Raw genomic sequence first — 57671 nt, 5'->3', positions numbered from 1 at the left:
TCGTGGATCATCTCGCCGGCTTCGCGGCCGACGATATGCACACCGAGCACCCGATCGGTCTTGGCGTCGGCCAGGATCTTCACCAGGCCGTCGGTGGTCTGGTTGACCTTGGAGCGGCCGTTGGCGGTGAACGGGAATTTGCCGACCGTGTAGGCGACGCCGGCCTGCTTGAGGTCTTCCTCGGTCTTGCCGACGGACGACACTTCCGGCGTGGTGTAAACCACGCCCGGGATCACGTCGTAGTTCACATGCCCGGCCTTGCCGGCGATGATCTCGGCGACCGCGACGCCCTCGTCCTCGGCCTTGTGCGCCAGCATCGGCCCCTTGACGACGTCGCCGATCGCATAGACGCCCTTGACGCTGGTGGCGAAGTGATCGTCGATCGCCACGCGCCCGCGCTCGTCGAGCGCAACGCCGGCCTCCTTCAGCCCGAGCCCCTCGGTGAACGGCACGCGGCCGATCGCCACCAGCACGACGTCGGCTTCCAGCGTCTCGGCATTGCCGCCGGCCGCGGCCTCGACGCTGACCTTGAGCTGCTTGCCCGAACTGTCCACCCCGGTGACCTTGGCGCCGAGCTTGAAGGCAAAGCCCTGCTTCTCGAGGATGCGCTGGAACTGCTTGACGATTTCGGCATCCATCCCGGGAAGGATGCGATCGAGGAATTCGACCACGGTGACCTCGGCGCCGAGCCGCCGCCACACCGAGCCGAGTTCGAGCCCGATCACGCCGGCGCCGACCACGATCAGCTTGCCCGGCACCTTGTCGAGCGACAGCGCGCCGGTCGACGACACGATGCGCTTCTCGTCGATCTCGATGCCCTTGAGCTTGGCCACGTCCGAGCCGGTGGCGATCACGATCGACTTGGTCTCGACGCTCGTGGCCTTGCCGTCATTGCCGGTCACCTCGACCCTGCCGGTGCCGAGCACCTTGCCGCGACCGACGATGACGTCGATCTTGTTCTTCTTCATCAGGTACTCGACGCCCTTGACGTTGCCGTCGATGCCCTGCTGCTTGAAGTTCATCATCGTCGGCAGATCGAGCGCAGGCTTCGACACGCCGATCCCCATCTTGGCGAAGGAATGCCCGGCCTCCTCGAACAGCTCCGAGGCGTGCAGCAGCGCCTTCGACGGCATGCAGCCGACATTGAGGCAGGTGCCGCCGAGCGTGGCGTTCTTTTCGACGACAGCGACCTTGAGGCCGAGCTGCGCCGCGCGGATCGCGCAGACATAACCGCCGGGGCCGGTGCCGATGATGACGAGATCGTAGTTGGCCATAGGGAAGTCCTGTAGTTGGCGCAGGGTGGACTACCGTCCGCCCGAGACATCGAAGATGGCGCTGGTGATATAGGAGGCTTCGTCCGACATCAGCCAGACGACGGCGTTGGCGATTTCCTCGGCGCGGCCGACGCGCTGCATCGGCACGTTGCCGCTGAGCCGGTGCGCGCGGTCGGGGTCGCCGCCGGAAGCATGGATTTCGGTGTCGATCAGGCCGGGACGGATCGCCGCGACGCGGATGCCTTCGCCGGCGACTTCATGGCCGAGGCCGATGGTGAAGGAATCGATCGCGCCCTTGGAAGCGGCGTAGTCGACGTAAGTATTCGGCGAGCCGAGCTTGGCCGCGACCGACGACAGATTGATGATCACGCCGCCCGGTCCGCCGTGCCGTGTCGACAGCCGCTTCACCGCCTCGCGCGCACACAGGATGCTGCCGGTGACGTTGACCGCCATCATGCGCTGGATGCGCTCCGCCGACATCTCGTCGACGCGCGCGGTCGGGCCGACGATGCCGGCATTGTTGACCAGCGCGCCGAGCGGGCCGAATTTGTCGGCGGCATCGAACAACGCGAGAATGTCGGCCTCGTTGCCGACGTCGCATTTCACCGCGATCGCCTTGCCGTTGCTGGCCTCGATCGCCGACACGGTCTCGCGCGCCGCCTCCGCGTTGCTGGCGTAGCCGACCACGACCTTGAAGCCGCGGGCGGCGCAGGCGAGCGCGGTGGCGCGGCCGATGCCGCGGCTACCGCCGGTGATGATGACGACGCGGTCGTTCATGCGCACCTCATGACAGCAGCCGGATCAGCATCGCGACGAGCGCCAGCAGCGCCACGAACCAGGCGATGCTGCGGGCGAACGGAATCTCGATAATGTAGAGCGGCGCGTACAGGATGCGCGCGACCAGCCAAACCACCGCGGCGGTCGCCGCATAGCCGCCGGTCTTGCCGGTGACGGCCAGCGCCAGAGCGAGCGCGACGAAGGCCGGATAGGTCTCGAGCAGATTGCGGAAGGCGCGCGCCGCACGGCCGGCGAACCGGCCCTGCGCGACCTTGCCCTCGTCGCGGGGACCGGCCTGATACGGACCGCCCAGCTCCATCGTGGCGGGGATCGACGCCAGGAACATCTGTACGATCAGCAGTACGACGCTCCAACCCAGCACCACGATCTCGGTCGGCATCGGCTGCATCATGTCTCCCCAATCCGATTCGACGAAACGCCGGCACTCCTGCTCGTGTTGACGTCGCTCTTACAGATCCAGCACCAGCCGCGCCGGGTCTTCCAGGCTCTCCTTGACGCGGACCAGGAAGGTGACCGCTTCCTTGCCGTCGATCACGCGGTGGTCGTAGCTCAGCGCCAGATACATCATCGGGCGCACTTCGATCTTGCCGGCGACCACCACCGGCCGCTCCTGGATCTTGTGCATGCCGAGAATGGCGGATTGCGGCGCGTTGAGGATCGGGGTCGACATCAGCGAGCCGTAGATGCCGCCATTGGTGATCGTGAAGGTGCCGCCCTGCATCTCCTCGATCTTGAGCTGGCCGTCGCGGGCGCGCTTGCCGAAATCGGCGATGCCCTTTTCGATCGCGGCGATCGACTTCTCGTCGCAATCGCGCACCACCGGGACGACGAGTCCCTTGTCGGTGCCGACCGCGACGCCGACATGGTAGTAGTTCTTGTAGATCAGATCGGTGCCGTCGATCTCGGCATTGACCGCCGGGATGTCCTTCAGCGCCTGCACGCAGGCCTTGGTGAAGAAGCCCATGAAGCCGAGCTTGGTGCCGTGCTTCTTCTCGAACACGTCCTTGTACTGGCTGCGCAGCGCCATGACGTTGGTCATGTCGACCTCGTTGAAGGTCGTCAGCATCGCCGCTGTGTTCTGAACTTCCTTGAGCCTTCGCGCGATGGTCTGGCGCAGCCGGGTCATCTTGACGCGCTCCTCGCGCGCGGCGTCGTCGGCCGGCGACGGGGCGCGGACCTGCACGGCGGCGGCGGGCTGATTGACCGGGGTCGGCGCCGACGCCGCCTTCTCGATCGCCGCCAGCATGTCGCCCTTGGTGACGCGGCCGTCCTTGCCGGAGCCCGGCACGGTCGAGGCGTCGACGCCGCTCTCGGCCGAGAGCCGGCGCACCGAGGGCGCCTGCGGCGCATCCGACGGCGGAGCCTTGGGATCGGCCTTGGCATCGGACTTGGCATCGGACTTGGGGCGCACTTCCTCGGGGCCGGCGTTGATCGGCTTGGTGGTTTCGGTCTTGAGATCCGGGCGGCCGGTGGTGGTCTCGGGCGCAATCGCCGCGGCCGGCTTGGCGGACTCCCTGGCGGCCGGCTTGGCGGCGCCGCCGCCTTCCGAAATCTGGCCCAGCAGCGCCCCGACGGCGACGGTCTCGCCATCCTTGGCGATGATCTCGCCGAGCGTGCCTGCCGACGGCGCCGGCACTTCGATGGTGACCTTGTCGGTCTCGAGTTCGACCAGCGGTTCGTCGACCGCCACGGCGTCGCCCTGTTTTTTGAACCAGCGGCCGATGGTCGCCTCGGTCACCGATTCACCGAGCGTCGGAACGCGAATTTCAGTCATCGTGTCTATCCTCTTGCGGCGTCACCGCCCGTTGCGGCAGTCCGCCCCTGATCCAAATGTCTCGAACTGCACCGGCCGCCGGCGGCCGGTGGCGTCAGCGCAGCGCCTCGTCGAGGAAGGCCTTGAGCTGGGCCAGATGCTTCGACATCAGGCCGGAGGCGGTGGCGGCCGACGCGGGACGGCCGACATAACGCGGACGGCGATGGGTCGCGCCCGCCTGATTCTGCACCCACTCCAGATACGGCTCGATGAAGTGCCACGCGCCCATGTTGCGCGGCTCTTCCTGGCACCACACCAGCTCGGCCTCCTTGAAGCGCGACATCTCCTGCACCAGCGTCTTCAGCGGCACCGGATAGAGCTGCTCGACGCGCAGCAGATAGACGTCGTCGACGCCGCGCTTCTCCCGCTCCTCGTACAGATCGTAATAGACCTTGCCCGAACAGATCACGACGCGGCGGATCTTGCTGTCCGGCACGAGCTTGATCTTCTCGTCCGGCAACGACTGGGCGTCGTCCGCCAGCACGCGATGGAAGCTGGTGTCGGGCCCGAGTTCGTCGAGCCGCGACACCGCGCGCTTGTGGCGCAGCAGCGATTTCGGCGTCATCAGGATCAGCGGCTTGCGGATCTCGCGGCGCAGCTGCCGGCGCAGCACATGGAAGAAGTTCGCCGGGGTGGTGGCGTGCACCACCTGCATGTTGTCCTCGGCGCACATCTGCAGGAAGCGCTCGAGGCGGGCGGAGGAGTGCTCCGGTCCCTGGCCCTCGTAGCCGTGCGGCAGCATGCAGACCAGGCCGGACATGCGCAGCCATTTGCGTTCGCCCGACGAGATGAACTGGTCGAACAGCACCTGCGCGCCGTTGGCGAAGTCGCCGAACTGCGCCTCCCAGATCGTCAGCGCGTTCGGCTCGGCCAGCGTGTAGCCGTATTCGAAGCCGAGCACGGCCTCTTCCGACAGCATCGAGTTCACCACCTCGTAGTGGCCCTGGTCGGGGGAGAGGTGATTGAACGGGGTGTAGCGGGTCTCGTCTTCCTGATCGAACAGCACCGAATGGCGCTGCGAGAAGGTGCCGCGTTCGGAGTCCTGGCCGGACAGGCGGACGCGATGACCTTCCTGCAGCAGCGTGCAGAACGCCAGAGCCTCGCCGGTCGCCCAGTCGATGCCGATGCCCGAATCGATCGCCTTGGCGCGGTTCTCGAGGAAGCGCGCCACCGTGCGGTGAACCCGGAAGCCCTCCGGCACCTTGGTGATCTTGCGGCCGATGTCCTTGAGCTGCGCCAGATCGACGCCGGTGATGCCGCGGCGCGGATCCTCTTCCTGATCGGCCGACTTGAAGCCGGCCCATTTGCCGTCGAGCCAGTCGGCCTTGTTGGGCCGATAGCTGGAGCCGGCCTCGAGCTCGGCGTCGAGCCGGGCGCGCCAGTCGGCCTTGGCCTTCTCGACTTCGCCTTCGGTGATGACGCCGTCGGCGATCAGCCGCTTCGAATACAGTTCCAGCGCCGACGGATGGCCCGCGATCTTGCGGTACATCATCGGCTGGGTGAAGGCCGGCTCGTCGCCCTCGTTGTGGCCGTGGCGCCGGTAGCAGAACATGTCGATGACGACCGGCTTGTGGAACTTCTGCCGGTACTCGACCGCAATCTTGGCCGCGAACACCACCGCTTCGGGATCGTCGCCGTTCACATGGAAGATCGGCGCGTCGATCATCTTGGCGACGTCGGACGGATACGGCGAGGAGCGCGAGTAGCGCGGATAGGTGGTGAAGCCGATCTGGTTGTTGACGATGAAGTGGATCGAACCGCCGGTGCGGTAGCCCTTCAGGTCGCTCAGTCCGAAGCATTCGGCGACCACGCCCTGGCCGGCAAACGCCGCGTCGCCGTGCATCAGCAGCGGCAGCACCGAGACGCGCTCTTCCGGCAGGTCGCCGTGCTGGTCCTGCTTGGCGCGGACCTTGCCGAGCACCACCGGATCGACGATCTCGAGATGCGACGGGTTGGCGGTCAGCGACAGATGCACCTTGTTGTGGTCGAACTCGCGGTCCGACGAGGCGCCGAGGTGATATTTGACGTCGCCGGAGCCCTCGACCTCGTCGGGATTGGCGGAGCCGCCCTTGAATTCATGAAACAGCGCGCGGTGCGGCTTGCCCATCACCTGGGTCAGCACGTTGAGCCGGCCGCGATGCGGCATGCCGAGCACGATCTCGCGGACGCCGAGATTGCCGCCACGCTTGATGATCTGCTCCAGCGCCGGGATCAGCGACTCGCCGCCGTCCAGACCGAACCGCTTGGTGCCGGTGAATTTGAGGTCGCAGAACCGCTCGAAGCCTTCGGCCTCGACCAGCTTCATCAGGATCGCGCGACGCCCTTCGCGGGTGAAGCTGATCTCCTTGTCCGGACCTTCGATCCGCTCCTGCAGCCAGGCCTTCTGCGCGCCGTTGGAGATGTGCAGAAATTCGATGCCCATCGTCTGGCAATAGGTGCGCTCGCAGATCGCGACGATCTCCCGCAGCGAGCCGTATTCGAGGCCGAGGACGTGATCGAGGAAGATCTTGCGGTCGAGATCGGCCTCGGTGAAGCCGTAGGACCGGATATCCAGCTCCTCGTGATCCTTGGCCGGTTCCAGCCCGAGCGGATCGAGCTTGGCGTGGAAGTGGCCACGCATGCGATAGGCGCGGATCAGCATCAGCGCGCGGACGGAATCGCGGGTCGCCTGGTTGACGTCGGTAGTCGACAGCTCGACGCCCTTGGTCTGCGCCTTGGTCTGAATCTTCTGGCCGACGCTCTTTTCGACCTGGGCCCAGTTGCCGTCCAGCGCCGAGGTCAGATCATCGCGCGGCGTCAGCGGCCAGTTGGTCCGCTCCCAGGAGGGGCCCTCGGCGTTCTTCTGGATGTCGCCGGGGTTGTCCTTCAGGCTTTTGAAGAATGCCTGCCAGTCGGCATCGACGGAGGACGGGTCGTTTTCGTAGCGGGAGTAAAGGTCGTCGATATAGGTGGCATTGGCGCCCTGGAGAAACGAAGAAAGGGCGAAAGCGGCATTCGCGTCCTGGCGAGACATGATTGCTTCCTGATGATGGACGTCGCGAAACCCATCGCGGTCCGCTGATCCGGTTACCGGATCAGCAACATAGTGCACCTTTTATCGGATTCTAGGGAAATGTAAGCTCGTAATGAAGCAAGGTTTGAATTAGGACTTCAATTTTTCGGCAAGCGTTTTGCCGAGCCTGGCGGGCGACGGCGAAACGGTGATGCCGGCGGCTTCCATTGCGGCGGTTTTCGATGCCGCGTCGCCCTTGCCACCCGAAATGATCGCACCGGCATGTCCCATACGCCGGCCTGGAGGAGCGGTGACGCCGGCGATGAAGCCGACCGTCGGCTTGCTGCGGCCGCGCTTGGCCTCGTCGATCAGGAACTGGGCCGCCTCTTCCTCGGCGGAACCGCCGATCTCGCCGATCATGATGATCGAGGTGGTCTTGTCGTCGGCCAGGAACATTTCCAGCACGTCGATGAACTCGGTGCCCTTGACCGGGTCGCCGCCGATGCCGACAGCGGTGGTCTGGCCGAGGCCTTCGCTGGTGGTCTGGAACACGGCCTCATAGGTCAGCGTGCCGGAGCGCGACACGATGCCGACCGAGCCCGGCTTGAAGATGTTGGCCGGCATGATGCCGATCTTGCACTCGCCGGCGGTCATCACGCCCGGGCAGTTCGGCCCGATCAGCCGTGACTTGGAGCCGACCAGCGAACGCTTCACCCGCACCATGTCGAGCACCGGGATGCCCTCGGTGATGCAGACGATCAGCGGGATCTCGGCGTCGATCGCCTCGCAGATCGCGTCCGCAGCGCCCGGCGGCGGCACATAGATCACCGAGGCATCGGCGCCGGTCTTGTCGCGCGCCTCGCGCACGGTGTCGAACACCGGCAGGCCCAGATGGGTGGTGCCGCCTTTGCCCGGCGAGGTGCCGCCGACCATCTTGGTGCCGTAGGCCACCGCGGCCTCGGAATGGAAGGTGCCGTTCTTGCCGGTGAAGCCCTGGCAGATGACTTTGGTGTTGGCGTCGATCAGGATGGACATAGTCGGGATGCTTTCGCGGTCGAACCGGTGGGTCGGGAGCGTGGGTGAGTGGCCGGGCCCGCGGGCCGCGGCCGTGAAGCCTCAGGCTCCCTTGACGGCGTTGACGATCTTCTGCGCGGCGTCGTCGAGATTGTCGGCGGGCAGCACGTTGAGGCCGGAGTGCTTGATGATCTTCTTGCCGGCTTCGACATTGGTGCCTTCGAGGCGCACCACCAGCGGCACGTCGAGGCCGACCTCCTTCACCGCGGCGACCACGCCCTCGGCGATGATGTCGCACTTCATGATGCCGCCGAAGATGTTGATCAGGATGCCCTTCACGTTCGGATCGGCGGTGATGATCTTGAACGCCGCCGTCACCTTCTCCTTGCTGGCGCCGCCGCCGACGTCGAGGAAGTTGGCGGGCGTCATGCCGTAGAGCTTGATGATGTCCATCGTCGCCATCGCCAGACCGGCGCCATTGACCATGCAGCCGATGGTGCCGTCGAGCGTGACGTAGTTGAGGTCGTATTTCGACGCCTCGATTTCCTTGGCGTCTTCCTCGCTCTCGTCGCGCAGCGCCTGGATGTCGGCGTGGCGATACAGCGAATTGCCGTCGAACGACATCTTGGCGTCGAGGCATTTGAGATCGCCCTGCCTGGTCAGCACCAGCGGGTTGATCTCGAGCATCTCCATGTCCTTGGCGAGGAACGCCGTATAGAGCTTGGTCACCAGGCTCTCGGCCTGTTTGGCCTGCTCGCCCTTCAGCCCCAGCGCATTGGCGACAGCGCGGCCGTGATGGCCCATGATGCCGGTCGCCGGATCTACCGTGAACGACACGATCTTCTCGGGGGTGTCGTGGGCGACGTCCTCGATCGACATGCCGCCTTCGGTTGAGACCACGAAGGAGATCCGCGAGGTGGCGCGGTCGACCAGCAGGGAGAGATAGAACTCCTTGTCGATCTCGGAGCCTTCCTCGATGTAGAGGCGGTTGACCTGCTTGCCGGCCGGACCGGTCTGCACCGTCACCAGCGTCGCATGCAGCATCTGCTCGACGTAGTCCTTGACCTCGTCGACCGACTTGGCGAGCCGCACGCCGCCCTTGTCGCCGGCGGAGGCTTCCTTGAACTTGCCCTTGCCGCGACCGCCGGCATGGATCTGGCTCTTCACGACCCAGACCGGACCGCCGAGCTGCTTGGCGGCGGCTTCCGCTTCGGACGCCTTGAAGATCGGATAGCCGTGCGACACCGGAACGCCGAATTCGCGCAGCACCGCTTTGGCCTGGTATTCGTGGATATTCATCTAATGCCCCTCGGCAGATCGTTTCCAGCCCGTTGAACCGGGGTGCGCGCCGCGCCTTGGCGGGCGGCGGCGCACCCCGGCCGTTTCAAACTCAGCGCCCGAGCAGATCGGGCGCGATCTTCTTGCAGGCGTCGACCAGGCCCTGCACGGCGCCGACCGACTTGTCGAACGCTTCGCGGTCCTTGCCGGCCATTTCGATCTCGACGATGCGCTCGACGCCCTTGGAGCCGATGACAACGGGCACGCCGACATACATGTCCTTGACGCCATATTCGCCGTTGAGATAGGCGGCGACCGGCAGCACGCGCTTCTTGTCGCGCAGATAGCTCTCGGCCATCGCAATCGCCGAGGCCGCCGGCGCGTAGAACGCCGAGCCGGTCTTCAGCAGGTTGACGATCTCGGCGCCGCCATTGCGGGTGCGGTCGACGATTTCATCGAGGCGGGCCTGCGAGGTCCAGCCCATCTTGACCAGGTCGGGCAGCGGAATGCCGGCCACCGTCGAGTACTTCACCAGCGGCACCATGGTGTCGCCGTGGCCGCCGAGCACGAAGGCGGTGACGTCCTCGACCGAGACGTTGAACTCGTCGGCCAGGAAGTAACGGAAGCGCGCCGAGTCCAGCACGCCCGCCATGCCGACCACCATCTTGGCCGGCATGCCGGAGGCCTTCTGCAGCGCCCAGACCATCGCGTCGAGCGGGTTGGTGATGCAGATGACGAACGCGTCGGGGGCGTATTTCTTGATGCCGGCGCCGACCTGCTCCATCACCTTGAGATTGATGCTGAGGAGGTCGTCGCGGCTCATGCCGGGCTTGCGCGGCACGCCGGCGGTGACGATCACGACGCTCGCGCCCTCGATCGCCTCGTAGGAATTGGCGCCGGTGAAATTCGCGTCGAAACCGTCGACCGGCGACGATTCCGCGATGTCGAGCGCCTTACCCTGCGGCACGCCCTCGGCGATATCGAACAGCACCACGTCGCCGAGCTCTTTCAGCCCGATCATGTGAGCCAGCGTTCCGCCGATCTGGCCGGAGCCAATCAAAGCAATCTTGTCGCGCGCCATGGGAAAGGAGTCCTTTGAGCCCGAAGGTGGGGAGGGTGGAAAATCCGTTTGGGTGGTTATCCCTTTCGCCGGAAGCGTTCAAGTCGGGCAGCGCCCAATTGTTGGCCAGCCGGCGTCGGGGGCATTTTGCAGGTCGCGATGACGAGCGATTTCGGCACCGGTTCGCGTGAAGAAAACCCTTCGAAAACATAAGCCTAGGTCTCGACCAGCCCGGTCGTCGCGCCGGTCGCGGTTGAATCGCTGCGTCCGTGGGGCAGTGCCAGATAGGATTCCGAGCCCATCTCGATCAGGCGCGAGACCGTCCGGTTGAACTCCATTGCCTCGACGCCATCGGTGGCGCGGTAAAGGTCGGCCGGCTCGGCCGCCGCCGAGGCCATCAGCTTGACGGCGTTGTCGTACAGCGTGTCGATCAACGCGATGAAGCGCTTGGCGGCGTTGCGGTCGGCATAGTCCATCGCCGGCACGTGGTCGATCAGCAGCGTGTGGTATTCATGCGCGAGCCGCAGGTAGTCCGACGCGCCGAGCGGCTTCTCGCAAAGGTCCGCGAAATCGAACCGCGCGACGTGATGGTCGGATTTCGGCACGTGCAGGTGCCGGCCCTTGATCGCGATGTCGCGCGGCTTGCCCGCGGCGCCGCCGGTGATCCGGCTCCAGGCGCGGTCGAGCGCGGCGGTCGCCTCCGCATCGTCCGGCGCCAGCCACACCTTCATGCCGGCGAATTTCTCCAGCCGATAGTCGGTGCGGGCGTCGAGCCGCAGCACTTCCATGTGCCGCTTGACCTGGCCGATGAACGGCACGAACAGCGCGCGGTTGAGGCCGCCTTTGTAGAGATCGTCGGGCGCGACATTCGACGTCGCGACGACCACGGTGCCGAGTTCGAACAATTTTTCGAACAGCCGGGACAGAATCATCGCGTCGGCGATGTCCGTGACGTGAAATTCATCGAAGCACAGCAGCCACGCTTCGTCGAAAATCGACGCCGCCGTCAGCCCGATCACGTCGCCGTCGGGGATTTCGCCGCGCTTGATGTTCTGGCGGAAGGCGTTGATGCGCTCGTGCGCCTCGGCCATGAACTCATGGAAATGCGCGCGGCGCTTGTGCGCCACCGGGCTCGCATCGAAGAACAGATCCATCAGCATGGTCTTGCCGCGGCCGACCTCGCCATGGACGTAGAGCCCGCGCGGCGGCTTGTCGGGCTCACCGCCGCCGAACAGCCGGCCGAGAAAGCCCTGCTTTTTCGGCGGCTTGTAGCCTGCCAGGGTGTCGTCGAGCGCGCCGAAGGCTTCGACCGCGCGCGCCTGGGCGGGGTCGGCTTCGATCGCACCGGAGGCGACCAGGGACTGATAATGCTGACGGAACGTGAGCGGCGGGGACATGGACGTCCTTACCGCCTCAGCCTGCGGCAAAATGCAAGCCGGGATTCCTGCTGGGGGCTATGCAGTTCGGACGGCTCGGGCCTCTGCGGCGGATCTGAGCTCGTACGGCGCCTCGACGACATATGGCCCGCCACCGGTCGAGGCCCGGGACGAGTACAGCACGAAACGCTCCGCCTTGAACACTTTGGTCGGGAAATAGCCGCGGACCGACAGATAATCGGCGACATCCTGGCACGACGCGTCGCGCAGCCAGGCCAGCGTGACATGCGGGGTGAATTTGCGACCCTCCGGATCGAGCCCGACCCGCTGCAGCAGCCGCTCCAGTTCGGCCTGCAGTTCGATCAGTGGCTTCGACGGCACCACCGACGCCACCACCGCGCGTGGCTTGCGGCCGCCGAAGCTCGACAGCCCCTGCAGGGCGACCTCGAACGGCTGGCGGTTGACCCGGAACAGCGTCGAGGCGATCTCGTTGGCGGTGACGCCGTCGATGTCGCCGATGAAGCGCAGCGTGAGGTGATAGTTTTCCGGATCGACCCAGCGGGCGCCGGGAAGGCCGCCGCGGAGATGGGACAGGGTCTGGGTGACCTCGGCGGGAATCTCCAGTCCAGTGAACAAACGCGGCATCGGAACTCCCCCATACTGAGGCCCGATTGCGGTCGCCGTCCCTGTCGTTCGGGACTTTGCACTCCGCAAAACGTCCGGCGAATCAACTCACCAATTCTGTAGCGCGTTTATGTAACAGCGCTACCGCTACAACGCCCGGGCTGCGAAAAAGTTGAGGGCAATCCGTCCCTTAGAAGTGCATTGCCGGGATTTTCAGCCGTTCTGCCCAGCGACCGATCGGAGGAATGCCTCGATCGTGGGCAGGATGTTCTTGACCACGAGGTCGATGCCCGCAGCAGTCGGGTGGATGCCGTCGGGCTGGTTGAGGTCGGCCACCGCGGCGACGCCGTCGAGGAAGAACGGGTACAGTGGCACGTCGTATTTTTTCGCCAGATCGGGATAGATCGCGTTGAACTGCCTGGCGTAGTCCGGCCCGTAATTCGGCGGCGCCAGCATTCCGGTGAGCAGCACCGCGATGTTGCGCGCTTTCAGCCGCTTGACGATCTCCTCCAGCGCCTGTTGCGGGACCTTGGGATCGGTGCCGCGCAGCGCGTCGTTGGCGCCGAGCTCGACGATCACCGCATCGGTGTCCGCCGGCACCGACCAATCCAGCCGCGCGAGCCCGCCGCTGGCGGTGTCGCCAGACACCCCGGCGTTGATCATTTCGGTCGCGATCCCCCTGGCCTGCAGCGCTTTCTGCAGCTTGGCCGGAAACGCCGCGTCGGCCGGTAACCCGTAACCAGCGGACAGCGAGTCGCCCAGCACGACCACTTTCAAGGGCTTTACGGCAGGCTGCGCGAAGGCCTGTTGGACCGGTATCACCGTCATCGCCAGCACCGCGATAACCAACGCCCACGCAATCGTGCGCCCCGCCCTCTCGACCGCACCGAAACAATCGCCATATGCACCAGCCATGGACAGCTTCATCGAACCCTCGTCGCGGCCCGGCAGCACGCCGGACACCATCTCCATTTCGAACGTCAATCTGTCGCTGGGCAGTGGCGCCGCGCGGGTGCACATCCTCAAGGATATCAGCCTCCGCGTCGCACCCGGCGAGGCGATCGGCCTGATCGGCCCGTCGGGATCCGGCAAATCCACCCTGCTGATGGTGATGGCCGGGCTGGAGCGGCCCGACAGCGGTGAGGTGGTGGTCAGCGGCACCGCTTTCAATGGCCTCAGCGAGGACGCATTGGCGCGCTTCCGCGGCCGCGAGGTCGGCATCGTCTTCCAGTCCTTTCATCTGATCCCGACCATGACCGCGCTGGAGAACGTCGCGGTGCCGCTCGAACTCGCCGGCGCCCCGGACGCGGCTGAGCGGGCGGCGCGCGAGCTGGATTCGGTGGGACTCGGCGAACGGCTGCATCATTATCCGACGCAGCTTTCCGGCGGCGAGCAGCAGCGCGTCGCCCTGGCGCGGGCGCTGGCGCCCGATCCGACCATCCTGGTGGCCGACGAGCCGACCGGCAATCTCGACGAGGCGACCGGCCGGCAGATCGTCGACCTCTTGTTCACCAAACACGCCGAACGCGGCATGACGCTGGTGCTGGTGACCCACGACACCGCGCTGGCGCAGCGTTGCGACCGCGTCGTCCGGCTGCGCTCCGGTCGGATCGACACCACGATGCCGGGCAATGCCCGGGCGCGATCGGCCTGACGCATGACGCTGGTCGCCGACACTCCGGCCAAATCCGCGCCGCCGTCCCGCGGCTGGTCGTTGCCATTGCGTTATGCGCTGCGCGAGATGCGCGGCGGCCTCAACGGCTTCTACGTCTTCATCGCCTGCATCGCGCTCGGCGTGATGGCGATCGCCGGCGTCGGCTCGGTCGCCGCCAGCCTCGGCGAGGGCCTCGCCCGCGAAGGCCGCACGCTGCTCGGCGGCGACGTCGCGTTCTCGCTGATCCAACGCGAGGCGACGCCCGCAGAGCTCGGCTATCTGCGCGACCGCGCGTCGGTGTCGGTCGCGGCGACGATGCGCGGCATGGCGCGCACCGCCGAAGGCGCCTCGGCGCTGGTCGAGATCAAGGCGGTCGATAGACTCTATCCGATGCTCGGCGAATTGAAGCTCGATCCGCCGCTGCCGCTCGCCGATGTGCTGGCGGAGCGCGACGGCGCGTTCGGCGCCGCCGCCGACGCCGCATTTCTCGCCAGGCTCGATCTGAAGATCGGCGACCGCGTCAGCGTCGGCAGCGCCGCCTTCCAGATCCGCAGCGTGGTCGCCTCCGAGCCGGACAAGCTCGCCGGCAATGTCGGCTTCGGCCCGCGCTTCCTGATCAGCGAGGATGCGCTGCGCGCCACGCAATTGCTCCAGCCCGGCAGCCTGGTGCGCTGGATCTATCGCGTCCGGCTGCCCGACAACCGCGCCGACGACAAAGCCGCGCAGGACTTCGCCGACGCCACCCGCGCGGCGCTGCCGCAGGCCGGCTGGGAAATCCGCAGCCGCGGCAACGCCTCGCCGCAGCTCGAACGCACCATCACCCGTTTCACCCAGTTCCTGACGCTGGTCGGCCTCGCCGCGCTGCTGGTCGGCGGGGTCGGTGTCGCCAACGCGGTGAAGAGCCACATCGATCGCCGCCGCGATGTGATCGCCGCGTTCAAGGCGCTTGGCGCCACCGGCCGCGACGTGTTTTCGATCTATCTGACCCAGGTGCTGGTGCTGGCGACGATCGGCTCGCTGATCGGGCTTGCGCTCGGCGCCGCGCTGCCGTTCCTGATCGTCGGCACCTTCGGCAAGCTGCTGCCGCTACCGGTGGTGGCGGCGCTGCATCCTGAAGAACTGGCGCTGGCGCTGGTCTACGGCCTGCTCACCGCGCTCGCCTTCGGGCTGTGGCCGCTGGCGCAGGTGCGTGACGTGCCGGTGGCGACGCTGTTCCGCGAAGCCGCCACCGCCGAGGCGCATCGGCCCAAATTGCGGCACATCGTCTGGATCGGCGTGGTGATCGCGCTGCTGCTCGCGGTGGTGATCGGGCTCGCTTACGACAAGCGCGTCGCGATCGCCTTCGTGGTCGCCGCGATCCTGATGTTCGCGCTGCTCCGCGGCGTCGCCGCGGGGCTGATGGCGATCGCGCGGCGTCTGCCGCGCTCGCGCATCACCATGCTGCGGCTGGCGATCGCCAACATCCATCGCCCGGGCGCGCTGACGCCGTCGGTGGTGCTGTCGCTCGGCCTCGGCCTCGCGGTGCTGGTCACGATCTCGCAGATCGACGGCAATCTGCGGCGGCAATTTCTCGCCGCGCTGCCCGAAAGGGCGCCGACCTTCTTCTTCATCGACATCCCGTCGAGCGAGACCGAGCAATTCGGCGCCTTCCTGAAAAAGGCAGCGCCGAACGCCACGCTCGAAGAGGTGCCGATGCTGCGCGGCCGAATCGTCGCCGCGCGCGGCGTCCGCGCCGAGGATCTCAAGCCGGGGCAGGACGCCGAATGGGTGCTGCAGAGCGACCGCGGCCTGACCTATGCGGCCGAGATGCCGGCCGGCTCCAAGGTCGTCGAAGGCCATTGGTGGCCCAAGGATTACGACGGCAAACCGCTGGTGTCGTTCGAGAAAAAACTCGCCGACGGACTCGGCCTGAAGATCGGCGACAGTGTCACCGTCAACGTGCTCGGCCGGGAGCTCACCGCGACCATCAGCAATCTGCGCAGCGTCGACTGGCAGAGCCTCGGCATCAATTTCGTGCTGGTGTTCTCGCCGAACACGTTTCGCGGCGCGCCGCACACCCACATTGCCACGCTGACCGAGACCGGCAGCACCGTGGCGAGCGACGCTGCCCTGATCAAGCAGGTCGCGGACAAATTCCCGATGGTGACCAGCGTCCGCGTCCGCGAGGCGCTGGAGACGGTCGGCGGCGTGGTCGCCAATCTGGCGCTGGCGGTGCGCGGCGCCAGTTCGGTGACGCTGATCTCGGCGATCCTGGTGCTGGGCGGCGCGCTCGCCGCGGGCCACCGTCACCGCGTCTATGACGCCGTGATCCTGAAAACGCTCGGCGCCACCCGGGGCCGGCTGATCGGGGCCTTCGCGCTCGAATACATGATGATCGGGCTCGCCACCGCGGTGTTCGGGGTGATCGCGGGATCTGCCGCCGCGTGGCTGATCGTCACACGACTGATGTCGCTGAGCTTCACCTGGCAGGCCGGTTCCGCCGCCGGCGTGGTGGTGGCCGCCCTGGTTGTGACCGTCGGCCTCGGCCTGGTCGGGACCCTGCTGGCGCTGAACCAGAAACCGGCGTCGGTGCTGCGGAATCTGTAGCCCGCCCGCTGGGCGGAACGCCCGCTTCCGGCGCTGAGGTCGGCGCGGCACCACCGCTGCGGGAAACGGACCGCGATTCGACCATCGTCGAAACAGTCCGTTTAACCTGATGCTGCGGAGCGACATTCAGCCGCGCATAAAGCCTTGCCCCGATTGTGTTAGTTTCCCACATACCAGATTGGGTCGGGCGGCGCGCGGATGACCGAAATTTAACGTCTGCCGCGCATCACCGTCCGGGATAATTTCGCGCCGGCCTTCGCCACCCTTCGCGTCGGCCGGACCAACTCAGGATTTCGACCATGTCGGACTTGGACCGTAACTACGCCTCTCCCTTCGGCCGGGCCGCCGGACGCGTCGACAGCGCGGCCGTCGATGCTGGCCTGCGCTCCTATATGCTGCGCATCTACAACTACATGACGATCGGCCTGGCCATCACCGGCCTGGCTGCGCTCGGTGTCTATATGGGCGCCGTGACCCCGGACGCCGCCGGTGCGGCCGGCAAGATCGGCAACACCTACCTGACCACCTTCGGCGTGGCGATGTTCGCCAGCCCGCTGAAATGGGTGTTCATCCTCGCGCCGCTTGCGATGGTGTTCGCGATCTCGTTCGGCATCAACCGGCTGAAGCCGGCGACCGCGCAAATGCTGTTCTGGGCCTTCGCGGCCCTGATGGGCATCTCGCTGTCGTCGATCTTCCTGGTGTATACGCACACCTCGATCGTGCGGGTGTTCTTCATCACCGCGGCCTCGTTCGGTGCGCTGAGCCTCTACGGCTACACCACCAAGCGTGACATGACCGGGATGGGCTCGTTCCTGATCATGGGCCTGTTCGGCGTCATCATCGCCAGCGTGGTCAACCTGTTCGTCGCCTCGTCGATGCTGCAGTTCATCGTCTCGGTGGTCGGCGTGCTGGTGTTCGCGGGCCTCACCGCCTGGGATACGCAGCGGCTGAAGAACGACTACATCTACGGCTACGCCTCGGAAGGCGGCGACGTCGCGGAGCGCGCCGCGATCACCGGCGCCCTGTCGCTGTACCTGAACTTCATCAACCTGTTCACGCTGCTGCTGCAGCTGCTGGGACAGAAAGAGTAAGCCCCTTCACCAGTGGTGAAGTCGAAAGCCCCGGCCTCGCGCCGGGGCTTTTTTGTTGCGCGGGTGAACGACGGGCTGACCAGGATGCGAAGGCAGATGCTCCAACACGGTCGTCATCGCCGGGCTTGCCCGGCGATCCATCCTCTGGAAAGAACCTGTCATGCCGCCTTGCGAAGGGGATGGATACGCGGGTCAAGCCCGCGTATGACGCCGGGATTGGCGATCAGCCACGAGTTGAATTTCGCATGTCCGACATCCTGATCCGCCCGGCCACCGCCACCGACCTGCCCGCCATCACCGCGATCTACGCCGACGCCGTCCGCACCGGCACCGCGACCTTCGAGCTCACTCCGCCCGATCTCGCCGAAATGACCCGGCGGTTCGAGACGCTGACCGGCGGCGGGTTTCCCTATCTGGCAGGGCTGCTCGACGGCCGCCTCGGTGGCTATGCCTATGCGGGGCCGTACCGGCCGCGTCCGGCCTACCGCTTCACCGTGGAGAACTCGGTCTATCTCGACTCGGCGACGCATCGCCGCGGCCTCGGCACCGCGTTGCTGCGCGAGCTGATCGCGCAATGCGAGGCGCGCGGCTTCCGGCAGATGATCGCGGTGATCGGCGATTCCGCCAATGCCGGCTCGATCGGCATGCACCGCAAGACCGGCTTCGAGCTGATCGGCACCCACCCCGCCGTCGGCTTCAAATTCGGCCGCTGGCTCGACACCGTGATGATGCAGCGGGCTTTGGGAGAGGGCCGGGAGACGGCGCCGGAGCCCTGATCCAAGCTTGTCATTCCGGGGCGCGCGAAGCGCGAACCCGGAATCCCGCAGTGTCCGTGCGCGCGTCAGATTCCGGGTTCGCTCACTGCGTGAGCGCCCCGGAATGACCCGCAGTCACACCAGCGCCAGCTTCCTGTCGATCACCAGCAGCACGCGGTCGAGGTCGTGGCCGCGGCGCAGGATCTGGCCGGAGGCCGCGATCACGCTGTAGGCGCCCTGCTTGCGCGCCAGCCGCGGGTCCTTGACGATGCGGTAGATCGGAACTTCGGACGCGCGGCGGAACACCGAGAACACCGCCTGATCCCTGAGAAAATCGATCGCGTAATCGCGCCACTCGCCGTCGGCGACCATCCGGCCGTAGAGGTTGAGGATGCGGTTGAGCTCGAGGCGATTGAACGTCACCCGTCCCTGCAGCGGCGCGGCGCCCTGGCGCTCCGCTGCGCGGCTTTCGCCGGGATCGGCCTCCCCTGAAATCGAGCTCATCGGCGCCTCCTGTCACTGGTGTGACATGATTGCTCCGGGCGCGGCCGGCTGCAAGGGGACCTTAAGCGGCAAGCCGCCCGCCGTCCGCTCAGTGATCGCGGAGAAACATTGCCTCACGCCTTCGTTAAACGAATCTTATTACTGCCCGATTTTCGCCCATCGAACGCCAGGCCGTCCTGCGAGAACATCATCACTGCGTTGGCCCGGTCCTGTCGGTCTCGGATTCCTCAGCCCCCAGCCCCCCGAGGCGGTCGGGATCGGGTCCACGCAGCAGCAAAATCCCCAGCCTAGGCCGACGCAAGTTGGCCTTTTTTGTTTTGGGGAGGTTTTTTTCGGCCAGTCGCGCGCGGAGGATAGCCGCCGCCGCGCCGATCCCACCCCTGCAATCGCCTACCCCCTGCAATCGGTCGAATTGGGCTCGCTCAGTGCAGCGACGTCATCGCCGCGCCCAGCATGGCGCCCGGTCTGTCGCGATTGCCGTCCTGGACATAGACCGCCGCGGCATCGATGCCCTCATGGGCGATGTTTTCCAGCGGTACCGACCAGCTACCCGCCGCACCGGTCCAGTCGCCGACCTTGAGCAGGTTGCGGACGACGTTGTGATAGACGATCTCGCGGCCACGGTTTTCCCCGCGCGAGATCGCGATCGGCACCGCTTTCGACACCGCGCAGATCCAGACCTCGCCGCGCCCGGCGCCGTCGCCGGAGGTCGCCGCCGCGACCGAGACCTTGATCTCCTTGCCGTTGACCGCCAACCGGACCGGCACCGTCATCGTGCCGGGGATCTGGTCGGTGCTCTTGATCGCATGCTCGATGCCGGCGCGGTTGCTGCCGACGAGATGCGCCTGGCCGTTGACGATGACCTGCGGCGTGTACACGTCGCGGTCACCGCGCATCTGCGAATAGGCTTTCTGGCGCGCACTGAAGCGCGAATCCGCCAGCGTGTCCTTCCAGCCGAGATAGTCCCAGTAGTCGATCGGCATGCTCAGCGCGATCACCGACGGATCGCGGGCGAGGTCGCCGATGATCCGGTCGGCAGGCGGGCACGACGAGCAGCCCTGCGACGTGAACAGTTCGACCACCGCGCGCGGATCGGCGGCGCTGGGACGAACCATCGCGATCAGCGCGCACAGACCGAGGGCGCCGGACCATCGCGAAAAGCCATCTACACCGGTCATCATCGCCTTTGCATGGGAGCGGGTGAGCGCCTTAAAACGAAAAGGCGGCCCTTTGCATAGGCCGCCTTCCGTTCACCTGCCACTCACTTCGCAGTGAGGCTTTTGCGCCACGCTTGTGGCCCGCATGCGCCGCATCAGAGCGCTTTCGAGCGAACCTCGTTTCGCGTGAAATCGCGCCGGAGCTAGGCGGCGAGTTTCCGCAGAACGTAGTGCAGAATGCCACCGTTACGATAGTACTCCAGTTCGTCCAGCGTATCGATGCGGCAGAGCAGCGGCACGCGGCGCATTTTGCCGCCGGCCGAAGTGATCTCGGCCTCGAGCATCTGCCGCGGCTTGAGATCGCCCTGCAGGCCCTTGATCGTGACCGTCTCGTCGCCCTTGATGCCGAGCGAGGTCCACGACGTGCCGTCCTCGAAGGTCAGCGGCAGCACGCCCATGCCGACCAGGTTGGAGCGGTGGATACGCTCGAAGCTCTGGCAGATCACGGCGCGCACGCCGAGCAGCCGGGTGCCCTTCGCCGCCCAGTCGCGCGACGAGCCATTGCCGTATTCGGCGCCGGCGAACACCACCAGCGGCACCTGCTCGGCCTGATACTTCATCGCGGCGTCGTAGATCGACATCTGCTCGCCGTCGGGCCAGTGCTTGGTCAGGCCGCCTTCCGGGATGTTGCCGTCGGCGCCTTTCAGCATGAAGTTCTTGATGCGGATGTTGGCGAAGGTGCCGCGCATCATCACTTCGTGATTGCCGCGGCGGGTGCCGTACTGGTTGAAATCGGCCGGGCGCACCTGATGGTCCGACAGATACTTGCCGGCCGGCGACGTCAGCTTGATCGAACCCGCGGGCGAGATGTGGTCGGTGGTGATCTTGTCGCCGAACACCGCCAGGATGCGGGCGTCGACCACGTCGACGATCGGCTCCGGCTGCATCTTCATGCCTTCGAAGTAAGGCGGGTTCTGCACGTAAGTGGAGCTCATGTTCCACTTGTAGGTCTCGGAGTCGACGGTCTTGATCTTGCGCCAGTTGGTATCGCCCTTGAACACGTCGGCATACTTCTTCTTGAAGATCGTCGAGGTGACGTACTTCTTGACGAAGGCGTTGATCTCCTTGGTGGTCGGCCAGATGTCCTTGAGGTACACCGGCTTGCCGTCCTTGCCCGTGCCGATCGGGTCGACCGAGAGATTCTTGGTTACGGTGCCAGCCAGCGCATAGGCGACCACCAGCGGCGGCGAGGCGAGGTAGTTGGCCTGCACGTCCGGCGAGACGCGGCCTTCGAAATTGCGGTTGCCCGACAGCACCGCGGCGGCGACGATGCCGTTGTCGTTGATCGACTTCGAAATCTCCTCCGGCAGCGGGCCGGAATTGCCGATGCAGGTGGTGCAGCCGAAGCCGACCAGATTGAAGCCGACCTTGTCGAGATCCTTCTGCAGCCCCGAATTGGCGAGATATTCGGCGACCACCTGCGAGCCCGGCGCAAGCGAGGTCTTGACCCACGGCGCGGCCTTGAGGCCCTTGGCGGCGGCGTTGCGCGCCAAGAGGCCGGCACCGATCAGCACGCTAGGATTCGAGGTGTTGGTGCAGGAGGTGATGGCGGCGATCACCACGTCGCCATGGCCGAGGTCGAAATTGCGGCCGTCGACCGAATAGCGCACGCCGTCCAGCGCCTTCTTGTACTCGGCGTCCATCGCCGCGGTGAAGCCTTCCGAAACCGCCGGCAGCGCAACGCGGCCCTCGGGACGCTTCGGGCCGGCCAGCGACGGCACCACGTCGGCGAGGTCGAGCTTCAGCGTCACCGTGAACACCGGATCGGGCGACTTCGACGTGCGGAACAGGCCCTGCGCCTTGGCGTATTTCTCGACCAGCGCGACCCGCGCGGAGGCGCGGCCGGAGGTCTTGAGATAGCCGAGGGTTTCAGTGTCGACCGGGAAGAAGCCGCAGGTCGCGCCGTATTCCGGCGCCATGTTGGCGATGGTCGATTTGTCGGCGACCGACAGATGGTCGAGGCCGGGGCCGAAGAACTCGACGAACTTGCCGACCACGCCCTGCTTGCGCAGCATCTGCGTCACGGTCAGCACCAGATCGGTGGCGGTGACGCCCTCTTTCAGCGCGCCGCTCAGCTTGAAGCCGACCACTTCGGGCAGCAGCATCGACAGCGGCTGGCCGAGCATCGCGGCTTCCGCCTCGATGCCGCCGACGCCCCAGCCGAGCACGGCGAGGCCGTTGACCATGGTGGTGTGCGAATCGGTGCCGACCAGCGAATCCGGATAGGCGACTTCGAACGTGCCGGTCTTGCGGCCGATCGTCATCTTCTGCTTCTTGGTCCAGACCGTCTGCGCCAGATATTCGAGATTGACCTGATGGCAGATGCCGGTGCCGGGCGGCACCACGGAGAAGTTCGAGAACGCCTTCTGGCCCCATTTCAGGAACTCGTAGCGCTCCTGGTTCTGCTTGTACTCCTCGGTGACGTTCTTGCCGAACGCCTTGTTGTCACCGAAGAAGTTGACGATCACCGAGTGGTCGATGACGAGGTCGACCGGCACCAGCGGGTTGATCTTCTCCGCATCACCGCCGAGCGCCTGCATGGCGTTGCGCATCGCCGCCAGATCGACCACCGCTGGCACGCCGGTGAAGTCCTGCATCAGCACCCGCGCCGGGCGGAACGCGATCTCGTGTTCCAGCGCCTTCTTGCGCATCCACTTCGCGACCGCCTGGATGTCCGCTTTCTTGACCGTGCGGTCGTCCTCGTTGCGCAGCAGATTTTCCAGCAGCACCTTCATCGAATAAGGCAGCCGGGAGATGCCTTTCAGGCCGTTCTTCTCGGCGGTGGGCAGGCTGTAATAGACGTAGGATTTGCTGCCGACCTTGAGGATCTTCCGGCATTTGAAGCTGTCGAGCGAGGTCATGAAAGGCGGGTCCCAGATTTTCGTTTTTCGATGGGCGGGCGAGCGTTCATGCGGCACCAGGAGAAGCGAGCCGGACGGCTTGCAGGCGCCGATGGTGTACTGCATCAAGTTCCGGCTTATAGAACCTTTCCAGATGCGCCGCCAGTTCGACAACGACTAGCGCCCGCATCGATTGTGAGCAAGACGGTCCCGAGTCCAGGGGGCGGAACAGGCGACGGTGGAATGCGGCTTTCGGGACGCGGACTGAGGTGCATTAGAGGCGACCGCGAGGTGTTCGACGGACTCGATTTCGAGGCCGCGGGCGGCGAGGCGCTGGCGCTGGTCGGCCATAACGGCGCCGGCAAGACGTCGTTGCTGCGGCTGATCGCCGGCCTGCTGATGCCGGCGGCGGGTAGTATCGACTTCGACGGCGGCGAGCCGGACACGCCGGTGGCCGAACAGGCGCACTATCTCGGCCATCGCGACGCGTTGAAACCGTCGCTCAGCGTCGTCGAAAATCTCGCCTTCTGGCGCGAATTTCTCGGCGGCGAACCGACCGATCTGATGGCCGGGATCACGGCCGTGGGCCTCGCGCACGCCGCGGAACTACCGGCCGCCTACCTCTCCGCGGGCCAGCGTCGGCGGCTGTCGATCGCGCGGCTGCTGGTGGTGAAACGGCCGATCTGGCTGCTCGACGAACCGACCTCGGCGCTCGACGTCAGGGGCCAGGCGATGTTCGCTGCGCTGATGACCGATCACCTCGCCGGCGGCGGCCTGATCGTCGCCGCGACCCACAGCCCGCTCGGCATCCAGACGCGCGAGTTGCGGATCGGGGTGGCGGCGTGAGTGCGCTCGGCGCCATCATTCGCCGCGACGTCCAGATCGCGCTGCGGGTCGGCGGCGGGGCGCTGATCGGGGTGCTGTTCTTCCTCACCGTGGTGGTGCTGATGCCGTTCGCGGTCGGCCCCGACCTCAATCTGCTTCAGCGATTGGGGCCTGCGATCCTGTGGCTCGGCGCGCTGCTGGCGAGCCTGTTGACGCTCGACCGGCTGTTCACTGCCGATGCCGAGGACGGCTCGCTCGATTTGATCGTGATGAGCCGCACGCCGCTGGAACTGACCTGCGCCGCCAAGGCCCTGGCGCACTGGCTCGCCGCCGGCCTGCCGCTGATCGTCGCGACCCCGGTGCTCGGCCTGCTGCTCAACCTCGACGGCATGGCCTCGCTCGCGGTGATGGCGACGCTGCTCGCCGGCACGCCGGCCCTGACTTTCACCGGCATGATCGGCGCCGCGCTGGCGGTGACGCTGCGTCGCGGCGGGCTGCTGATGGCGGTGCTGGTGCTGCCGCTGGCGATCCCGGTGCTGATCTTCGGCGTCGCGGCCTCTCAGGCGGCAATCGTCGGCCCGGTGCCGTTCGGCACCCCGTTCTCGATCCTGTGCGCGCTGTCGCTGGCGAGCCTGGTGATCGGCCCGTTTGCCGCCGCCGCCAGCCTGCGGCACGGGCTCGACTGAACGCCGCCAACGCGTGCGGAGCACAGTGCAACAGCCGTGACAGCCACGGTCGAACGCGGCCTCACCCCAGCTTGCGGGCTTCTTCCGGCAGCATGATCGGGATGCCGTCGCGGATCGGATAGGCGAGCTTGGCGCTGCGCGAAATCAGCTCCTGCCGCGCCGCGTCGAATTCCAGCGGGCCTTTGGTGACCGGGCAGACCAGGATTTCGAGCAGCTTGCTGTCGACCGTGGTCTCGGGGCGCTCGGCGGATGTCGTCATGTTACGCAGACCGGATGTGTGAGGTTGCGGAGAGTGGAACTGGAAGTCGGGTCCGCCGTCAACGCGGCGGCGCAAATCGTGCCGGCGCTCACTGCAGCGGCGGATCGCCGCTGGTGCGCTTCTTGGCCAGATCCATCTCGGTGACGGCAATCAGGATCTCGGCGCGGGTCTTGAGGTCGGGCGCTTCCAGCATCGCCTGCTTCTCCGGCGCGCCGTAGGGCGACATCATCGCCAGCGCGTTGACCAGCGCCTCGTTCGGCGCGCTCTCGACGCCGTCCCAGTCGACCTTGAGATTGTTGGCTTTGAGGAAGGCGGTCAGCACCGTCAGCAGCGACTCGCGATCGACCTCGTCCTCGCCCTTGCGCGCGGTGAAATCGTCGACATAGGGGAAGTAATCGACCTTGCACTGCCGGTACGGCGTCTTGACCTGCAATTCCTCGACCACCTTGAAGCGCGACACGCCGGTGAGTTCGAGGATGTAGCGGCCGTCGCCGGATTCGGCCAGCTGGGTGATTCGTCCGACGCAGCCGACCTGAAACAGCTTCGGCGTCTCGCCGTCTTCCGAATGCGTCGCGTCGGGCTGGATCATCCCGATCACCCGGTGGCCGTCGCGCAGCGAATCGTCGACCATCGCCAGATAGCGCGGCTCGAAGATGTTGAGCGGCATCTGGCCGCGCGGCAGCAAAAGCGCGCCCGGCAGCGGAAACACCGGAATCACCTCGGGAAGGTCGGCGGGACCGCGATAATCGGCATTGATCGGCATCGGCGAATCCCGCAGTTCGAGAGCGACTTCAAGAGAACAGAATCGTCGAGAGCCGCTTGCGTCCCTCGACCGTGGCGTCGTCGACCGGACCCCAGGCCTCGAACAGCTGCACCAGCTGCTTGCGGGCGCCGTCCTCGTTCCATTTGCGATCGCGCCTGACGATCTCCAGCAGATGCGTGGTGGCCTCGTCGCGTCGGCCGGCGGCGTTGAGCGCCGTGGCGAGATCGAACCGCGCCTGATGGTCGAGCGGATCGGCGGCGACCTTCTGCTCCAGCTCGGCGATCGGCCCGACCTGCTCGGCCTGCTCGGCGAGATCGATCATCGCCTGCACTGCCTTGACGGCGGCGTCCTCGCGGCGGTTTTCCGGAACCTGTTCGAGAATCTTCTTGGCCTCGTCGGCCGCGCCGGACTGCATGTAACAGCGCGCCAGCCCGGCGATCGCCTCGACATTGGTGGCGTCGGCGCGGAGCACTTCGGCATAGATCGCGATCGCCGTCGAAGGGTCGCCCTCCGCCAGCACGGCTTCGGCTTCCTGCAGCAGTTCCGCGGCGGTCGGCGCGCCGCCCGGGACGCCTGCGGTCAGCTTCTCGATGAAGGCTGTGACCTGGCTTTCCGGCACCGCGCCCATGAAGCCGTCGGCCGGTCGGCCGTCGACGAAGGCGATCACAGCGGGGATCGACTGGATGCCCATCTGGCCCGGGATCGACGGATGCTCGTCGATGTTCATCTTGACCAGCTTGACCTTGCCGCCGGCGGCATTGACCGCCTTTTCCAGCATCGGCGTGAGCTGGCGGCACGGGCCGCACCACGGCGCCCAGAAGTCGATCAGCACCGGCTGTCGTTTTGACTCCTCGATCACATCCTGGACGAAGGTCTGCGTCGTGGTGTCCTTGATCAGATCGGGCGCAGCCTTGGGGGGCGCACCGCTGCCCTGCTCGATGATTGTCACGTGATCCTCGCCTGATGTCCGAAAGAGCGCCGTTCTAGCGCAGGATGACGCATCTTCGAATCGTCATCCTGCTCTGGATTCTGATTTCAGCATGACCTTCTCCGGAAACCGGCATCCAGTTTTCGGGATCATGCTCTAGCATGCCCTGTAAATGGCGCGCGACGTTTCGTTTTCAACCGGAACCCGATGCAAAGCGGGTGTCCCGTCCCGGGACTTTATCGCCCGGCGGACCGATTCGATGGCCGGCGCCCGCGGCGGGCCGTGCATTGCCGCGATCAGCTGAACCTTGCCGCGATGAGAGGAAGGCGTTTTGCCACCCCCCTGCAAAAGGGGCGCATCGAAGCCGCCAAGGGCTGTTGCATTCGCCTGCGGCATTTGGCATAGGACTGCGCACGGTCGCGGCGCAAGCTTCGGCGTTTCTCGGATGCGGGTGTAGCTCAGGGGTAGAGCACAACCTTGCCAAGGTTGGGGTCGAGGGTTCGAATCCCTTCGCCCGCTCCAGAAACTCAACGGTCCGGCCTCGAGCCATAGGCGATGGATCGGACCTAAGACATGGATTGCAATCTCGTGCCGAACGGATTGCCGATGGGCTGCAGGTCTTTGCTCCAGATCAATCTACCCAGACCAACACCCCGGACCATCGTGCGTGAAGCTGACGGGAAGATGCCGTCGTCGACTCCTTGAGTGCGAGTTCCTGACCGGCGAGCCGGGCGAGCCGTCGATCTCCTCCCCTGTGAAATAGCGCGGCGCGCGAACCAGCCGTCGCGCAAACAAAAGCCCGCGACGAGCGCGGGCTTTCGATCCTGATTCGAGATGTGGTCGCCCGGCGCCCCCTCCGGCCGAAGGAGGCGCGCGATGGGCGCCGCGTCAGGCGCGTTTCGGGACGCCAAGGCCGTTATGCACCCATTCGCTCCACGATCGCGACAGCGTCTCGCCGATGGTCCGGCCGTCGGTGACCAGCATCTCGCGGGCGTTGCGCGCCGCCGATTTCAGGTCGCCCCACATTTCCTTGAGATTCTCCAGCACCGAACTGGCGCCGCCGACCACCTTCTGGGTCTTGAGCTTGGCGAGCTCGATCAACGATTCCTGGATCTTGGCGATCGAGCGCGCAATCCGGCCGATTTCATCGGAGCGGCTGAGCGCGTGGATGCGGATGTTGGTTTCGCCGCTGGCGAGCTTCTCGACGTCCTTCTCGAGTTCGCCGAGCGGGGCGAGCAGACCGCGGGAGATCCGGGTGCCGATCAGGCCGACCACCGCGAAGACCACGATTCCGGCGAGCAGCAGCATGGTGTTGGCGGCGCTCATGGCGTAATTCGCGGCCGGCGCCGTGACGGTCTCGGCGGCCTGCACCAGGAGGCCCTGCCCCTCATAGGACGCCGGCATCACCACCGCCCCGGAGTCCTGCTGCATCACCAGCATGCCGACGATGCTGCCATCCGCCGCCCGGACTGGCGACAGCGTTGCCCCCCCATGTCCGATCAGCCGGTCCAGCGAGGCCACGCTGGCGTGCTGCTTGGCCTGATCGGTGGTGACCTTGTGGAGCACCAGCTGACTGACGCCGCCGATGGCGAGCGCCACGACGAATGTAATTCCCAACACCAGAATCGAGATCTTTTGCGCGAGGTTCCGATTTGAAAGGTCGAACTGCATCTTATTTCTCCAGCTTTCTTCAATTAGGGGCGGCTTGCCCCCTAAGGTGAACAGCGTGATCAACGCTTTACTGATTAAGGTTAACGAAACCTCTAGATTCGGCGAAATCGGTCACTCCGGTCACGCCAAGACGCCCTCACGCTGGAACGGTGAACGAGCGCTGGTAACCAGGCACTCGTTCTTCAGAATCGCGAATCACCTGTGAGTCAAAAACAAGTCTAACCCTTTGTTTAAACTTGATAGTTGCTCAGCCTAGATGGACTCGTCGATTCAGTTTTGCGCTGATTCGCACAGCTGTAAATATACGTAGAGGATAACCGTATCGATTGATTCAGAACAAAGACGTAAGCGCGCTTCAGTCTTTGCCAACTAACTGCCGGACGATACCTTCGCGAGTAGCTTCGCCACAATGCTCGATGCAGGTTTCCGCCTGCAAGACTAGGCGCGGTGCGGAGCTAACTGAGAATCGCCGGCCTCAACCCTGTCCAACAGATACCACGAATCGGGATTCGGCAGAACATCCGTATTAGTTCGTTGGTGGTCGGGTCGGCTCCGGGATCGGGGACCCATTCCCTTGCGGTCCTCCTGCGGCGCGAGCGGTATCCAAGTCCGACATCAGCGATCGGCGCTCGACAGCCATCGCGACGCTATGCCGCTGTGTAGCGCGCGGCGAGCCCGCTGGCGCGAGCTCTGGCTCGCTTCCGCGCCAGTCACCCGTTTTGATCCAGAGCAAAGACGAGTTGTCGATTCCGGGGCTGTCTTTGCGATGCGGCAACGGCGCTGCCGGCTTGGTCCGGGCCCGTGACCGCACGAGGAAACCCCGATCTGCTTCCCCTCGGCAGCCTCGCTGGGTCGCGACATTTACCAATTCCGGATGGTCCGAGGGCAACCAGATCGAGTGCGTGCCGTGCATCCAGAAAGCATTGTCTCGACGGTCATCCCGCACCTTCTCGTCAAGCACGCCGCCGCCCCGGCGCGGATCCGCGCCGCGAAAGACCCGGCGGACGCCCGCGCCGACGAACTGGCCCGGCTGCTGATCGCGCCCAATCTCGCCGATGCGTTCGACCTGATCGAACGTTCGCTGACGCGCGCGGCGTCGCCGACCGCCTTGTTCACCGGGCTGTTCGAGCCGACCGCGCGCAAGCTCGGCGATCTGTGGAGCGAGGATGCCTGCAGCGAATTCGAGGTGGCGATCGGCTTGTGCCATCTGCAGACCGCGATGCGCCGCATCAGCTTCGATCTGCTGTCGGCGCCGCTGACGCGTTCGCAGCCGCGCACGGTGCTGGTGATTTCGCAGCCGGGCGAGCCGCATTCGTTCTGCGCCGCGCTGCATTCCGAACTGCTGCGCCAGGCCGGTTGGAACACGGTCGGTGAGTTTCCCGACAACGAAAAGGCGCTCACCGATCTGGTCGCCAATGGCTGGTTCGATGCGGTCAATCTGTCGCTCAGCCCGGCGCTGCGCCGCGAGCACTGGCTGCCCCGCGTCGCCGAGACCATCCGCAAGATCCGCCGCGCCTCGCGCAATCCGGCGCTCGCCGTCGTCGCCAGCGGCCGCGTCTTCGCCGAACGTGCCGATGCCTGTGCGCTGGTCGGCGCCGACGCCGCGACCGTCTCCTCGGTCCAGATCGAGCGCTGCCTGATGCGCTCGCTGCTCAACCGCACGGCGCGCCCGGCGGCGAACTTCGCCTGGATCTGAATCCGGAACCCGCTCGCTCCGGTCTCAGCCGTGAGCACGACGCCGCGCGGCGAGGCGGTCGCATCGCGCGGTGCGGCCTTGGCGCGCAGGTGGGCGCAAGGGCGCGATTTCCCCGGGACATCGCCGTATTGCTATCTCGCGCGATGCGGCGCCGCCCACCATAGTTCGCATTTGGTGTCTATGGGATTCGCGAGCCACTGAGGGGCAGGTCATGCAGTCCGAAGCAAAATCCTATCCGTTCGATCATCTGCCGGCGATCGACTACGACGCCCATCCGGCCTATGGCCGCGTGATGTCGATGCCGATGCTCGGCGCGAGGCTGAAGGCGATCAGCTATTTCAGCTACGGTTTCCTGCTGGCCTCGGCGCAGCGCCTGATCGACATCGAGCACCTGCCGCGCCCGGCCGAAGCCGGCAAGCCGTTCGTCGCGGTGCTGCGCAGCCTGCCGACCGCGCTGCGGCTGATCCTGCTGCAGCGGCTGTCGCGCTTCACCGCCGGCCAGGCCTATGCGCCGAAGACCGAGCGCGGCACCGCCGTGTTCGTGCCGCTGCAGGGCGATGGCTTCGCCGTCACCCGCCTCGGCACCGATGCGGTCGCGCAGATCCGCACGCTGCTCGCGCCGCAACTCGCGGCGCTGGAGCAGCGCGCAATGCCGGCCGGCGATCCCGCGGGCAGCCGGGTCCGGATCGATCCGGCGGCGGCGCCCGACCTGTATCGCTGGTTCAACCAGACCGCCGCCGATCTCGGCCTGACCGAAGCCGCGAGCGCCTATCTGAAGCGCCCGGTCGGCGTCGGCGCCATCGCCGCGGAGGTCGTCGACGCGCCGGGCGCGCCGGCCGCAAGCCCGTTCGCCGATGTCAGCGTCGATGCCTCGCCCTGCGACGGCTTCAGCGTCGACCCCGGCACCAACGTGCTGAAGCTGGTGATCTATCTCGGCGATATCGGCGCCGCCAACGGCCCGCTGACCTATGTGGCCGGCAGCAACCGGGCCGCGAAGCGGTTCGGGGACGGCCTGATCCGCCGCGCCAACGACCTCGCCGGCCTGTCCTCGACGCTGCAGAGCTGGCGCGAGACGTTCTATGCGCTGCCCGCCGGCCTGCAGCGCAAGGCCTCGTTCGGCGCCGACCTGGTCGCCGACAGCAATTTCGCCGCGGCGATCGAGGCCAACCAGGTCGCGGTGACCAGCAGCGATGGCAACGCCGTGCTGTACGACCCCGCCGGCATCCACCGCGACGCCGCCCCGACGCAGGGCCGTCGCACCGCCGTCATCGTCACCTTCACCGAACTGCCGCGCTGAGCGCGAGCGGCCGCGATCAGCGGCCGCCGAACGCCTGCAACGCCGCCGCCAGTTCCGGATGACTCGCGGCGTGCTCGCCGACCGGGATGCCGGCGGCGATCGCGTCCCACGCCTGTCGGAGACTGGCGGCGCCCGCCGCCGGTCCCATCGGGTGGCCGAACACGCCGCGGCCCGGCACGAAGCCGAAATCGACGCTGCCGACCTTGCGATACACGCCCTCCAGCGTCGCGGCGGAATCGCTGCCGCCCGGCACCGGCAGGCACGGCTTGATCGGCCCCATCGGCTCGAGGCAGGCGCGCACGCAGTCCATCACCTCATGCTCCGGCGTCATCATCCGCGGCCCGAAGCCCGGCATGATCACCACGTCGAAACCGGCGAGGCGCTGCAGCCGCGTCATCACCCGCGAATGAATGCCGTAATTGGCGAGCCGGCTGAACGCGGCGATGAACGGGAAATGCGCGATCAGCGGCACCGTGGCATGCCGGCGCAGCATCCGCACCGCCGACAGGCCGACCGGCATCGCGTTGATCAGCAGCGCGCCGGCGCCGTTCGCCACCGCGACATCATGCAGCTCGATCAGCCGGTCCACTTCGTCGGTGATATTGGCGAGGTAGATCTTCGGCACGCCGGTCTCGGCCGCGGCCTTCCGGCAGGCGTCGCCGAGCAGCGCCGCACGCTCGGTGAGCGGACACCAGTCGACATCCGCCAGCATCTCGTCGTCCTTGGCGATATCGAGGCCGCCGAGCCAGCTCTGGTAACCGAGTTCGGCGAACGGCTCCGCCGGCAGGCCGATATTCGGCTTGATCACGCCGAAGAAGATCGGCCGATCGAACGCCTGCAGCCGCTCGCGCAATCCGGCGATGCCGAAGCGCGGGCCCTCGAATGCGGCGAGATAGGACTCGGGAAACCGGATGTCCTGCAGCCGGATCAGCGGAATGCCGGGCGAGAAGAACACGCCCTCACCGCACACCGCCGACAGCAAATTGGGAATCTTCGGCCCGAAATTGCGATGCGGATGCGCGATCGTCACCCGGCAGGCGTGAACCGGCCCGCGCGCCGCGCACTCGACCGGCGTGCTGAAGCCCGATGGCCGCGGCTCGGCGGACAGCTCCAGCACCTTGGCGGCGAATCGCGGCCGGAAATCCTCGTCGATTCCGACCCGGCGCCATTGCGCGGTGGATTGCTCGCTGCACAGATGCGCCGCCGCCTCGCGCGGATCGCCGGCGCATTCAAAGTCGAAATCGAGTTCGATGTAGTCGTCGGGGTCGAGCTCCGCGCGCGTCGCGTAGAAGCCCGCAATGTCGTCCGGCGTCATGGGGTTGTCCGCTCCAGATACCAAGCCGTCATACGCGGGCCCGACCCGCGGTTCCATCGCAAAGAGCCCATCCTTTGGATGGAGTGGCCCGCAGCGGTCTAACCCTGCCCGATGATCTGCAGTTCGACGCCGCGGCGCTCGCGCGGGCCGTCGAGCTCGATGAAGAAGATCGACTGCCATTCTCCGAGCACCATGGCGCCGTCTGCGAGCGGGATCGTCTCCGACGAATTCATGAACAGTCCGATCAGATGCGAATGCGCGTTGTCGCGGCCGTCGATCGGGGCGAGGTTGTGCAGGTAGTCGCCGTCGCGCGGCGCGAAACGTTTCAGAAACGTCAGCATATCGCGCTCGAGCTTCTCCTCGCGCTCGTTGACGTTGATCCGCGCCGTCGTGTGCAGACAGCTCACCGAGACGAGCCCGTCTTTCAGGCCGCTGCCGGCGACGAAGCCGCGGACCTGTTCGGTGATGTCGATGATCTGAATCGGCGCCGTGGTGGCGAGGTCGATCCTGTGTCTGACGATGGTCATCGCGGCGTCCGGCGTTCGAGTCGGGCGAGGTCGCCCGCGGGTGGAACGCCCAATGTAGGCGCACCGCCCGAATCGACGCAAACGCCGGGCCCCCATGTTGGCCGAAGGAATGATGCGCGCGCGCCGGCCGCTTGACAGCGCCGCCCGGCTTGGCGATTGGACACCTCCGGCACGAATGTTTCGGTCCTTGTCTGCGGGAACCGCCCGGCCCGGATCTGCCGGGTTCGATTGCTTTTGCGAACCAGGGGCCGGACAGCACCAGGATGAGGCCGAGCTACCGCAGCGACATCGACGGATTGCGCGCCATCGCCGTGTTGCTGGTGATCGCGTTTCATGCCTTTCCGAATTCCGTGCGCGGCGGCTTCGTCGGCGTCGACGTGTTCTTCGTGATCTCCGGCTTCCTGATCACCTCGATCATCTGCCAGGCCCAGCGCGGCGGCGACTTCAGCTTCCGAACGTTCTACGCGCGACGCATCAACCGGATCTTTCCGGCGCTGGCATTGGTGCTGATCACCTGCGCGGTCGCCGGCTGGTTCCTGCTGTTTCCGGTCGATTATCGCGATGCCGGCAAGGCGATCGGCTTCGGCGCCGCGTTTCTCTCCAATCTCGCGCTGCTGCACGACGCCGGCTATTTCGAAGCGTCGTCCGAACTCAATCCGCTGCTGCATCTGTGGTCGCTCGGCGTCGAGGAGCAGTTCTATCTGCTGTGGCCGCCGGTGATCGTGCTGGCGTGGCGATGGCCGCGCGGCGCGCTGATCGCGGCGCTAGCGATCCTCGTGGCGTCGTTCGCCGCCAACATCGTCCTGACGCCGATCAATCCGCTCGCGGCGTTCTATTTGCCGGTGACGCGGTTCTGGGAACTGATGACGGGCTGCGTGCTCGCGATCGCCACCAACGCCGGCCCGGGCCGTGACATCAGCTCGATCGCGGCGCTCGCCACTGCGCGGGCGCTGTTCGAACGCCACGCGGCGGCGATCCGCGCCGTCTGCGCCTGGCTCGGGCTAGGACTGCTCTCCGTCGGCGCGGCGCTGATCAGCAATGATCGCGGCTTCCCCGGCTGGTGGGCGACGCTGCCAGTGCTGGGCGCAGCGTTGCTGATTTTCGCCGGACCCTCGCCCTGGGTGAACCGGCATCTGCTCGGCAACCGCCCGATGGTCTATGTCGGGCTGATCAGCTACCCGCTATATCTGTGGCACTGGCCGCTGCTCGCCGCGATCCGGATCTTACGATTCGGCGAGGAACCGCCGCCGCTGATGAAGGCGATCGCGATCCTCGTCGCGTTCGCCCTGGCGCATCTCACCTGGCGATTCATCGAGCCGCCGTTCCGCGCGCGCCCGAGCCGCCGCAAGACCGCGGCGGCATTCGCGGCCGTGGCGATCGCCGGCATGGCCGGAGCCGGCATTTATGCGGCGAGCGGATTCCCGTCGCGCTTCGGCCCCGAGACCCAGCGCCTCACCGGCGATCTCGTCGAGGAAGCCAAGACCTCCTTTCGCAGCGGCCATTGCTTCTTCGAAGGCACGGCGCAATTCGAGCCGCAATGCGACGACGACGCCCCGGCGGATGCGCCGCGGGTCGTGCTGTGGGGCGACTCCCACGCGGCGCATCTCTATCCCGGCCTGCGCGCGGTGCAGCAGGCCGATGGCGGCTTTCGTCTGTCGCAATACAACACCACGGCGTGCCCGCCGATCCTCGGCTTCGCCAGCGTCAAGTCGCCGTTCTGTCGGGCCAATAACGACATCGTGCATGCGCGGCTGAAACAGCTGAAGCCGGACACGGTGATCCTGGTGGCGCGTGAGTGGAGCAACTACGATTGGGACAATCGCCAGGCCGGCGAATCCGAAGGCCTGATCCGCGCGACACTTGCCGAACTACGCGCAATCGGCGTCCGGCGCATCGTGGTGGTCGGGATGTTTCCGTCGTGGCGCACCCCGCCCCGGCGTATCCTCGCGCAGTATTATCGCGCCCGTGCGGCCGGTCTGGCCGCGCCCGAAGCGATCCCGCTGCGCGATGTGCCGCCGCGACTGTCGACTTCCGAGGCCGAGGGTAACGAGGCGTTGCGGCGGTTCTTCGAGGCGGAGGGCGTGGCGTTCGTGTCGCCGACGCCGAGCTTCTGCGATGCGCAGGGCTGCCTGCTGGGCGTGCCGGGCGACAGCGGCACGCCGATCGTGTTCGACGGCAGTCATCTGACGCCGGAGGCCTCGGTGTACTTCGTGCGCCAGCGGGCGCGCGAAATCCTCGGGCGCTGAAGTCCAGGCGTCAGGCCGGCAAAATCGCCGCGCAGGCGCGGCCGGCGACATCGGCGGCGCCGGCGTCGCGCGTCACCAGCGCCATCACGATGGCGCCGTCGATGACCAGCCCGAGGGTGTGCGCGACCTGCGCCGGCTCGGCGATCGCGGCCTCGGCGCACAATGCGGTCAGGCGATCGTGCACGATGGTCTTGTGGGCGATCGCCAGGCTGCGCATCCGGTCGTCGGCCTTGTCGGATTCGCCGACCGCATTGATGAACGGGCAGCCGTAGAAATCGGGGCGGCTGAACCAGGTCTTCAGCGCCGGGCCGATCCGCGCCAGCCGCTCGCGCGCGCTGCCGCCCGGCCCGTCGATCTCCTCGATGAACCAGGTCCGCCAGCTTTCCCCTTCATGCTGCAGCACGGCTTCGACCAGGCCGTCCTTGGAGCCGAACAGCTTGTAGAGCGTGGTCTTGGCGGTGCCGGCATTCTCGATGATCGCGTCGACGCCCACCGAGTTGATGCCGTAGCGGCAGAACAGCAGCCGCGCGCTGTCGATCAGCCGGTCGCGCGGCGACAACCGCACGGCGGGGGTCGCCGCATCGATCGCTGGATGGGGTGCTGCCTGAGCCATTCCGACGCACATACCCCCGCCTTTGCCAAACTTCAATCAGGAAACCGAAGGGTCTGTTTGTAACCTTGGTTGACGCCGAGTCGGGCAGTTGCGCGGTCGAATTGACCGCAAAAGCGGCGCGCCCAATCGATGGGCACCGAGACTGCTGCTCCCGTCCGTTGATTCTCAACACTTTTTCCGGCGACGCGAGCTGGCACGCTTCCTGCTAATACAGAACGGTCTGTAGCCTAAACACTGCCGGACGCAACGGCAGCCAGAGGAGATCCCATGACCAAAGCCGCCACCGCGATGACCGCCTGCCTCACCCCGGACACCCCGACCGCGATGACCGGATGCCTCGCGCCGATCGACAAGGCCGGGCTCGACGAGCTGATCGCCAAGGGCAAGGCCGATCCCACCGCGGTCAAGACGCTGAAGTGCAAGACCGTCGCCGAAGGCCGCTTCCGTCATCTCAATTTCGTCCGCACGCTGCCGCCCTACATCGTCGATGAGCCGCCGGGCCTGCTTGGTGATGATACCGCGCCGAATCCCTCGGAAGCCTCGCTGGCGGCGCTCGGCTCTTGCCTCGCGGTCGGCATCCACGCCAATGCCGTGGCGCGCGGCATCACCGTCTACAAACTCGAGATCGAACTCGAGGGCGACCTCAACATCACCGGCGTCTGGGGCACCGGCGATCTCTCCGACAAGCCGGTCGGCTTCACCGATGTCCGCTGCAAGGTGACGTTCGAGGCCGACCGCCCCCGCGAAGAACTCGACGCGCTGGTCGCTCATGCACGGCTGTGGTCGCCGGTGGCCAACACCTTCTCGCGCCCGGTCAATCTCGACGTGGCGATGGCCTGACCCCAGCCCTCCAACAGCGGACCGAGCCCATGCTGGATGTCCAGTCAGTGATCACAGGTGATGCCGCGGTGATGCCCGGCGCCGAAGTCGTCGAGGCGGTGCGCGCGCTGTCGGCGCGCGAGCTGCCGTCGCTGGTCAACCGGATCGACGTCGACGGTTACTACCCGGAAGATCTGATGCGCGCCTTCGGGCGCCTCGGGGCCTACGCGCATCATCTGCCGGGCAAGAGCCCGAGCGTCGACCTGATGACCTCGATCAACGCGATGGCGGCGGCCGGCGAACACTGCCTGTCGACGTCGTTCTGCATGTGGTGCCAGGACGCGCTGGGCTGGTACATCTACGCCTCTGACAACCAGCATCTGCGGACCGGGATCGGCCCGCAGATCGCGACCGGCGCGGCGCTCGGCGGCACCGCGCTGTCGAATCCGATGAAGTCGCTGTTCGGCATCGAGCCGATGCGGCTGAAGGGACGACGCGTCGCCGGCGGATACGTCGTCAAGGGGCTGCTGCCCTACGTCTCCAATCTCGGCGCCGATCATTATTTCGGCGGCATCTTCGAGGTCGACGAGGATGGCGGCGCGAGCCGCAACGTCATGGCGGTGATTCCCTGCGCCGCCGAAGGCGTCGGCCTCGCCGACAATGCGAAGTTCACCGCGCTCGACGGCACCCGCACCTTCGCGGTGCAGATGCGCGACGTGATGGTGCCGGACGCCTGGGTGCTGGCCGATCCGGTCGACGACTTCATCAAGCGAATCCGTGCCGGCTTCATCCTGCTGCAGGCCGGCATGGCGTTCGGCCTGATCCGCGACTGCCTGCGGCTGATCGAGCAGTGCAAAGGCCCGCTCGGCCACGTCAACAAATATCTCGACGTCCAGCCCGAGCCGATCGCCGAAGGACTCGCGGCGATGGAGGCCGAGGTCGCGCGCCTCGCCGCGACGCCGTTCGAGAGCGACCGCGACTATTGGCGCGCTGTGATCGAGGCGCGGCTCGCAGCCGGCGATGCCTCGGTCGCCGCCGCTCACGCCGCGATGCTTCATTGCGGGGCGCGCGGCTACGTCGCCGGCGCCGCCGCGCAGCGCCGGCTGCGCGAGGCGTACTTCGTGGCGATCGTGACACCCGCCACCAAGCAACTCCGCAAGATGCTGGCGGACATGGCGCATTAGTCCGCGCGCAGTGCGCGGACGCCCCATTCGTCCGCGCAGCGCCTTCGATCCGGGCGCTCCCCGCGCGCTCGGCAACAGTCACCACAGGACACAGCCCTGTGCCGCAGAGGTCTCCCGCGAGCCAACGTTCAACGACGAACACAGGAGCGACTGATGACTGAGAAGGTTCTTGTCACGCCGGCCGAACTATCCGAAATGCTGTCGTCGCCGACCACGGTGGTGATCGACACCCGCAATCCCGACGCCTATGCGGCGGGCCACATTCCCGGTGCCGTCAACATCCACGAGATCTTCACCTATCTCGCGACCTCGACGCCCGAGGGCGTCAAGGAGATGAGCGACAAATTCGCCGCCGCCTTCGGCGCCGCCGGACTCTCCGGCGAAGAGACCGCGGTGATCTACGAACAGTCGATGAACACCGGCTTCGGCCAGTCCTGCCGCGGCTACGTGCTGCTGAAGTCGCTCGGCTACCCCAAGGTCAAGATCCTGCACGGCGGCTACGCGGCCTGGACCGCGGCCGGGCTGCCGAGCACCACCGACGTCCCGACGCCCACGCCCAAGAGCTTCACGGTCGATCCGGCCGCCGCCTCGATCCTGGTCGATTTGGAATCGATGAAGGCGGCGGTCGCGGATTCCAGCAAGGTCAAGCTCGACACCCGCGACGTCGACGAATGGATCGGCGAAAGCTCGTCGCCCTACGGCAAGGATTTCTGCCCGCGCAAGGGCCGCATCCCCGGCGCGGTCTGGATCGAATGGTACCGGATGATGAAGCCATCGCCGGACGGCCCGATGTTCAAATCGTCCAGCGAGATCCTGGCCGAATGCGCCAGCGTCGGCATCACCCCCGATACGCCCGTTGTGCTGTACTGCTTCAAGGGCGCCCGCGCCTCCAACACGCTGGTGGCGCTGAAGGAAGCCGGCATCAAGGATGTCAGCCTGTATTTCGGCTCCTGGAACGAATGGTCGCGCGACCCGTCGCTGCCGATCGAGGAAGGCGCTCCCTATGCGGCCCCGTCGCTGATGGCGGCGGAGTAATCGCGCGGCGGAGCCGGCCGCGCTGGCTGGCTCCGCCGATCCGCAATGGACCCTGTTCGAGGAGCGGCTGCAGCCGATGCCGGCATTCCAACCCAAAAAGGCTTGGCCCGGGGCGCATATCGCCATCCAGGGCGTGAGTCACCGCTACCGCCGCTCGAGCGGCAACGCGCTGAGCGGGATCGATCTCGAGATCAGGCCGTGCGAGGCGGTCGCGCTGGTCGGGCGCTCAGGCTGCGGCAAGTCAACCTTGCTGCACATCATCGCCGGTCTGATCGCGCCGAGCGCGGGCGAGATCCGCATCGACGGCGCCAGGGTCGAAGGCGCGTCGCCGCGCTGGATCGTGATGTTCCAGCAGCCGCATCTGTATCCGTGGATGAGCGTGGCGCAGAACGTCGGGCTCGGGCTGAAATTCGCCGGCCGGCCGCGCGCGGAGATCGCCGCGCGGGTCCGCGAATTGCTGCATCTCGTCGAACTCGACGGCTACGCCGATCGCAACGCGCAGGACCTCTCCGGCGGCCAGCAGCAGCGCGTCGCGCTGGCGCGGTCGCTCGCGACCTGTCCGGAAGTGCTGCTGCTCGACGAGCCGTTTTCCGCGCTCGACGCCGTCACCCGCCGCGCCTTGCAGCGCGACGTCCGCCGCATCGCCGAGGAGATGAAGATCACGCTGGTGATCGTCACCCACGACATTCCGGAAGCGGTGACGATGGCGGATCGCGCGGTGATCATGCGATCCGACCCCGGCCGCATCGCCGAGATCGTGCCGGTCGCGGTCGATCGCGCCGAGGCCGATCCGGACCGCCGCGCGGCGAACATCCAGGCCGCGCAGGCGCGGCTGCAGGCAGCGTTCGAACGCGCCACCGGCAAGGCCGCGCCGGACGCATCGCTTACTCCCGACTCCCACAACCAAGAAACGCCACGGACGGAATCGCTCAAGATCGTCGCCGGCCACCGCTGAAAGGACCTCGTGATGTGCATCAATTGCGGAAATGACATCGTCCACGACGATGACGATCGCTTCCGGCTGTCGCTCAACCGCCGGCAGACGCTCGACATGCTGGCCGCCGGCGGCCTCGCCGCGCTCGGCACCATGCTGGGCGGCTTCGGCCAGTCCGCGCGCGCGGCCGACGACGACGTGGTGCGCATCGGCTATCTGCCGATCACCGATGCTACCGCGCTCCTGGTCGCGCACGGCATGGGCTACTTCAAGGACGAGGGTCTCGAGGCCGAACGCCCGACCCTGATCCGCGGCTGGTCGCCGCTGGTGGAGAGCTTCGCCGCCGGCAAGTTCAACCTGGTGCATCTGCTCAAGCCGATCCCGGTGTGGATGCGCTACAACAACAATTTCCCGGTCAAGATCATGGCCTGGGCCCACACCAACGGCTCCGGCGTGGTGGTGGGCGGCGAAAGCGGCATCCAGGCGTTCAAGGATTTCGGCGGCAAGCAGGTCGCGGTGCCGTTCTGGTACTCGATGCACAACATCGTGCTGCAATACGCGCTGCGCAAATCCGGCATCAAGCCGGTGATCAAGGGCCAGGGCGAGACGCTCGCGGCCGACGAATGCAATCTGCAGGTGATGGCGCCGCCCGACATGCCGCCGGCGCTCGCAGCCAGGAAGATCGATGCCTACATCGTCGCCGAGCCGTTCAACGCGCTGGGCGAGATCAAGGCCGGCGGCCGGATGCTGCGCTTCACCGGCGACATCTGGAAGAATCACCCCTGCTGCGTGCTGTGCATGAACGAGGAGGTGACCAAGAAGAAGCCGGAATGGACCCAGAAGGTGATGAACGCGCTGGTCCGCGCCGAAATCTACGCCGCCGCCAACAAGAAGGAAGTGGCGAAGCTGCTGTCGAAGGACGGCGAAGGCTATCTGCCGCTGCCGGCGCCGGTGATCGAGCGCGCGATGACTTACTACGACGACAAGACCTATGGCGAGAGCGGCGCCATCACCCATCCGGACTGGAAGCTCGGCCGGATCGATTTCCAGCCCTGGCCGTATCCGTCGGCGACCAAGCTGATCGTCGACGCGATGAACGAGACGGTGGTCTCGGGCGACACCACCTTCCTGAAGAAGCTCGATCCGGAATTCGTCGCCAGGGATCTGGTCGACTATCACTTCGTCAAGCAGGCGATGACCAAATATCCGGACTGGAAGAAATCGCCGAGCGTCAATCCCGACGATCCGTTCAGCCGGACGGAGGTGCTGTCGCTGTGAGCCTCGATCTGACGATCGACGACGGCCCGGCGCAGGCGGCGGCGTCACGACATGGCGCCTTCGCCGGCCGGCTGCGCAGCTCCGGCCATATCGCGCTCGGCATCGCGGTGCTGCTCGGCGTGTGGTGGATCGGCGGCTTCATCGTCGCCTCCGATCCGCGCACCGCGAATTTCGCCGACTTCGCGCCGCTGCCGACCTTCGAGCGGCTGTGGCAGATGCTGATCAGCGGCGAGGCGGCCAAGATGGCGTGGCCGAGTCTCGGCCGGATCGCGGGCGGGCTCGCCTGGGCGATCGCGCTCGGCGTGCCGCTCGGCATTCTGATCGGTCGCTTCCGCGGCATGCGCGAGGCGAGCTCGGTGCCGTTCCAGTTCCTGCGGATGATCTCGCCGCTGGCCTGGATGCCGATCGCCGTGATGGCGTTTGCGAGCTGGAACGCCGCGATCGTGTTCCTGATCGGGGTGGCGGCGATCTGGCCGATCCTGTTCTCGACCGCGCACGGCTTCCGAAGGATCGACCCGGCCTGGTTCAAGGTCGCGCGCAATCTCGGCGCCCGGCCGTGGCACATGCTGTTCACCATCATCGTGCCGGCGATCATGCAGGATTCGCTGGCCGGCATCCGGCTCGCCGTCGGCGTCGCCTGGATCGTGCTGGTGCCGGCCGAATTCCTCGGCGTCACCTCCGGCCTCGGCTACGCCATCAACGACGCCCGCGACACGCTGGAATACGACCGCCTCGCCGCCACCGTGGTGATCATCGGCCTGATCGGCTTCGCCCTCGACTTCCTCTGCGAACGCGCCGTCAAACGCGCGAGCTGGGCAAGGGAGGAGTGAAGTGAAGAGTGATATCGACGGCGAAACATTCACGGCCGCGCCCGTCGCGGGCCGTGACGTCCAACGGCGGCAGACCGTAGGCGTCGGCCTCTACCGCACATCTAGATTTCCTAATCTAGTCCGCTCACGTTGATCATCACGACGGCAACTGCAACCGCTCTCGTTGTCCGAAGAGGGGGATGCAGCATAGACGGTAAATGAGCCAACAAGCATAGATGGCATCAGTACCGTAAGGGCTATTGTCGTTCAGAAGTCCATGAGCAACCGCATGGCGAAGGCTTGGTCCGGGCTTGGACAAGAAGACATTGTCAATATCCGCCGTGATTGCGTCGCCAAACGCCTCCTCCAACTCTGGACGCATCTGCTCAAAGAGCGCCGAGATAGTACGATCCTCTTGTACCTGCTTGGCATCGTCGAACGTTGTGACATCGCAGCCATTGAGTTTCAGAATATAGCGAAGAGAATTCTCCAGCATGGGCGTCAGGATATACAGAGCACTTACGAAGTCGCCTTCAAAGAAGCGAAAGAACCCTCGACTGAAGGTGTTGACCAGCTCGTTCGGCACGAATGGGCTGTGCCGGATAAGAGCCTGAAAGGTATCTTCACCGATATAATAGTTCTCAATGATATATTGGCGCGCTACCTGAACTTATCCTGAAGCGTGAATACCTCTGCGCATGCTTTCGTGCTGAGCGATCTGCACCCGAATAGCATCTTCGTTATCACCGTCTCCGAGACCTCCACCCTCGGACTTGTGGATCACCTTGCCTTCGTGGTCATGAAATGACGCGCCGAACAAAGAAGAAAGTGGATGTTCGTTGATCGACTTAACAGCTTCCTCCATTAGCTTCTTCGGTGAAGGGGATCGTTCCAAGTCCGCGAAGATTAAGAGTAAGTCGATGAGATCACGTTCGCCCTCAAGCTGCCCCTTGACCTGATCCGCGATTGCGCTGAGGTCCATGGGGTGGGAAAACGACGACATTTCGTCTGCAATACCGGACTGGACGTCGATTAGTTTGTGACGAAGTTGGGTGCGTCGTTCTCTCTGCCCCGGCACGCCATGATATTCGGCGATTGCCTCGCTGAGCCAGTGCGAAGCCAACATCGCTGAAGTATGCTTCTCTGACTCCGCAACCAGCGCTTCAGCGGCACTTGTTCGGCACCGATTCTTGCCATCCTCGTCCTTTGCATAATGATACGCGCGAGCCGCCAAGCGCCAAAGTTCCACGATCATGTGGGAGCCGGGTTCGGGAACGCCCCCTCTCAGGTGAGCCTCTATCTCCGCGGCGATGATGCTCGGATCGGATACGCCAAAATCCAAGTCCATCTCGAAAAACCAATGGACTGGTACAGGATTGCTGCTCGTGACGGCTCGTGCACGTATTGCCGAGAGCAATGTTCGCGCGGCGATAACCCCATCACTGTCCCAGCCGAGTTGCCGTCCGATCGACAGCGCACGTCGTAGTACATCCCGCGCTGTAAGCCCCAAGAGCGGATCATCGCGGTCAAGACGATCCTTGAGGAAGCCCGAGCCGAGCCCCTCCGCGATTGCAACGTAAGATGCGATTGCGGCACGACCCAATTGGTGTCTCTTTCGCTCCAGAAGCCAACAAAGGTCGGATAGTCGTGCTCTCAGTACCGGGTTGGCGGCATTCTCCGCTGCGTAGGCAAGCGCTGACACCGGAGCGCCGCGAAAGTCTTCGGGAATGGCCGATCTTCGGTCTCCCATGATCATCATCGCGCCGAAGGGCGCGTTGCGGTCACTTGGCTTGAAATGAAGGTTCGTGGCGGCTGACAGCATCGCGAACACCTTTGCAGCGGCTACGTCGCCCTCCGTCTCCTGCAATCCCTTTGCTTCCTCGCGGTACAAGGTGCTCAATTCACTGCAGTCGGCAGAACTGCAGCCGGTGATGGGGGCTTCAAAGTCTAGTCCCGCAATGTCATCGACCGTTGCCCGAAGCCAGAAAGGTGCTTCCTGTTCTTGAGCGCTCGCCTCAATATCCTTCTCTGTTTGTTCTTCAGGCCCCGTCATAGCTGCGGTCCATCAATGGCTTGGCTTTCTCCAGCGTGGCGACATCAGTGATGATGATTTCGAGGTCGCCAGTGCCGAAATGGCCGATGTTGCGCACGTCGCGAGTAAAACCGGGCTCAAGTTTGATGGTGTCCGGATCGACCTTGACGAAAACCTTGAGGTGCCTGATCTGCGGTTTGACTTCCACGCATGCGAAATTCTTCAGGCGGCGGAAGGCGACGTAGTTGTCCAGGGTCTTCAACTCGACATCGTCGCCGAGCGCCAGCAGGTACGCCTTCGTCGCCTCGTAGAGGTCGACAAGGTCTTGGTCTGCATCCGCGAGGTATTGCGTAACGGTTTTCTGGCGAGACCGTGGTCGCGTTGCCACAGGCTCGCTTTGGGCATCGATACCGGCAGGGATTTCGCGCACGGGCCGTTCCGATGCCGAGGTCAGCAGTTCGAACAGCAACAGTTCGTCGCCAAAACGGCGATAGCGAACCAGTGCGATGTTCCGGTTCATCTGGTTGACCGCATGAGCGTCGTACTTGGTGAAATCGCCCGCAATGCAAATCAGCCGGGGCGTTCCCCAGTCGACCGCCTTTGCCTGTTCGGCGCCAAAGCGCTCCAAGACAAGCCACTCGAAATCGCGACGATGGTCCATCAGCCAGTCGAGATAGAACAAGCCTTGGTTGATGACGTTCTCGTTGGTGGCCCGCTTGTACTCGACGATGACCGGCGAACCGTTTTCGTCGATGCCGAGGGAGTCCATGCGCCCGCCGTTCGTCGTCGGAAACTCAGACGCGAGAAACCGCACGCCAAGGAACGCTTCCATGTTGCGTTCGATGAGGGTTTGTAGCGATTTTTCCAGCGCAACCGCGCTGCCGCGAAGCTCTTCGACCGATGCGCTGCCGGTACGGAATAATTTGATGTCGCTCATAAAAGACTTGGTGCCCCAATTAATTGAGTCTTAACAGGCGACCCTTTTGGTCTAATTCTTAGTTTTCGACTGGCCGATCCGACGGCGGGCAAATGTTGGATTTCATATGCTCGATAAACTCGAGCATCACCATTTCTTCGCCAAAAGGAAAATGGTGCCGCAAGAGGGATTCGAACCCCCGACCCCGTCATTACGAATGACGTGCTCTACCAGCTGAGCTATTGCGGCGACCTCGGGCGGGTGATGCACCGCCCGAAACACCGAGCCGAAACACCGACCCGAAAACGCTGGCCTCTGATATCGATCGGCGGGCGGATTGGCAAGAACCACGGCCCGACCGGGCGTCGGATCGGCGGGGCGTGTCCGCCGGATCCGCTTCCGGCTCCTCTCGGACGCCGCGTCTGCCGTCGCGCCGCCGCGATCGCCCCTAGCGCGGCGGATGGTAGCCGCGCCAGCTCCCGCTCTGGCCGCCCGGGGCGGTGGAACGCTCGTTGAAATCCTCCTCGGGCGCGGCTTCCTCGTCGACGCCCGGATCGTCCGGCGCGCGGACGATCGGGATCACCGGCGCGGTCGCCGGCGCCGGGCGGCGATGGAACAGCGGCGTCGACGGCATCGGAATCACGGTATCGGGCCCGGCCTGGGTCGCGGATGCGCCCTTGCCGGATTCCTTGCCGGAATCCTTGCCGGTGTCGCTGGCGCCCTTCGGCTTGTCAGCGGCGATCTCCGGCTCGGCCGCGGCCACCTCCGCCTGCTTCGGCGTCACCACCGCGGCTTCGGTCACCGGCTCGATCGTCACCATCACCGCCTCGTCGGCCTTCGCCGCCGGCAGCGCTTCGGGACCGGAGGAGGCGATCAGCGCGTCGTGGAACGGGTTGTCCTCGATCACCACCGTTTTCTTGGCCGGCAGTGCGGCCAGCGGCACCTGCCACTGGAACGCGTCGAGCCGGCCGGTGACCGGCGACACCGGGCGCCAATGGTCGGAGACGTAGCCGTCGGCGGTCCACACCGGGTCCGGCAGCGCGCGGATCGCCCGCAACGTCCAGGCCCGCGCCTTGGCGGTATCGCCGCGCTCGCCGTGCTCGATCTCGGCCATCAGCATCGCGACGCGCTGGGTCGGGTTGTCCAGGAACGGCTCCAGCGCCCGGCGCGCCTTCGCGAACTCGCCGGCGTCGATTCCCGCACGGGCGAGCGCCAGCGCGCTTTCGAAATCCACCGGCTTCTTGCCGATCAGATTCTCGATCCGCGCCAGCCGGGTGGCCGGCGGATCGCCCGGCTTGAGGTGCGCATAGGCCTCGGCGAGGTCGGGATGCGGCCCCGCCTGCCAGGCCGCCTCGAGCACCTTCATCGCGCGGCGCACCTGATGCGTCCCGGCGAGGCATTTGGCGGCCAGCACCGCGGCCGGGACCAGCGTCGGCGCCAGCTTGTTGGCCTCCAGCGCGCTGTCGCGCGACAGGCTCTCGTCGCTGTCCTCGACGTCGAGCGCGCGCGCCGTCAGCAGCACCGCGCGCTGGCGGCGGAACGCCTTCTTGTCGACCAGGCCGGACGACAGATTGGTTTCGAGAATCTCCAGCGCCCCGGTCCAGTCGGCGCGGGCGCAGCGGAAGCCGAGCACCGCCTGCGACGCCCAGGCCGCATTCGGCTGCAGCCGCAGCGCCTCCTCGGCGATCGCCAGCGCCGCCTGCGGATCGTTGGCGCGCTGCGCCTCGATATACAGCCCGCGCATGCCGAGCGATTTGGTGTCGTCGCGCCCGGCCATCGCCAGGAAGGCGCGGCGGGCGCCGTCGCGGTCGCCCTCGAGCTGCGCCGATTGCGCCTGCAGCAGCAGCGCCAGCGGATCGTGCGGGGCGTGCCGTCGCGCGGCGGTGGCGTGGCTCCGGGCGGCGGCTGCATCGCCATGGCCGACCGCCAGCAGGCCCTGGGTAATAGCGCGCTGGGCCCGGCCGCTGCGCCGCGCGGCGCGGCCATGTTTCATCCGGCCGGGCGCCCGCCACAGCGCAGCGATGATCGCCCAGACCAGCCCGATCGCCACGATCGCGCCGGCGAGGCCGAGGATGAACACCGGCAGCCGCATCTCGGCGCGCCAGGCGTTCCACGACAGCACGACCTCGCCGGGCTGTTCGGCCACCCAGGCCGCGCCCGCGGCCGCGAGCGCGATGATCACGAGAAACAGGATGATGCGCAGCATGGGAATCCTATGGCGACGGTTTTGGCAGCGCGGCCAGCGCCGCGGTGGCGAAGGACTGCGAAGCGGCGAGAGCCTGATCACGCGCCTCGGATCGGTCGATCCAGGATTGAACAGGAGCGCGGTCGGCCGGCGCAAGTGCTTTCAGCTCGCGCCGGGCTTCGGCAAGGTCGCCGCGCTGTGCGGCGGCGGTGAGGCGGCCGACGATCGCGGTGCGATCGACGCCCGGGGTGGCGTCGGAACGCTGGATCCGGATCAGCCGCTCGGCATTGGCCTGGAACCGGTCGATGAAATTGGTGGTGTTGGCCGGGTCCGAACCGGGCAGCAGCTTCGGCAGCAGCGCGACCAGCTCACGTCCGAGCGCGGCGGCGCTGGGCACGCCGGTGGCGGCGAACGGCTCCAGCGGCTGCAACGCGGCCGGCTCGGTCGCGAGCGGCTGCGCCGCCTTCAGGATCGGCGCGTAGGGCGCGCCCTGCCGGACGGTGAGATCCAGCATGGTCGCGGTGACGAGCCGGCGCAGCGGCGCATCGGCGGCCGCCGGCGGCGGCGCCGGCGGCGCGGCGTCGGTCGCGGGTTTGGCGGCCTGTTCGAGGTCGGCCAGCCGCGCATTGATCGCCGCCAGCGCCGCCGCGGAATCGGCCGCGGGCCTGTCGGAGGCCGGCGTGTCGGTTGCCGACGTCGCCCTGGCGTCCTTGACCGCGGTTGCGAGCTGCTCGGACCGGCTGCGCAGATCGGCCAGATCGTCGCGCAGCGACGCGACCGTCTTCTCCAACGCCTCGACCTTGCCGGCCAGCGCCGGATCGGCCGCGACGGACGGCGTCGCGGCGGACTCCGCGCCGGTCGGCGCCGGCCGTGCCTCGAGGCTGGCGAGCCGGGCGGCGAGCGCGTCGATCGTGGTGGCGTCGGCAACCGGCGCAGCGCCGGCGGCGGGGCGGGCTTCGAGCTCGGCGACCCGCGCCTTCAGCGCATCGAACGCGGCGGCATCGCCCTGCGGCGCGCTCACGCCCGTCGTGAAGTAGTCCGGCAGCAGCCCCGCTTTCCCGGCCCCGATCACCGCGGCGGCGGCGATCGCGACCGCCAGTACCGGCGGCAGCATGGTTGCGGCGATGCCGGGCCGGCGCGGTTCGGCCACCGACGGCCGTGGGGCCGGCTCGTCGGCGTCGCGCGAATCGGAACCGAACCGGGTCCCGGAATCGGCGGTCGCGATCTCCGGCTCCGGCGGCGGCGCATCCTCGGTCTCGGCGCGACGCGGCGGCGCGTCTGCCTCCGACGTCTCCGACACTTCCGTCAGCTCTGCCGCCGAAGTGTCGCGAACCTCCTCGGGGTCCGGTTCGGCAGCAAGCGGCGGTGGCGAATCGATCGCCGCATCGACATTCACATCGGCGGCGTTTTCCGGATGCGCATCGGCGCCCTGTCCGGGACGCACGGCGCCGGCGCCATCGGCCGCCGGCGGCTCCCGCCGGTCCTCTCCGTGCTGCTGCGTATCCTCGTGTCCGGGCCTGTTCTCGACCATCCGCAATCGTTCCTCGTCGCTCCTGCCGAATCCGTTGCCGGTCCGGCGCGTTATTCGTTAGCGCGCGGGCGCGCCGACCGCACGATCCAGCGCCTCGAACAGCGCCTTCTCGTCGGGCGTGCGCGCCACCATCACCTGCGTCGCGCCGGCCTCGCGCACCACGTCGGATACCGATTCCGACAGGCAGCATTGCGGAATCGCCAGCGCCGAAATCTCGATTCCGGAGGCGCGCGTCGCGTCGATGAAGGCGCGCGCGCTGCGCCGCGAATAATGCAGCACCGCCTCGATCCGGTTGGCGGCGAATTCGTCGCAGATGTCCCCGGGCAGCGTCGGCACCGGCAGCATCCTGTAGGTCGTCTGCATCACCACGTTGAAGCCATCCTCGCGCAATTCGCCGGCGAGGTCGCGCGACAGATCGGCGCCGGCCAGATACAGCAACGCGCCTTCGGCCTTCTTTTTCCCGCGCACGCTGTCGGCGACCTTCAGCCGCAGTCTGGCGGCGTCGCCGTCGGCGACGATAACGTCCTTGAAGCCGGCGTCGCGGGCCGCGCGCGCGGTGTGCTTGCCGACGGCGAACAGCGGCAGCTTCAACAGCCGCGCGAAGCCGGGCTGGTCGGCGATCGCCCGCAGCGCATTGGCGCTGGTGACGATCACGCCCGTATAGTTGGCGTCCGGATCGTCCGGAAACGGCACCGGCTCGAATCGCAGCATCGGCGCCAGCAACACGTCGTAGCCCTTCGCGCGCAGTGCCGCGGCGGTGGCGTCGTTATCGGGTTGCGGGCGGGTGACAAGCATAGCCACGCCTGACGTCCTCGCATGTGAGAGGGAAACAGGAGCCGTTGCGGCCGACGACACCAGCGGGCCGCCAGACCTTGCCGGAGCCGCGGGGAGCCGACCGGATGATTGCATTCCGGGACCCCGCAATGCTACGCGAAGCAAGGAGAACGCCGGTTCGGCGGCAAACGCAAGGGCTCAATTTGACTAGTGAACAGACCTTGCTGGTGCTTGGAATCGAGACCACCTGCGATGAAACCGCAGCCGCGGTGGTCGAGCGCCGCGCCGACGGCAGCGGCCGGATTCTCTCCAACATCGTGCGCTCGCAGACCGAGGAGCACGCTCCGTTTGGTGGAGTGGTACCGGAAATTGCCGCGCGCGCCCATGTCGATCTGCTCGACGGCATCGTCGCGCGTGCGATGCAGGAAGCGGGAACCGGCTTCGCGGAGCTGTCCGGCGTCGCGGCGGCGGCCGGACCCGGGCTGATCGGCGGCGTCATCGTCGGCCTGACTACCGCCAAGGCGATCGCACTGGTGCACAACACGCCGCTGATCGCCGTCAATCATCTCGAGGCGCACGCCCTGACGCCGCGGCTGACGGACGCGACCGAGTTTCCCTATTGCCTGTTTCTCGCCTCCGGCGGCCACACCCAGATCGTCGCGGTGCTCGGCGTCGGCGACTATGTCCGGCTCGGCACCACGGTCGACGATGCGATCGGCGAGGCGTTCGACAAGATCGCCAAGATGCTCGGCCTGCCCTACCCGGGCGGGCCGCAGGTCGAGCGCGCGGCGGCCTCCGGGGATGCTACCCGGTTCGCCTTCCCGCGGCCGATGCTGGGGCGGCCCGACGCCAATTTCTCATTGTCCGGGTTGAAGACCGCGGTGCGCAACGAGGCCAGCCGGCTGACGCCGCTGGAGCCGCAGGACGTCAACGACCTCTGCGCCGGCTTCCAGGCCGCGGTGCTGGACTCGATGGCCGACCGGCTGACCTCCGGACTGCGGCTGTTCCGCGAGCGCTTCGGCGCGCCGAAGGCGCTGGTCGCGGCCGGCGGCGTCGCCGCCAACCAGGCGATCCGCCGCGCGTTGCGCGAAGTCGCCGCCAAGGCCCAGACCACGCTGATCGTGCCGCCGCCTTCGCTGTGCACCGACAACGGCGCGATGATCGCCTGGGCCGGCGCTGAACGGCTGGCGCTCGGCCTCACCGACACGATGGACGCCGCCCCGCGCGCCCGCTGGCTGCTCGACGCCAATGCGGTGGCGCCCGGCAAATTCGCCAACACGCGCGCAGGATTTTGAGGGAGTCATCGAAGTGGTCCCTCGACTCGCCGCAGCGCCTCCGAACCTCTCCCCGCGCGCGGGGAGAGGTCGACGCGCATCGCCAGATGCGCGTCGGGTGAGCGCCACGGCCGAGAGTCCGTGCCCGCGGCGCCCCTCACCCCACCCCTCTCCCCGCAAGAGCGGGGCGAGGGAGCAGGCCGCATGCGCGGCGGCTCTGCGTTCACTCACTTCGGCTGTTGCTGATTGCCACCGCTTCAACGAGGCCCTCCGATGAGTTCACTAGACACCATCGCCGTGCTCGGCGGCGGCGCGTGGGGAACGGCGCTGGCGCTGACCGCGGCGCGGGCGGGGCGCAGCGTCACGCTGTGGGAGCACGATCCCGGCAATGCGCAGCATCTGATCGAGGCGCGCGAGAGCCGGTTTCTGCCCGGCGTCAGGCTCGACGATTCGATCAAGGTGACGCGCGATCTCGCCGAGGCCGCCCGCGCGCAGGCGCTGCTGCTGGTGGTGCCGGCGCAGGTGTTGCGATCGGTGGCGACCTCGCTGCAGCCGCTGATCGCCGCGCGCACGCCGCTGATCGCCTGCGCCAAGGGCATCGAGCACGGCACCCATCGCTTCATGACCGAGATCATCGCCGAATGCGCGCCGGCCGCGATCCCGGCGATCCTGTCGGGGCCGAGCTTCGCCGCCGACGTCGCGCGCGGTTTGCCGACCGCGGTGACGATCGCCGCCACCGATGCCGATGTCGCACAGGCGGTGGCGCAGGCGATGAATTCGGGCTCGTTCCGGCCCTATCACTCGACCGACGTGCGCGGCGTCGAGCTCGGCGGCGCCACCAAGAACGTGATGGCGATCGCCGCCGGCATCGTCGCGGGTCGCCAGCTCGGCGCCTCGGCGCTGGCGGCGATGACGACGCGCGGCTTCGTCGAACTGGTGCGGTTCGGAAAGGCTTATGGGGCGCGGATCGAGACCATGCACGGGCTGTCCGGATTGGGCGATCTGACGATGTGCTGCTCGACGCCGCAATCGCGCAATTTCTCGTTCGGCATGGCGCTCGGCCGCGGCGAGAGCATCGAGACGGCGGCGCACGGCAAGCTCGCCGAGGGTTACTACACCGCGCCGGTGCTGCTGGAGATGGCGCAGGCGAAAGGCGTCGAGATGCCGATCTCGACCGCGGTCGCGGCGATCCTTGCCGGCAAGCTCGGCGTCGATGCGGCGATCGAGGGCCTGCTGACGCGGCCGCTCAAGGCGGAGGCATAATGACGATGGCGTACTGGCTGGTGAAATCCGAGCCCTCGGTGTGGTCGTGGGACCAGCAGGTCGCCAAGGGCGCCAAGGGCGCCAAGGGCGAAGCCTGGACCGGCGTGCGCAATCACTCCGCCAAGCTGCACATGATGGCGATGAAGAAAGGCGACCGCGCGTTCTTCTACCACTCCAACGAGGGCAAGGAGATCGTCGGCATCGCCGAGATCATCCGCGAGGCCTATCCGGACCCGACCGACGAAAGCGGCAAATTCGTCTGCGTCGATCTCAAGGCCGACAAGAAGCTGAAGACCCCGGTGACGCTGGCGGCCGTGAAGGAAGAGAAGAAGCTCGCCGAAATGGCGCTGCTGAAACAGTCGCGCCTGTCGGTGCAGCCGGTGACGGCCGATGAGTGGAAGCTGATCTGCAAGATGGGCGGGTTGTAATCCAACTCGTCATTGCCGGGCTTGACCCGGCAATCCGTCCTCTTCGCGAATTTTCGGTCCGCTTCGCGGATGATGGATGCGCGGGTCAAGCCCGCGCATGACGGGTCGCTTTGTTGTGACCCCCTGCCCTGGACGTGCGGCGCAGCGGCAACCCCATGGACATCTCCTCACCGCCGCTCCATCACCCTTCGATGAGCACCTCCGCCATCGCCGATCCCCTCGCCTTCATTCGCGACAACACCAGGCTGCGGCCCGTGCCGCTGGTGCCGGAGATCTCGCTGCACGTCGCCGACGAGGCGCTGCCGCTGTGGAGCAGGACCGAGGAGGAGCTCGGCGAGGCCGGGCTGCCGCCGCCGTTCTGGGCGTTCGCCTGGGCCGGCGGGCAGGCGCTGGCGCGCTATGTGCTCGATCATCCGGACTGCGTCGCCGGCCGCGAGGTGATCGACTTCGCCTCCGGCTCGGGACTGGTGGCGATCGCGGCGATGAAGGCCGGGGCGAAGCACGTCACCGCGTTCGACATCGACGGCTTCGCCCGCGAGGCGATCGCCGTGAATGCGGCGGCGAACGGCGTCGCGCTCGACATCAGCGGCGACGACCTGCTCGCCGCGGAGCACGCCGCGCCGGCGCAGACCGTGCTCGCCGGCGACATCTTCTATCAGCAGGACATCGCCGAACTGGCCTTTGCCATGCTGCAGCGCCGCGCGGCCGGCGGCGCGCTGGTGCTGATCGGCGATCCTGGGCGGACTTATTTGCCGAAGGACAGGCTCAGCCAGCTCGCCAGCTACGGCGTCCCGGTGACGCGCGAGCTGGAAGACGCCGAGATCAAGGCCACCGGGGTTTGGACGCTGAAATGATCAGGCGGCCGGCCGCGCCGCGGGCAGAGCGAGATTCTTTCGATTGATCATGACGTTGCGAGACATCGAGGGACGTCTCCGGGAGCTTGACGGAGCCGATCGCCGCGGCTCCTGCGCCCCACGCCCATGCCCCGGGCGCATCGGCCGGCCGCCATCAGCGCCAAAAGTCGGATGGACGCCCCGCTTGTCGGCGCGGGGGGCGGCGACGCATACTCGCACCAATAACAACGGCCGGATGGTGAGACGATCGCACGTCTTTTCGCCGGCGAACCTCATCCATCAGCGGTTTTCGCGATTTCGCCCGATCGGAGTTATACGATCCGCGAAGCGGGATTTGCTGACAGATGGGCCGCCGGGTTCGAAGCGATTTGCGGTCCGTGCGCCGACGGCGGGGTGCGGCAAAGGCCGCGTATTCGGGTGGAGGAAAGAATGTCCGAAAAGATCTACGACGTGCCTTCCGACTGGGCGAGCCGCGCCTTCATCGACGACGCGAAATATCGCGAGATGTATGCCCGTTCGGTCAATGACCCCAACGGCTTCTGGGCCGACGAGGCCAAGCGCGTCGACTGGATCAAGCCGCCGCACAAGATCGACAATTCGTCGTTCGCGCCCGGCAAGGTCTCGATCAAATGGTTCGAGGACGGCATCCTCAACGTCGCGCATAATTGCATCGACCGCCATCTCGCCACCCGCGGCGACCAGGTCGCGATCATCTGGGAGGGCGACGATCCCTCGCAGTCGCGCCACATCACCTATCGCGAGTTGCACGACGAGGTCTGCAAGTTCGCCAACATCCTGCGCAACCGCAACGTCGAAAAGGGCGACCGCGTCACCATCTATCTGCCGATGATTCCCGAAGCGGCGTTCGCGATGCTGGCCTGTGCCCGGATCGGCGCGATCCATTCGGTGGTGTTCGCCGGCTTCTCGCCGGACTCGTTGGCCGGCCGCATCAACGACTGCCAGTCCAAGATCGTCATCACCGCCGACGAAGGCCTGCGCGGCGGCCGCAAGGTGCCGCTGAAGGCCAATGTCGATGCGGCTTTGAAGAAGTGCGAGGGCGTCGACTGGGTGATGGTGGTGAAGCGCACCGGCGCCGCCATCGAAATGGATGACGTCCGCGACTTCTGGTACCACGAGGCCGCCGAGATGGTGACCACCGAGTGCCCGATCGAGCACATGCACGCGGAAGATCCGCTGTTCATCCTCTACACCTCGGGGTCGACCGGCCAGCCCAAGGGCGTGCTGCACACCTCCGGCGGCTATCTCGTCTTCGCCTCGATGACGCACCAATACGTGTTCGATTACCACGACGGCGACATCTACTGGTGCACCGCCGACGTCGGCTGGGTCACCGGCCACAGCTACATTCTCTATGGCCCGCTCGCCAACGGCGCCACCACGCTGATGTTCGAAGGCATTCCGAACTACCCGACCAATTCGCGGTTCTGGGACGTCATCGACAAGCACAAGGTCAACATCTTCTACACCGCGCCGACCGCGATCCGCGCGCTGATGCAGGCCGGCGACGAGCCGGTGACGAAGACCTCGCGCAAATCGCTGCGGCTGCTCGGTTCGGTCGGCGAGCCGATCAATCCGGAAGCCTGGGAGTGGTATCACCGCGTCGTCGGCGACGACCGCTGCCCGATCGTCGACACCTGGTGGCAGACCGAGACCGGCGGCATCCTGATCACGCCGCTGCCCGGCGCGACCAAATTGAAGCCGGGCTCGGCGACGCGGCCGTTCTTCGGCGTGGTGCCGGAGATCCTCGATCCGGAAGGCGTGGTGCTGGAAGGCGAATGCACCGGCAATCTCTGTCTGGCGCGGTCCTGGCCGGGGCAGATGCGCACCGTCTATGGCGATCACGAACGGTTCGAGCAGACCTATTTCTCGGCCTACAAGGGCAAGTACTTCACCGGCGACGGCTGCCGGCGCGACGCCGACGGCTATTACTGGATCACCGGGCGGGTCGACGACGTCATCAACGTCTCCGGCCATCGCATGGGCACCGCCGAGGTCGAATCCTCGCTGGTGGCGCATCCCAAGGTGTCGGAGGCCGCCGTGGTCGGCTATCCGCACGACATCAAGGGCCAGGGCATCTACGCCTATGTGACGCTGATGGCCGGGATCGAGCCGTCGGAGGAGCTGCGCAAGGAGCTGGTGGCCTGGGTCCGCAAGGACATCGGCCCGATCGCCTCGCCGGACCTGATCCAGTTCGCGCCCGGCCTGCCGAAGACCCGCTCCGGCAAGATCATGCGCCGCATCCTGCGCAAGATCGCCGAGGACGAGCCCTCGACGCTGGGCGATACCTCGACGCTGGCCGATCCGGCGGTGGTCGACGACCTCGTCGAGCATCGCCAGAACAAGCACCACAAGGCGGTCTGACCGCCGAGGCGACAGCGCCCTGCCCCGATCCGGCGGCAGGGCGGGTCTCCGGCCGACGGCGCAAGGTTCGCTCTGGACCCTGCGTCGCGGCAAATCACGCGGCGGCCGACGCTCGCGGCATCGACGCTGTGTCTGTTCACCAATATGTGTATAGCAGCGCAGCCGCTGTGGGCGCTTTGCGTCCGAGTGTTGTTTTCCTGATATTTACTTTCATCCGCGGATTTTCTTTCAATGCCGCATCCGACCTCCTCCCGGCACCAGCTCAGAACCATTCGGTTAACGCGTCGCGCTCCAAAGTCGCGGCTAGCGGGCCGAACGGTCGGACGGGACGGAGACCGGCAGCGGATTTGGGAGAGACGGATGTCTTTTGGATTTCGTTCGGCAAGACTAACAGTTGCAATCGCGGTGCTGGCCGCGACCTCCGTGCTGACGGCGCCCCGCGCCGAGGCGGGCCCCAGCCTGGTGAGCTTCCGCGGCGACTACTCGCCCGGGACCATCGTGGTCAAAACCCACGAGCGCAGATTGTATCTGATCGTCGAGCCGGGCCAGGCGGTGCGCTATCCGGTCGGCGTCGGCAAGTCCGGCAAGCAATGGGCGGGCGTCACCAAGATCGACGGCAAGTATCGCAACCCGGCCTGGGCGCCACCCGCAGATGTGAAGCGTGACAATCCGGCGATCCCGGACGTGATCGCCGGCGGCACGCCGCAAAATCCGATGGGCGTCGCGGCGATGACGCTGGCCGGTGGCGAATACGCCATCCACGGCACCAACCGGCCGAACTCGGTCGGCGGTTTCGTCTCCTATGGCTGCATCCGGATGCTCAACGACGACATCAGCGACCTGTATCAGCGCGTCCCGGTCGGCACCCAGGTGGTGGTGACGCGCTGAGGCGCGGCCAACCTCGAACGCTGCCGAAGTCTCTCGATCGGGCGCGCTGTTTTTTCTTCAGCGTCCTCCTGAGGAGCATGCCGGGTCGCGCTTGCGCGACACGGTGTGCCTCGAAGGATGGGCCGCAAGGTCCGTCTCTCATCCTTCGAGGCTCGCTGCGCTCGCGCCTCAGGATGACGGCCGCAGCCGCTGCAGCTTCCATATCAAACGTGAAAGAGCCGCGCATCGAACGACGCGCGGCTCTTTGTTTGTCGGACCGCGCGCCGCTCAGCGCGGCGGCGCGGTGCCCGGAGGCGGCGGCGGCAATGCGGCCTGGCCGCCGTTCAGCAGCGGCGTGATGCGGCGGACGGTGACGCGGCGGTTCTGCCGCTCCGGTCCGTCGGTCTGCACTTTCAGGTACTGCTCGCCATAGCCCTGCGAGGTCAGGTTCTCCGCCGGGACGCCGAACTGCTGGGTAAGCAGCGTCGCGGCGGCCTCGGCGCGGCGGTCGGACAGCGACAGATTGTCGGTGTCGTTGCCGGTCGCGTCGGTATGGCCCTCGATCAGGAACACCTCGCGCGGATTGCGCTGGATCGCCCGGTTGAGCCCATCGGCGATCACCTGCAGCTTGGACGCCTGATCCGGTGAGATGTCCCACGAGCCGAGCTCGAAGGTGATGGTGTTGAGATCGATCGAGGGCATCCGCTGCCGCACCGACGGGCTGTAGCGGATCTCGTCCATCGAGTAGCGGCGTTCGATCCGCTCCACGGGCGGAGCTTCGAGCGTGTCGTAGATCAACTCCGGCGAGGCGTCCTCGTAGTCGACGATGTAGCGGTCGCGCGGAATCCGGAGCACCGGCGGCGGCAGGTCGACGTAGAAGTTAGCCCGGTCGCGCGGACCGAAGCTGTTGTCGATGATGACGATCTCGCGGCCGTCGCGGCCGCGCCGAACCCGCCGCAGCAACTGGCCATCGTCACCGGTGACGTTGATGATCTCGGTGCCGTCGGGCCGCACCACGATGGTGCGGGTGCCGCCGCCCCGGATGTCCTCGGTGCGGATGTCGCGCGCGCCGTAGCGGAAGCGATCCATCTCGTTGTGGCGGATGAACTCCCGGCCGCCCGGATCGCGCACGATGACGCGGCCGGGCTCGGTGATCACGGTGCGGCCGCCCTCGCGGACCTCGCGGCGTTCGCCGCGGAAGTCGGAGATGTTGCGCGGGCCTTGCGGCGCCGCGCCCGGGGCGATCGGCGTCATCGCCTGCGGCGGCGGCGGCGCGGGCGGAATCGGGGCAGTCACGGTCGGCGGCGGCGTGCGCGCCACCGGGGCACCCGGCGGCAAGGCCACTGCTCCGCCGGGCTGCGCGCCCTGCGGGCCGATCGTGCCGGCGGCGGGCGGCGGCGGAGC

General features: G+C 66.5%; 47 protein-coding genes, 2 tRNA genes and 1 pseudogene (1 of these 50 running past the window's edge). 22 read left to right on the top strand and 28 right to left on the bottom strand.

Translation table 11 applies throughout. The features are described from left to right. The 11 genes from lpdA to ACTZWT_RS21780 all read right to left on the bottom strand — a co-directional run. On the bottom strand, positions 1–1274 hold the 5' portion of the coding sequence (gene lpdA / locus ACTZWT_RS21830) for a dihydrolipoyl dehydrogenase (protein WP_444771779.1). 130 nt of this gene lie to the left of the window's left edge; only the first 1274 of its 1404 coding nucleotides appear in the window; its start codon is at positions 1272–1274; its stop codon lies off the left edge, out of view. Between the two features lie 30 nt (positions 1275–1304). Beyond that, positions 1305–2051: an SDR family oxidoreductase gene (locus ACTZWT_RS21825; protein ID WP_444771778.1), complete on the bottom strand. Its 747-nt coding sequence runs from the start codon at positions 2049–2051 to the stop codon at positions 1305–1307. Between the two features lie 7 nt (positions 2052–2058). After that, complete coding sequence (locus tag ACTZWT_RS21820; protein WP_444771916.1) at positions 2059–2460, bottom strand: MAPEG family protein; 402 nt, start codon at positions 2458–2460, stop codon at positions 2059–2061. 60 nt (positions 2461–2520) lie between these two features. Further along, positions 2521–3846: a 2-oxoglutarate dehydrogenase complex dihydrolipoyllysine-residue succinyltransferase gene (odhB, locus tag ACTZWT_RS21815; protein ID WP_444771777.1), complete on the bottom strand. Its 1326-nt coding sequence runs from the start codon at positions 3844–3846 to the stop codon at positions 2521–2523. Between the two features lie 94 nt (positions 3847–3940). Next, a complete protein-coding gene (locus tag ACTZWT_RS21810; protein ID WP_444771776.1) occupies positions 3941–6898 on the bottom strand; it encodes a 2-oxoglutarate dehydrogenase E1 component in 2958 nt (985 codons plus the stop codon). A gap of 129 nt (positions 6899–7027) precedes the next feature. After that, on the bottom strand, positions 7028–7912 hold the full coding sequence (sucD, locus tag ACTZWT_RS21805) for a succinate--CoA ligase subunit alpha (protein ID WP_444771775.1): 885 nt from the start codon (positions 7910–7912) through the stop codon (positions 7028–7030). 81 nt (positions 7913–7993) lie between these two features. Then, positions 7994–9190, bottom strand: a complete 1197-nt coding sequence (sucC, locus tag ACTZWT_RS21800; RefSeq protein WP_444771774.1) for an ADP-forming succinate--CoA ligase subunit beta — start codon at positions 9188–9190, stop codon at positions 7994–7996. Between the two features lie 91 nt (positions 9191–9281). After that, positions 9282–10250: a malate dehydrogenase gene (gene mdh, locus ACTZWT_RS21795; protein ID WP_444771773.1), complete on the bottom strand. Its 969-nt coding sequence runs from the start codon at positions 10248–10250 to the stop codon at positions 9282–9284. Positions 10251–10444: 194 nt separating this feature from the next. Beyond that, positions 10445–11626 carry a cell division protein ZapE gene (zapE, locus tag ACTZWT_RS21790; RefSeq protein WP_444771772.1) on the bottom strand — a complete coding sequence of 394 codons (1182 nt, stop codon included), beginning with the start codon at positions 11624–11626 and terminating at the stop codon, positions 10445–10447. Positions 11627–11683: 57 nt separating this feature from the next. Then, positions 11684–12250: an RNA 2',3'-cyclic phosphodiesterase gene (gene thpR / locus ACTZWT_RS21785; RefSeq protein WP_444771771.1), complete on the bottom strand. Its 567-nt coding sequence runs from the start codon at positions 12248–12250 to the stop codon at positions 11684–11686. Between the two features lie 192 nt (positions 12251–12442). Beyond that, the gene (locus ACTZWT_RS21780; protein ID WP_444771915.1) at positions 12443–13057 is read right to left on the bottom strand and encodes an arylesterase; all 615 of its coding nucleotides are present in this window, start codon (positions 13055–13057) and stop codon (positions 12443–12445) included. An 85-nt stretch (positions 13058–13142) separates the two neighbouring features. Here ACTZWT_RS21780 and ACTZWT_RS21775 point away from each other — a divergent pair, with 85 nt between their 5' ends. The 4 genes from ACTZWT_RS21775 (at position 13143) to ACTZWT_RS21760 (ending at position 18336) form a co-directional block, all read left to right on the top strand. Beyond that, entirely contained in the window at positions 13143–13883 is a 741-nt protein-coding gene (locus ACTZWT_RS21775) for an ABC transporter ATP-binding protein (RefSeq protein ID WP_444771770.1), read from the top strand. Between the two features lie 3 nt (positions 13884–13886). Beyond that, on the top strand, positions 13887–16469 hold the full coding sequence (locus ACTZWT_RS21770) for an ABC transporter permease (protein ID WP_444771769.1): 2583 nt from the start codon (positions 13887–13889) through the stop codon (positions 16467–16469). Between the two features lie 299 nt (positions 16470–16768). Beyond that, the gene (locus ACTZWT_RS21765) at positions 16769–17560 is read left to right on the top strand and encodes a Bax inhibitor-1/YccA family protein (protein WP_444771768.1); all 792 of its coding nucleotides are present in this window, start codon (positions 16769–16771) and stop codon (positions 17558–17560) included. A gap of 245 nt (positions 17561–17805) precedes the next feature. Then, a complete protein-coding gene (locus tag ACTZWT_RS21760) occupies positions 17806–18336 on the top strand; it encodes a GNAT family N-acetyltransferase (RefSeq protein ID WP_444771767.1) in 531 nt (176 codons plus the stop codon). A gap of 114 nt (positions 18337–18450) precedes the next feature. Here ACTZWT_RS21760 and ACTZWT_RS21755 read toward each other — a convergent pair whose 3' ends face one another. The 3 genes from ACTZWT_RS21755 to acnA form a co-directional block, all read right to left on the bottom strand. After that, positions 18451–18819: a DUF2794 domain-containing protein gene (locus ACTZWT_RS21755; protein WP_444771766.1), complete on the bottom strand. Its 369-nt coding sequence runs from the start codon at positions 18817–18819 to the stop codon at positions 18451–18453. 422 nt (positions 18820–19241) lie between these two features. After that, on the bottom strand, positions 19242–19997 hold the full coding sequence (locus ACTZWT_RS21750; RefSeq protein WP_444771765.1) for a DUF1223 domain-containing protein: 756 nt from the start codon (positions 19995–19997) through the stop codon (positions 19242–19244). Positions 19998–20179: 182 nt separating this feature from the next. Beyond that, a complete protein-coding gene (gene acnA, locus ACTZWT_RS21745) occupies positions 20180–22897 on the bottom strand; it encodes an aconitate hydratase AcnA (RefSeq protein ID WP_444771914.1) in 2718 nt (905 codons plus the stop codon). 222 nt (positions 22898–23119) lie between these two features. On the opposite strand from acnA, the gene ccmA reads away from it, so the two are divergent. Both ccmA and ccmB read left to right on the top strand, forming a co-directional pair. After that, positions 23120–23722, top strand: a complete 603-nt coding sequence (gene ccmA / locus ACTZWT_RS21740; RefSeq protein WP_444771764.1) for a heme ABC exporter ATP-binding protein CcmA — start codon at positions 23120–23122, stop codon at positions 23720–23722. Next, a complete protein-coding gene (gene ccmB / locus ACTZWT_RS21735) occupies positions 23719–24387 on the top strand; it encodes a heme exporter protein CcmB (protein WP_444771763.1) in 669 nt (222 codons plus the stop codon). The genes ccmA and ccmB overlap by 4 nt, the downstream gene beginning before the upstream one ends. Positions 24388–24448: 61 nt before the next feature. On the opposite strand, the gene ACTZWT_RS21730 is transcribed toward ccmB, so the two are convergent. From ACTZWT_RS21730 to trxA, 3 genes are all read right to left on the bottom strand, one after another. After that, a complete protein-coding gene (locus ACTZWT_RS21730) occupies positions 24449–24646 on the bottom strand; it encodes a Trm112 family protein (RefSeq protein WP_444771762.1) in 198 nt (65 codons plus the stop codon). An 88-nt stretch (positions 24647–24734) separates the two neighbouring features. Continuing rightward, on the bottom strand, positions 24735–25409 hold the full coding sequence (locus ACTZWT_RS21725; RefSeq protein WP_444771761.1) for an LON peptidase substrate-binding domain-containing protein: 675 nt from the start codon (positions 25407–25409) through the stop codon (positions 24735–24737). A 28-nt stretch (positions 25410–25437) separates the two neighbouring features. Then, complete coding sequence (trxA, locus tag ACTZWT_RS21720) at positions 25438–26358, bottom strand: thioredoxin (protein WP_444771760.1); 921 nt, start codon at positions 26356–26358, stop codon at positions 25438–25440. Between the two features lie 426 nt (positions 26359–26784). On the opposite strand from trxA, the gene ACTZWT_RS21715 reads away from it, so the two are divergent. Further along, a tRNA-Gly gene (locus ACTZWT_RS21715) sits at positions 26785–26859 on the top strand. Positions 26860–27225: 366 nt separating this feature from the next. Here the strand turns inward: ACTZWT_RS21715 and ACTZWT_RS21710 are convergent. Further along, positions 27226–28008 (bottom strand): HAMP domain-containing protein, encoded by a 783-nt coding sequence (locus ACTZWT_RS21710; protein WP_444771759.1) that lies wholly within the window; start codon positions 28006–28008, stop codon positions 27226–27228. A gap of 907 nt (positions 28009–28915) precedes the next feature. Between ACTZWT_RS21710 and ACTZWT_RS21705 the strand changes: the two genes are divergently transcribed. Continuing rightward, positions 28916–29704, top strand: a complete 789-nt coding sequence (locus tag ACTZWT_RS21705) for a cobalamin B12-binding domain-containing protein (RefSeq protein ID WP_444771758.1) — start codon at positions 28916–28918, stop codon at positions 29702–29704. A 211-nt stretch (positions 29705–29915) separates the two neighbouring features. Continuing rightward, complete coding sequence (locus ACTZWT_RS21700; protein WP_444771757.1) at positions 29916–31001, top strand: hypothetical protein; 1086 nt, start codon at positions 29916–29918, stop codon at positions 30999–31001. A 16-nt stretch (positions 31002–31017) separates the two neighbouring features. Here the strand turns inward: ACTZWT_RS21700 and ACTZWT_RS21695 are convergent, their stop codons facing one another. After that, the gene (locus tag ACTZWT_RS21695) at positions 31018–32316 is read right to left on the bottom strand and encodes a RuBisCO large subunit C-terminal-like domain-containing protein (RefSeq protein WP_444771756.1); all 1299 of its coding nucleotides are present in this window, start codon (positions 32314–32316) and stop codon (positions 31018–31020) included. Between the two features lie 98 nt (positions 32317–32414). After that, on the bottom strand, positions 32415–32843 hold the full coding sequence (locus ACTZWT_RS21690) for a secondary thiamine-phosphate synthase enzyme YjbQ (protein WP_444771755.1): 429 nt from the start codon (positions 32841–32843) through the stop codon (positions 32415–32417). 263 nt (positions 32844–33106) lie between these two features. Between ACTZWT_RS21690 and ACTZWT_RS21685 the strand changes: the two genes are divergently transcribed. After that, entirely contained in the window at positions 33107–35089 is a 1983-nt protein-coding gene (locus ACTZWT_RS21685) for an acyltransferase family protein (protein ID WP_444771754.1), read from the top strand. 10 nt (positions 35090–35099) lie between these two features. On the opposite strand, the gene ACTZWT_RS21680 is transcribed toward ACTZWT_RS21685, so the two are convergent. After that, the gene (locus ACTZWT_RS21680; RefSeq protein WP_444771753.1) at positions 35100–35702 is read right to left on the bottom strand and encodes a TetR/AcrR family transcriptional regulator; all 603 of its coding nucleotides are present in this window, start codon (positions 35700–35702) and stop codon (positions 35100–35102) included. A 267-nt stretch (positions 35703–35969) separates the two neighbouring features. Here ACTZWT_RS21680 and ACTZWT_RS21675 point away from each other — a divergent pair, with 267 nt between their 5' ends. The 6 genes from ACTZWT_RS21675 to ACTZWT_RS21650 all read left to right on the top strand — a co-directional run bounded on the left by ACTZWT_RS21675 (position 35970) and on the right by ACTZWT_RS21650 (position 41782). After that, entirely contained in the window at positions 35970–36542 is a 573-nt protein-coding gene (locus ACTZWT_RS21675) for an OsmC family protein (RefSeq protein ID WP_444771752.1), read from the top strand. 29 nt (positions 36543–36571) lie between these two features. Further along, positions 36572–37705 (top strand): acyl-CoA dehydrogenase family protein, encoded by a 1134-nt coding sequence (locus tag ACTZWT_RS21670; protein WP_444771751.1) that lies wholly within the window; start codon positions 36572–36574, stop codon positions 37703–37705. A 153-nt stretch (positions 37706–37858) separates the two neighbouring features. Beyond that, positions 37859–38740: a sulfurtransferase gene (locus ACTZWT_RS21665; protein WP_444771750.1), complete on the top strand. Its 882-nt coding sequence runs from the start codon at positions 37859–37861 to the stop codon at positions 38738–38740. A 76-nt stretch (positions 38741–38816) separates the two neighbouring features. Next, entirely contained in the window at positions 38817–39695 is an 879-nt protein-coding gene (locus ACTZWT_RS21660; RefSeq protein ID WP_444771749.1) for an ABC transporter ATP-binding protein, read from the top strand. A gap of 12 nt (positions 39696–39707) precedes the next feature. After that, a complete protein-coding gene (locus tag ACTZWT_RS21655) occupies positions 39708–40952 on the top strand; it encodes an ABC transporter substrate-binding protein (protein ID WP_444771748.1) in 1245 nt (414 codons plus the stop codon). Then, complete coding sequence (locus ACTZWT_RS21650) at positions 40949–41782, top strand: ABC transporter permease (RefSeq protein ID WP_444771747.1); 834 nt, start codon at positions 40949–40951, stop codon at positions 41780–41782. The genes ACTZWT_RS21655 and ACTZWT_RS21650 overlap by 4 nt, the downstream gene beginning before the upstream one ends. Positions 41783–41918: 136 nt before the next feature. Here the strand turns inward: ACTZWT_RS21650 and ACTZWT_RS21645 are convergent. The 6 genes and pseudogenes from ACTZWT_RS21645 to ACTZWT_RS21620 all read right to left on the bottom strand — a co-directional run bounded on the left by ACTZWT_RS21645 (position 41919) and on the right by ACTZWT_RS21620 (position 49226). Beyond that, positions 41919–43814, bottom strand: a pseudogene (locus ACTZWT_RS21645) (DUF7380 domain-containing protein). Beyond that, entirely contained in the window at positions 43801–44730 is a 930-nt protein-coding gene (locus ACTZWT_RS21640; protein WP_444771746.1) for a DUF5655 domain-containing protein, read from the bottom strand. Before ACTZWT_RS21640 ends, ACTZWT_RS21645 begins: the two are co-directional and overlap by 14 nt. 152 nt (positions 44731–44882) lie before the next feature. Continuing rightward, positions 44883–44958 (bottom strand) — tRNA-Thr (locus tag ACTZWT_RS21635). Between the two features lie 199 nt (positions 44959–45157). Beyond that, positions 45158–46915, bottom strand: coding sequence for a heme biosynthesis HemY N-terminal domain-containing protein (locus ACTZWT_RS21630; RefSeq protein WP_444771745.1), 1758 nt, complete (start codon positions 46913–46915; stop codon positions 45158–45160). A gap of 7 nt (positions 46916–46922) precedes the next feature. After that, a complete protein-coding gene (locus tag ACTZWT_RS21625; RefSeq protein WP_444771744.1) occupies positions 46923–48425 on the bottom strand; it encodes a COG4223 family protein in 1503 nt (500 codons plus the stop codon). Between the two features lie 57 nt (positions 48426–48482). After that, positions 48483–49226 carry a uroporphyrinogen-III synthase gene (locus tag ACTZWT_RS21620; RefSeq protein ID WP_444771743.1) on the bottom strand — a complete coding sequence of 248 codons (744 nt, stop codon included), beginning with the start codon at positions 49224–49226 and terminating at the stop codon, positions 48483–48485. Positions 49227–49420: 194 nt separating this feature from the next. Here ACTZWT_RS21620 and tsaD point away from each other — a divergent pair, with 194 nt between their 5' ends. From tsaD to ACTZWT_RS21590, 6 genes are all read left to right on the top strand, one after another. Next, positions 49421–50494: a tRNA (adenosine(37)-N6)-threonylcarbamoyltransferase complex transferase subunit TsaD gene (gene tsaD / locus ACTZWT_RS21615; RefSeq protein ID WP_444771742.1), complete on the top strand. Its 1074-nt coding sequence runs from the start codon at positions 49421–49423 to the stop codon at positions 50492–50494. 252 nt (positions 50495–50746) lie between these two features. After that, a complete protein-coding gene (locus ACTZWT_RS21610) occupies positions 50747–51736 on the top strand; it encodes an NAD(P)H-dependent glycerol-3-phosphate dehydrogenase (protein ID WP_444771741.1) in 990 nt (329 codons plus the stop codon). A gap of 5 nt (positions 51737–51741) precedes the next feature. After that, a complete protein-coding gene (locus ACTZWT_RS21605) occupies positions 51742–52164 on the top strand; it encodes an EVE domain-containing protein (RefSeq protein WP_444771913.1) in 423 nt (140 codons plus the stop codon). A 191-nt stretch (positions 52165–52355) separates the two neighbouring features. Further along, positions 52356–53018 (top strand): class I SAM-dependent methyltransferase, encoded by a 663-nt coding sequence (locus ACTZWT_RS21600; protein ID WP_444771740.1) that lies wholly within the window; start codon positions 52356–52358, stop codon positions 53016–53018. A gap of 429 nt (positions 53019–53447) precedes the next feature. Continuing rightward, positions 53448–55400 carry an acetate--CoA ligase gene (acs, locus tag ACTZWT_RS21595; RefSeq protein WP_444771739.1) on the top strand — a complete coding sequence of 651 codons (1953 nt, stop codon included), beginning with the start codon at positions 53448–53450 and terminating at the stop codon, positions 55398–55400. Positions 55401–55760: 360 nt separating this feature from the next. Next, a complete protein-coding gene (locus tag ACTZWT_RS21590) occupies positions 55761–56288 on the top strand; it encodes a L,D-transpeptidase (RefSeq protein WP_444771738.1) in 528 nt (175 codons plus the stop codon). Between the two features lie 267 nt (positions 56289–56555). Here the strand turns inward: ACTZWT_RS21590 and ACTZWT_RS21585 are convergent. Further along, a partial coding sequence (locus ACTZWT_RS21585) for an OmpA family protein (protein ID WP_444771737.1) occupies positions 56556–57671 on the bottom strand: 1116 nt, incomplete at its 5' end.

It is taken from the genome of Rhodopseudomonas sp. NSM, from assembly GCF_052445935.1.
Classification (GTDB): domain Bacteria; phylum Pseudomonadota; class Alphaproteobacteria; order Rhizobiales; family Xanthobacteraceae; genus Rhodopseudomonas.
This window is presented reverse-complemented; position numbering and strand designations above follow the sequence as displayed.

Excerpts from the sequence above, each read along its gene's own strand:
- ACTZWT_RS21825 (WP_444771778.1), bottom strand. The coding sequence starts at position 2,051 with ATGAACGACCGCGTCGTCATCATCACCGGCGGTAGCCGCGGCATCGGC.
- ACTZWT_RS21820 (WP_444771916.1), bottom strand. The coding sequence starts at position 2,460 with ATGCAGCCGATGCCGACCGAGATCGTGGTGCTGGGTTGGAGCGTCGTA.
- odhB (WP_444771777.1), bottom strand. The coding sequence starts at position 3,846 with ATGACTGAAATTCGCGTTCCGACGCTCGGTGAATCGGTGACCGAGGCG.
- ACTZWT_RS21810 (WP_444771776.1), bottom strand. The coding sequence starts at position 6,898 with ATGTCTCGCCAGGACGCGAATGCCGCTTTCGCCCTTTCTTCGTTTCTC.
- sucD (WP_444771775.1), bottom strand. The coding sequence starts at position 7,912 with ATGTCCATCCTGATCGACGCCAACACCAAAGTCATCTGCCAGGGCTTC.
- sucC (WP_444771774.1), bottom strand. The coding sequence starts at position 9,190 with ATGAATATCCACGAATACCAGGCCAAAGCGGTGCTGCGCGAATTCGGC.
- mdh (WP_444771773.1), bottom strand. The coding sequence starts at position 10,250 with ATGGCGCGCGACAAGATTGCTTTGATTGGCTCCGGCCAGATCGGCGGA.
- zapE (WP_444771772.1), bottom strand. The coding sequence starts at position 11,626 with ATGTCCCCGCCGCTCACGTTCCGTCAGCATTATCAGTCCCTGGTCGCC.
- thpR (WP_444771771.1), bottom strand. The coding sequence starts at position 12,250 with ATGCCGCGTTTGTTCACTGGACTGGAGATTCCCGCCGAGGTCACCCAG.
- ACTZWT_RS21780 (WP_444771915.1), bottom strand. The coding sequence starts at position 13,057 with ATGACGGTGATACCGGTCCAACAGGCCTTCGCGCAGCCTGCCGTAAAG.
- ACTZWT_RS21775 (WP_444771770.1), top strand. The coding sequence starts at position 13,143 with ATGGACAGCTTCATCGAACCCTCGTCGCGGCCCGGCAGCACGCCGGAC.
- ACTZWT_RS21770 (WP_444771769.1), top strand. The coding sequence starts at position 13,887 with ATGACGCTGGTCGCCGACACTCCGGCCAAATCCGCGCCGCCGTCCCGC.
- ACTZWT_RS21765 (WP_444771768.1), top strand. The coding sequence starts at position 16,769 with ATGTCGGACTTGGACCGTAACTACGCCTCTCCCTTCGGCCGGGCCGCC.
- ACTZWT_RS21760 (WP_444771767.1), top strand. The coding sequence starts at position 17,806 with ATGTCCGACATCCTGATCCGCCCGGCCACCGCCACCGACCTGCCCGCC.
- ACTZWT_RS21755 (WP_444771766.1), bottom strand. The coding sequence starts at position 18,819 with ATGAGCTCGATTTCAGGGGAGGCCGATCCCGGCGAAAGCCGCGCAGCG.
- ACTZWT_RS21750 (WP_444771765.1), bottom strand. The coding sequence starts at position 19,997 with ATGACCGGTGTAGATGGCTTTTCGCGATGGTCCGGCGCCCTCGGTCTG.
- acnA (WP_444771914.1), bottom strand. The coding sequence starts at position 22,897 with ATGACCTCGCTCGACAGCTTCAAATGCCGGAAGATCCTCAAGGTCGGC.
- ccmA (WP_444771764.1), top strand. The coding sequence starts at position 23,120 with ATGCGGCTTTCGGGACGCGGACTGAGGTGCATTAGAGGCGACCGCGAG.
- ACTZWT_RS21730 (WP_444771762.1), bottom strand. The coding sequence starts at position 24,646 with ATGACGACATCCGCCGAGCGCCCCGAGACCACGGTCGACAGCAAGCTG.
- ACTZWT_RS21725 (WP_444771761.1), bottom strand. The coding sequence starts at position 25,409 with ATGCCGATCAATGCCGATTATCGCGGTCCCGCCGACCTTCCCGAGGTG.
- ACTZWT_RS21710 (WP_444771759.1), bottom strand. The coding sequence starts at position 28,008 with ATGCAGTTCGACCTTTCAAATCGGAACCTCGCGCAAAAGATCTCGATT.
- ACTZWT_RS21700 (WP_444771757.1), top strand. The coding sequence starts at position 29,916 with ATGCAGTCCGAAGCAAAATCCTATCCGTTCGATCATCTGCCGGCGATC.
- ACTZWT_RS21695 (WP_444771756.1), bottom strand. The coding sequence starts at position 32,316 with ATGACGCCGGACGACATTGCGGGCTTCTACGCGACGCGCGCGGAGCTC.
- ACTZWT_RS21690 (WP_444771755.1), bottom strand. The coding sequence starts at position 32,843 with ATGACCATCGTCAGACACAGGATCGACCTCGCCACCACGGCGCCGATT.
- ACTZWT_RS21685 (WP_444771754.1), top strand. The coding sequence starts at position 33,107 with ATGAGGCCGAGCTACCGCAGCGACATCGACGGATTGCGCGCCATCGCC.
- ACTZWT_RS21680 (WP_444771753.1), bottom strand. The coding sequence starts at position 35,702 with ATGGCTCAGGCAGCACCCCATCCAGCGATCGATGCGGCGACCCCCGCC.
- ACTZWT_RS21675 (WP_444771752.1), top strand. The coding sequence starts at position 35,970 with ATGACCAAAGCCGCCACCGCGATGACCGCCTGCCTCACCCCGGACACC.
- ACTZWT_RS21670 (WP_444771751.1), top strand. The coding sequence starts at position 36,572 with ATGCTGGATGTCCAGTCAGTGATCACAGGTGATGCCGCGGTGATGCCC.
- ACTZWT_RS21665 (WP_444771750.1), top strand. The coding sequence starts at position 37,859 with ATGACTGAGAAGGTTCTTGTCACGCCGGCCGAACTATCCGAAATGCTG.
- ACTZWT_RS21660 (WP_444771749.1), top strand. The coding sequence starts at position 38,817 with ATGCCGGCATTCCAACCCAAAAAGGCTTGGCCCGGGGCGCATATCGCC.
- ACTZWT_RS21655 (WP_444771748.1), top strand. The coding sequence starts at position 39,708 with ATGTGCATCAATTGCGGAAATGACATCGTCCACGACGATGACGATCGC.
- ACTZWT_RS21640 (WP_444771746.1), bottom strand. The coding sequence starts at position 44,730 with ATGAGCGACATCAAATTATTCCGTACCGGCAGCGCATCGGTCGAAGAG.
- ACTZWT_RS21630 (WP_444771745.1), bottom strand. The coding sequence starts at position 46,915 with ATGCTGCGCATCATCCTGTTTCTCGTGATCATCGCGCTCGCGGCCGCG.
- ACTZWT_RS21625 (WP_444771744.1), bottom strand. The coding sequence starts at position 48,425 with ATGGTCGAGAACAGGCCCGGACACGAGGATACGCAGCAGCACGGAGAG.
- ACTZWT_RS21610 (WP_444771741.1), top strand. The coding sequence starts at position 50,747 with ATGAGTTCACTAGACACCATCGCCGTGCTCGGCGGCGGCGCGTGGGGA.
- ACTZWT_RS21605 (WP_444771913.1), top strand. The coding sequence starts at position 51,742 with ATGGCGTACTGGCTGGTGAAATCCGAGCCCTCGGTGTGGTCGTGGGAC.
- ACTZWT_RS21600 (WP_444771740.1), top strand. The coding sequence starts at position 52,356 with ATGAGCACCTCCGCCATCGCCGATCCCCTCGCCTTCATTCGCGACAAC.
- acs (WP_444771739.1), top strand. The coding sequence starts at position 53,448 with ATGTCCGAAAAGATCTACGACGTGCCTTCCGACTGGGCGAGCCGCGCC.
- ACTZWT_RS21590 (WP_444771738.1), top strand. The coding sequence starts at position 55,761 with ATGTCTTTTGGATTTCGTTCGGCAAGACTAACAGTTGCAATCGCGGTG.